35 protein-coding genes are annotated in these 40,740 nt (G+C 39.2%); 16 read left to right on the top strand and 19 right to left on the bottom strand.

Annotated elements, in window-relative coordinates:
* The 6 genes from EGI31_RS11125 to EGI31_RS11100 form a co-directional block, all read right to left on the bottom strand.
* The coding region (locus EGI31_RS11125; protein ID WP_255037307.1) for a WD40/YVTN/BNR-like repeat-containing protein at positions 1 to 529 on the bottom strand (529 nt) is incomplete at its 3' end.
* A 126-nt stretch (positions 530 to 655) separates the two neighbouring features.
* Positions 656 to 1,426: an amidohydrolase gene (locus EGI31_RS11120; RefSeq protein WP_255037306.1), complete on the bottom strand. Its 771-nt coding sequence runs from the start codon at positions 1,424 to 1,426 to the stop codon at positions 656 to 658.
* Positions 1,426 to 1,998: a peptide deformylase gene (gene def / locus EGI31_RS11115; protein ID WP_255037305.1), complete on the bottom strand. Its 573-nt coding sequence runs from the start codon at positions 1,996 to 1,998 to the stop codon at positions 1,426 to 1,428. The genes EGI31_RS11120 and def overlap by 1 nt, the downstream gene beginning before the upstream one ends.
* Positions 1,999 to 2,036: 38 nt before the next feature.
* Positions 2,037 to 3,137 carry a GDP-mannose 4,6-dehydratase gene (gmd, locus tag EGI31_RS11110; RefSeq protein ID WP_255037304.1) on the bottom strand — a complete coding sequence of 367 codons (1,101 nt, stop codon included), beginning with the start codon at positions 3,135 to 3,137 and terminating at the stop codon, positions 2,037 to 2,039.
* Positions 3,134 to 3,685, bottom strand: coding sequence for an SPOR domain-containing protein (locus EGI31_RS11105; protein WP_255037303.1), 552 nt, complete (start codon positions 3,683 to 3,685; stop codon positions 3,134 to 3,136). Before EGI31_RS11105 ends, gmd begins: the two co-directional genes overlap by 4 nt.
* Positions 3,686 to 3,910: 225 nt before the next feature.
* Complete coding sequence (locus tag EGI31_RS11100; protein ID WP_255037302.1) at positions 3,911 to 6,049, bottom strand: S9 family peptidase; 2,139 nt, start codon at positions 6,047 to 6,049, stop codon at positions 3,911 to 3,913.
* Positions 6,050 to 6,099: 50 nt separating this feature from the next.
* Between EGI31_RS11100 and EGI31_RS11095 the strand changes: the two genes are divergently transcribed.
* Entirely contained in the window at positions 6,100 to 6,795 is a 696-nt protein-coding gene (locus tag EGI31_RS11095) for a DsbA family oxidoreductase (RefSeq protein ID WP_255037301.1), read from the top strand.
* A gap of 51 nt (positions 6,796 to 6,846) precedes the next feature.
* Here the strand turns inward: EGI31_RS11095 and EGI31_RS11090 are convergent, their stop codons facing one another.
* Positions 6,847 to 7,209, bottom strand: coding sequence for a hypothetical protein (locus EGI31_RS11090; protein WP_255037300.1), 363 nt, complete (start codon positions 7,207 to 7,209; stop codon positions 6,847 to 6,849).
* Positions 7,210 to 7,269: 60 nt separating this feature from the next.
* On the bottom strand, positions 7,270 to 7,758 hold the full coding sequence (locus tag EGI31_RS11085) for a methylated-DNA--[protein]-cysteine S-methyltransferase (RefSeq protein ID WP_255037299.1): 489 nt from the start codon (positions 7,756 to 7,758) through the stop codon (positions 7,270 to 7,272).
* 67 nt (positions 7,759 to 7,825) lie between these two features.
* On the opposite strand from EGI31_RS11085, the gene EGI31_RS11080 reads away from it, so the two are divergent.
* From EGI31_RS11080 to EGI31_RS11070, 3 genes are all read left to right on the top strand, one after another.
* Positions 7,826 to 9,115, top strand: a complete 1,290-nt coding sequence (locus EGI31_RS11080; RefSeq protein WP_255037298.1) for a UDP-N-acetylmuramoyl-tripeptide--D-alanyl-D-alanine ligase — start codon at positions 7,826 to 7,828, stop codon at positions 9,113 to 9,115.
* A 449-nt stretch (positions 9,116 to 9,564) separates the two neighbouring features.
* Positions 9,565 to 10,704: a DEAD/DEAH box helicase gene (locus EGI31_RS11075; protein WP_255037297.1), complete on the top strand. Its 1,140-nt coding sequence runs from the start codon at positions 9,565 to 9,567 to the stop codon at positions 10,702 to 10,704.
* 12 nt (positions 10,705 to 10,716) lie between these two features.
* Positions 10,717 to 11,739: a serine hydrolase domain-containing protein gene (locus EGI31_RS11070; protein WP_255037296.1), complete on the top strand. Its 1,023-nt coding sequence runs from the start codon at positions 10,717 to 10,719 to the stop codon at positions 11,737 to 11,739.
* A 41-nt stretch (positions 11,740 to 11,780) separates the two neighbouring features.
* On the opposite strand, the gene EGI31_RS11065 is transcribed toward EGI31_RS11070, so the two are convergent.
* The gene (locus tag EGI31_RS11065) at positions 11,781 to 12,827 is read right to left on the bottom strand and encodes a sugar phosphate isomerase/epimerase family protein (protein ID WP_255037295.1); all 1,047 of its coding nucleotides are present in this window, start codon (positions 12,825 to 12,827) and stop codon (positions 11,781 to 11,783) included.
* Positions 12,828 to 13,043: 216 nt separating this feature from the next.
* On the opposite strand from EGI31_RS11065, the gene EGI31_RS11060 reads away from it, so the two are divergent.
* The gene (locus tag EGI31_RS11060) at positions 13,044 to 13,499 is read left to right on the top strand and encodes an SRPBCC family protein (RefSeq protein ID WP_255037294.1); all 456 of its coding nucleotides are present in this window, start codon (positions 13,044 to 13,046) and stop codon (positions 13,497 to 13,499) included.
* A gap of 235 nt (positions 13,500 to 13,734) precedes the next feature.
* On the opposite strand, the gene EGI31_RS11055 is transcribed toward EGI31_RS11060, so the two are convergent.
* The 7 genes from EGI31_RS11055 to EGI31_RS11025 form a co-directional block, all read right to left on the bottom strand.
* Positions 13,735 to 15,564, bottom strand: coding sequence for a glycoside hydrolase family 13 protein (locus tag EGI31_RS11055; protein WP_255037293.1), 1,830 nt, complete (start codon positions 15,562 to 15,564; stop codon positions 13,735 to 13,737).
* Between the two features lie 24 nt (positions 15,565 to 15,588).
* Positions 15,589 to 16,974, bottom strand: coding sequence for an alpha-amylase (locus EGI31_RS11050; RefSeq protein ID WP_255037292.1), 1,386 nt, complete (start codon positions 16,972 to 16,974; stop codon positions 15,589 to 15,591).
* 85 nt (positions 16,975 to 17,059) lie between these two features.
* Positions 17,060 to 18,391 carry a SusE domain-containing protein gene (locus EGI31_RS11045; RefSeq protein WP_255037291.1) on the bottom strand — a complete coding sequence of 444 codons (1,332 nt, stop codon included), beginning with the start codon at positions 18,389 to 18,391 and terminating at the stop codon, positions 17,060 to 17,062.
* Between the two features lie 18 nt (positions 18,392 to 18,409).
* Positions 18,410 to 20,014, bottom strand: coding sequence for a RagB/SusD family nutrient uptake outer membrane protein (locus EGI31_RS11040; protein WP_255037290.1), 1,605 nt, complete (start codon positions 20,012 to 20,014; stop codon positions 18,410 to 18,412).
* Positions 20,015 to 20,039: 25 nt separating this feature from the next.
* Entirely contained in the window at positions 20,040 to 23,039 is a 3,000-nt protein-coding gene (locus EGI31_RS11035) for a SusC/RagA family TonB-linked outer membrane protein (RefSeq protein WP_255037289.1), read from the bottom strand.
* 32 nt (positions 23,040 to 23,071) lie between these two features.
* On the bottom strand, positions 23,072 to 24,196 hold the full coding sequence (locus EGI31_RS11030) for a glycoside hydrolase family 53 protein (RefSeq protein ID WP_255037288.1): 1,125 nt from the start codon (positions 24,194 to 24,196) through the stop codon (positions 23,072 to 23,074).
* Positions 24,197 to 24,356: 160 nt separating this feature from the next.
* Complete coding sequence (locus EGI31_RS11025) at positions 24,357 to 26,246, bottom strand: helix-turn-helix domain-containing protein (RefSeq protein ID WP_255037287.1); 1,890 nt, start codon at positions 26,244 to 26,246, stop codon at positions 24,357 to 24,359.
* Between the two features lie 163 nt (positions 26,247 to 26,409).
* Here EGI31_RS11025 and EGI31_RS11020 point away from each other — a divergent pair, with 163 nt between their 5' ends.
* Complete coding sequence (locus EGI31_RS11020; protein WP_310586199.1) at positions 26,410 to 27,321, top strand: MerR family transcriptional regulator; 912 nt, start codon at positions 26,410 to 26,412, stop codon at positions 27,319 to 27,321.
* Here EGI31_RS11020 and EGI31_RS11015 read toward each other — a convergent pair.
* The 3 genes from EGI31_RS11015 to EGI31_RS11005 form a co-directional block, all read right to left on the bottom strand.
* The gene (locus EGI31_RS11015) at positions 27,311 to 28,129 is read right to left on the bottom strand and encodes an aldo/keto reductase (RefSeq protein WP_255037286.1); all 819 of its coding nucleotides are present in this window, start codon (positions 28,127 to 28,129) and stop codon (positions 27,311 to 27,313) included. The two genes, EGI31_RS11020 and EGI31_RS11015, sit on opposite strands and share 11 nt — an antisense overlap.
* A 98-nt stretch (positions 28,130 to 28,227) precedes the next feature.
* Entirely contained in the window at positions 28,228 to 28,617 is a 390-nt protein-coding gene (locus EGI31_RS11010) for a Dabb family protein (protein ID WP_255037285.1), read from the bottom strand.
* A gap of 8 nt (positions 28,618 to 28,625) precedes the next feature.
* The gene (locus EGI31_RS11005) at positions 28,626 to 29,621 is read right to left on the bottom strand and encodes a phytanoyl-CoA dioxygenase family protein (protein ID WP_255037284.1); all 996 of its coding nucleotides are present in this window, start codon (positions 29,619 to 29,621) and stop codon (positions 28,626 to 28,628) included.
* 133 nt (positions 29,622 to 29,754) lie between these two features.
* On the opposite strand from EGI31_RS11005, the gene EGI31_RS11000 reads away from it, so the two are divergent.
* The 10 genes from EGI31_RS11000 (at position 29,755) to EGI31_RS10955 (ending at position 40,724) form a co-directional block, all read left to right on the top strand.
* Complete coding sequence (locus EGI31_RS11000) at positions 29,755 to 30,615, top strand: AraC family transcriptional regulator (RefSeq protein WP_255037283.1); 861 nt, start codon at positions 29,755 to 29,757, stop codon at positions 30,613 to 30,615.
* Between the two features lie 16 nt (positions 30,616 to 30,631).
* Positions 30,632 to 31,576, top strand: a complete 945-nt coding sequence (locus EGI31_RS10995; protein ID WP_255037282.1) for a glycoside hydrolase family 18 protein — start codon at positions 30,632 to 30,634, stop codon at positions 31,574 to 31,576.
* 120 nt (positions 31,577 to 31,696) lie between these two features.
* Positions 31,697 to 32,524 (top strand): glutaminyl-peptide cyclotransferase, encoded by an 828-nt coding sequence (locus EGI31_RS10990; protein WP_255037281.1) that lies wholly within the window; start codon positions 31,697 to 31,699, stop codon positions 32,522 to 32,524.
* A 70-nt stretch (positions 32,525 to 32,594) separates the two neighbouring features.
* Entirely contained in the window at positions 32,595 to 34,016 is a 1,422-nt protein-coding gene (locus tag EGI31_RS10985) for an amidohydrolase (protein ID WP_255037280.1), read from the top strand.
* A gap of 454 nt (positions 34,017 to 34,470) precedes the next feature.
* On the top strand, positions 34,471 to 35,388 hold the full coding sequence (gene rsmH / locus EGI31_RS10980; RefSeq protein WP_255037279.1) for a 16S rRNA (cytosine(1402)-N(4))-methyltransferase RsmH: 918 nt from the start codon (positions 34,471 to 34,473) through the stop codon (positions 35,386 to 35,388).
* Positions 35,389 to 35,494: 106 nt separating this feature from the next.
* The gene (locus EGI31_RS10975; RefSeq protein WP_255037278.1) at positions 35,495 to 35,875 is read left to right on the top strand and encodes an FtsL-like putative cell division protein; all 381 of its coding nucleotides are present in this window, start codon (positions 35,495 to 35,497) and stop codon (positions 35,873 to 35,875) included.
* A 13-nt stretch (positions 35,876 to 35,888) separates the two neighbouring features.
* A complete protein-coding gene (locus EGI31_RS10970) occupies positions 35,889 to 37,994 on the top strand; it encodes a penicillin-binding transpeptidase domain-containing protein (protein ID WP_255037277.1) in 2,106 nt (701 codons plus the stop codon).
* Positions 37,995 to 38,006: 12 nt separating this feature from the next.
* Complete coding sequence (locus EGI31_RS10965) at positions 38,007 to 39,230, top strand: M14 family zinc carboxypeptidase (RefSeq protein ID WP_255037276.1); 1,224 nt, start codon at positions 38,007 to 38,009, stop codon at positions 39,228 to 39,230.
* 11 nt (positions 39,231 to 39,241) lie between these two features.
* A complete protein-coding gene (locus tag EGI31_RS10960) occupies positions 39,242 to 39,988 on the top strand; it encodes a peptidase associated/transthyretin-like domain-containing protein (RefSeq protein ID WP_255037275.1) in 747 nt (248 codons plus the stop codon).
* 49 nt (positions 39,989 to 40,037) lie between these two features.
* Positions 40,038 to 40,724, top strand: a complete 687-nt coding sequence (locus EGI31_RS10955) for a hypothetical protein (RefSeq protein WP_255037274.1) — start codon at positions 40,038 to 40,040, stop codon at positions 40,722 to 40,724.
* Positions 40,725 to 40,740: the final 16 nt, after the last annotated feature.

Genomic DNA, 40,740 nt, shown 5'->3' with positions numbered 1-40,740 from the left:
CACACCACACCATGTTGAAGGTATTTTTGTAAATCCGACGCCAAGTTTGACCCATATCTGAGGAGACCAACACAAATCCGTTCGGAATACTCTTTCCAGAATGGGCTATCTTTGAATTTCCGCCGCTCAAAAATATATTTTTTTGGTTATCTACAGCCAAATTATAAAAGCAGGCATTTTCGTAATTTCTTACTTTTATAGTTTTCCAGGCCTTGGTTTTGAGGTCATGAATATATAGCGTTCCTTTGTCGCCACTGGCCAAAACCGTTTGATTGTCTAGGTTTTCGAGTTTGTAGATATCCAGACCTTCGGTCGGATAAGATATGTTTTCTATGTTCCCTTGTGCGTCAAGTGACTTCAGTATACCATATTTGCCTGCAACCCAAAATTTGTCCTCAACCTTGATGATGTCATAGTAAGAGGAGTCGGCAAAAGACTTGCCCTGCTGCAAAATATCTACCGAAATATCTTGAGCCGTAAGTTGTGATAAGCTGGTTGTAAACAGTATAAATAGTAAAAGTCTCTTCAAGGGCTGTTGAAAATTATCGGTTTATAGAATAAATTTTAATAGGTAATTTATCAAAAGGCAATAATAATAAAAAATGTTCAAAAATTAAGCCACGTAAGGTTTCTTGGGGCAAAATTCTTACCTTTTTTATTTTAATTCAAAACTGTCTCCGTCTGATAAAAAAGGGAATCTTGTGCGGAAGTTTTGTAGGTTTTCGAATGATAATTCTGTGGATATAATGGTGTCTTTTTCCTCGGCATCGCATAGAATCTTTCCAGTGAAGTCAATGACTAAAGACTGTCCGTTGTAAATCAGGTTGTTGCCATCTGTTCCTATACGATTTACACCAACTACATAACATTGGTTTTCTATCGCTCTAGCTTTGAGAAGCGTTCTCCAAGCTTCTATGCGTGCCATTGGCCAAGATGCTACATAAATTAGGAGGTCGTAAAATGGTGCGGTGTTTCTACTCCAAATAGGGAATCTTAAATCATAACAAATCAAGGGTCTTATTCTCCAGTTTTTATGTTCAATCGTTATGATTTCAGTGCCTGCGGTGTAAGTTTCGTGTTCTTTGCCATACTTAAAAAGATGTTTTTTGTCGTAAAAATGCTCTTCGCTATTTGGTTTTACGAAACACCCGCGATTATAGTTTTCGCCGTTTTCAGTTATAGCCAGCGAACCATACATGGCGGTTTGCCTGGCAGAAGAAACCTTTGAAAGCCATGCTAGACTTTTGGATGGATGGGTTTCAGAAAAGTGCATAGAAAACCCCGAATTGAACATCTCAGGCAGGATAATCAAATCGGGGTTACTGTTGTCGCTATTTATTTTTTCTTCAAAATTTTGTAGGTTAGCCTGGGGATTTTCCCAAACCAAGTCGGTCTGAATCAAACTAATTTTGAGATTCTGATCCATTAGGCAAATTTCATTCTGTAATCTGCATCCACTATTCCTTTCTGGATATTTCCAAGTCTTTTCTTGAGCATTTGTTTTTTCAACGGTGCCAAGTGGTCGGTGAAAAGCACGCCTTCTATATGATCATACTCGTGCTGAATAATTCTGGCTGCTAGTCCAGAATATTCTTCTGTGTGTTCTACGAAATCAGTATCTAGGTATTTGATAACCAAGGTGTCGGGTCTGTATACATCTGCTCTTACGCCAGGTATGCTTAGGCAACCTTCTTCATATGCCCATTTTTCACCTTTTTCTTCAATTATTTGTGCATTGATGAAAACCTTTTTGAAACCTATCAAAGATTGGTCAATATCTTCTTCTGTTTCAGCTCCTTTGTTCATGATTTCGCCATCTACCACAAAAATTCTATAAGCCAAGCCCACTTGTGGTCCAGCCAAACCTACTCCAGAGGCATGGTACATCGTCTCAAACATATCCTCAGATACTTTTTTTACGTCCATTTCGCCTTTCTGAATATCAACGCAAACTTTCCTTAATACAGGGGCTCCGTAAGCTACTATAGGATAAATCATGTTTTAAATTCTTATATTTTTTGTTGAAATCTTATCGATTATCTAATTTTTATACCGGCCTTGTTAAAAACCGGTTGGTTTTGGAAATAATCTAAATCAGCAGCTACCATTTCTTTCACCAATGCTGGAAGGTCATATTTCGGTTTCCAACCAAGTTTAGTTTGTGATTTTGTAGGATCACCTATCAACAATTCCACCTCTGTTGGTCTGTAATATTTAGGATCTACCGCCAATACTTTCTTTCCAATTTCCAACTGAAACTCAGGATTTGAACAGCTAACCACAAATCCTTCTTCTTTGTCTTCAGAGCCTTTGAACTCAAGCGTAATGCCAACTTCAGCAAATGCCATTATCACAAAATCTCTTACGGTTGTTGTAATTCCTGTAGCAATTACGTAATCTTCGGCTACGTCTTGTTGCAAAATTAACCACATGGCCTCAATATAATCTTTGGCATGTCCCCAGTCTCTTTTGGCGTCTAAATTACCCAAAAACAGGCACTCTTCTTGGCCTAAGGCGATTTGTGAAACGGCTCTAGTGATTTTTCTTGTCACAAAAGTTTCACCTCTTAAAGGCGATTCGTGGTTAAAGAGTATTCCATTGCAGGCATACATATTGTAGGCTTCGCGGTAGTTTACCGTAATCCAGTAACCGTATAATTTGGCAACTGCATAAGGAGATCTCGGATAAAAAGGTGTGGTTTCTGACTGTGGAACTTCTTGAACCAATCCATAAAGTTCTGATGTGGAGGCTTGGTAAATTCTACAGGTTTTTGTCAATCCCAATAGTCTAACGGCCTCTAGAATTCTCAGTGTTCCGATTCCATCAACATTGGCGGTATATTCGGGTTCATCAAAACTTACTTTTACGTGAGACATTGCTCCCAAGTTGTAGATCTCGTCAGGTTGAACCTCTTGTATAATTCTAATTATGTTGGTTGAGTCGCTCAAGTCGCCATAGTGAAGTATGAATTTCACATTGGTTTCGTGGAGGTCTTTGTAAAGGTGGTCAATACGGTCAGTGTTGAACAAAGACGCCCTTCTTTTTATACCATGAACTTCGTATCCTTTTTGTAATAAAAATTCCGCCAAATAGGCTCCATCTTGGCCTGTTACACCTGTTATGAGTGCTTTTTTCATTTAATTTCGAGTGCTTTTTTTACGTTTATTTTATCGCTTATGATTCTTACGGTACTAAATTTATTTTTTAGATCGCTTGAATATCTATTGGCTTCGTCGATACTTATAAAGTCCCCAACTTTAATTCTGTAAGTGGGTTGACTGTATGATTCGTAGAGCTCTAGTTCGGAGAAATTTCTGTATAAATAGCTTTTAGCAGCTTCAAAATCCATTTTATTGTTTCCCGAAAAAACCTGAATTCTGTATCCCTTGCCTTCAGCTAATTTTTTATTGGTATCTCTGATGTGCGATAGAACCGCTTCTACTGCCTCATTTTCATTTTTTAGAGTTGATGCCGAATTGCTTTGAGTGGATGGCGTTTTGGGTGCATCTGTTTTGTCAATTTTTGTGACCTCAACAACGGGGTCATATTTAGGTCTGAATACTGACAAATCCTCAGAATATTCCGTAATTTTTTCGACGTTTTTGCTTTCTTTGCTAGGACTAAGTTTGCTCATACAAGAGGACAAAATCCAAAGAAAACTCACGAAAAGCACGTTTTTCTTCATAATTATCAATTATTTGGACACAAAATTAACAATTTAGTCTTGTAAATGAATGATATGGTATAATAAAAAAAGACATTCGGGAGACCCAAATGCCTTTCCAAGACGAAAATACTTTAACCTATGATAAATCACCTCAAATGAATGAGGGTGATGTTTTAATTCTAAAACATTGGTTGCAAATATAAAAAAATTAGTTTAATAAAAAAATTTAATTATTACCAATTTTTATTTTGTGGAAATATATCTCTCGAAGAATTCATAAATTCTTAGAATTCTGTCTATTCTTTGGCGTACGTTTCCTGTTCTCGAGAGCTCATGGGTTCCTCCTGGCATTCTTACATATTCTACTTCTTTTTCAAGATATTTTAGGCTTTTAAACATCATTTCAGACTGAATTACACCTGTGCGTAGATCGTTTTCGCCATGTTTAATGAGTAAGGGCGTTTTGATTTTATCCACAAAAGTGTAAGGCGAATTGGCGTCTATTTTGGTTTTGGCCTCGTCGTCCCATGGTAGCCCAAAGTAATTTGGCGTGAGTCTCCAGGCATTTCCTTCACCCATGAAAGTGGTAAGGTCATAAACGCCCCGTTGAGCAAAGGCAGCTTTAAAACGATGGTCATGAGCGATAATCCAAGCGGTTAGATATCCAGCGTATGAACCACCTGTTATTACTTGTTTGGAAGTATCTACCCAAGCTTCTTTGGCTGCTATGCTCGTAGCTCCCAATGCATCTTCCTGTGGGCCTTTGCCCCAATCGCGGTAGTTAGAAAACTGAAAGTCTTTGCCATAACCACCTGATCCTCTTTGGTTTGGAAATACCACTCCGTAGCCTTGGGCAGCAAAATATTGTAGCTCATGCCACATGGATGCCTCACCTGGCCCCCACATGGCAGTAGGCCCACCGTGCATTTGGAGCAATAGTGGATATTTTTTCCCTGCCACGAAATCCGTTGGTTTCATTATCCAAAATTCTATTTCTTGGCCTGCTGAGTTTTTGAAGGTTCGTTTTTCAGGATAACTCAGTTTTTTGTTTTTAATCCAAGGCGTGTTTATATCGCTAATTTTAGTTTGATTTTTAAAGGTAAGGTCCGAAACATAGATTTCGTGTGGATTAGAAACGTCGTTTTTAGCGAAAATGGCTTTTGTTGGATTTACAATCTCCAATGAACCAATACCCGACTCAAAATCAGTTAATCGATCGACTTTACCGTTTGTAACATCTAATTTAAAAACCGGAACACCACCATTAGAATTGGCCACGAAATAAAGACTTTTTTCGTCTGCTGACCAAGTTATGCTGTTTGGAACTCTGTCAAAATTTATTTCTTTGAAGCCAGTGCCGTCAGCGTTGATGGTAGACAGTTGACCATGAGACATCACGTTTGCCGCATTCATGACCAGGGCTATTTTAGTTCCACTTGGCGAAAGGCTTAAGCCGCCAAAACTTTTACCTTCTTTTTCGTAAATGGTGGTTTGCTTCAACGAAGCGAGGTCAATCGAAATGATTTTGTTTTCTTGCTCTCTGTCAGGGTGTTGGGTGGCGTCTTTCGCAGTAGTGGCAATAATTCTTTTGCCGTCAGGGGTATAATTTACATTCTGGAAAGACCAATAACCCGATGTTAATGCTTTTGCTTTGGCATTTTCCAATATTTCTATCTCAAAAACATGGCTAAATCTCATTTCAGGTTCTACGGTAGCCTCTCCTTGAAAATTTAACCTGTTCAATACCTTGGCTTTTTTGTCGACTACATCTTTGTTCAGGTAGGCTCTGATTTCCTCAATATTGCCATCTGGATTAGCCTTTACCCCTTTTTTCTCCACCAAAAAATCGTTGGATTTAAAACCGGGTTTTTCAAATGACCAAGAGGGCAATTCCTTTTTGGCATTGAAAACCGAGTCATTAAGTATTTCATTCAAACTCAAACTTGACGAGAAAAGAATTCTTTTTCCATCTGGGCTAAACTGTGGTGAACTCGCTCCATATTTTGAAGTCGTCAATTGCCAAGGCTCACCTCCCTCAAGTGGCATTATAAAAATTTGTGATTTGTCCTTTACCGTACGAACAAAGGCCAGACTTTTTCCATCAGGCGACAATGCAGGTTGGCTAGCACCTTCGTTTCCGCGTGTAAGTGCAATATGCTTTGATGGATTTTGAAGATTTATCAGGTACAAATTTGTGATATAATCGAATTCGAGAGGTTTGTCCGGCGTTGGTTCTATGGTTTTTAGGGCATAAATGGCTTTATCATTATTGGTAACGATAGATACCACATTTTTGATTTTTGTAAGATCTGTAACTTGGATTTTTTCTGTTTGGGCAAAAGAAAAATGAGCCAATAAGAGAAGAAATAGAATTTTTCGCATCGTTTTTTTGTATTGTTGATTGTAATGACATCGAAATTTAGACTAAAAAAATGAATATAAAAATAGATATTGTGTCGGATGTGGCGTGTCCATGGTGTTATGTTGGTAAAAGTCGTTTGGAAAAAGCCTTGGCCATGGTTCCTGAAATAAAAGCCGACATCACTTGGCAGCCTTTTCAACTAGACCTGACTGTGCCCGAAGAGGGAAGAGAGTTGAAACCTTACTACGCAAAAAAGTTTGGTAGTGACGAAAAAGTGCAACAAATATTCCAACACATGGAAAGTGTGGGAGACACAGAAGGAATCCATTTTGATTTTAGTAAAATGGAACGCACCATGAATACCATGCCACTTCATGTACTGATGTTGGAAGCCGAAAAAGAAGGGTTCAAGGCAAAACTTAAGGAAAGGTTTTTTAAAGCTTATTTCGAAGATGCCACAGACTTGAGTAAGACCGAAAATATCATAAAGATAATGACTGAGTTTGGCTGGGGAGCCGAGAAAGTGGTGACCATTTTAGCCAATGAATCACTTTTTGAAGAAGTAAAAGAAAAGATTTCGTACTTTCAATCGAGAGGAGTGAGTGCCGTTCCGTTTTTCATTTTTAATGATAAATATGGTATAAGCGGAGCTCAGCCACCGCAAGTTTTGGCTGATACATTACGCCAAATTCAGCAAGAAATGCAGGCCGAAATGCCAGTTAATGCAGGCGAAAGTTGCGACGTGGCGTCAGGCGAGTGTTTGTAAGATGTCGTATTAATCAATATTTTGAATAGCCAAATTTTGGAAGAAATTTGGCTATTCTTTATACTTAAATTGCTTCCCTTCGCTTATAGGGAGACTTGGTTTGCCTTTGTAGTCTTGCACAATCCCGGTAATAAAGACTGTTCTTCCAATATCTTCTTTTGTGATTTTTACCTCTGGAACTGCATCTGGAAATACGGTTACACCTATTTCGGTGTTGGGGAAACTCTCATCAATATCTAAAAATAGGATATCTTTCCCATTTCGGTCAGAATATGGTTTTACGCCTTTCAGAATTCCTTTTAATACCACTTCTTTTCCAATATAATTTTTGGCCGTCGCAGCCGTAATGGTGTCTGACTGAGCGAAAGAATTGAGGGAGAAAAGTAATAATATGGAGAAAAAGAAAGATTTCATGTTTTTGCTTTTGGGTAAAATTTCCTCAAATATAACCTGAAAATGGATGTAATTGAATTTTCAGAACAAACTCATGACGCCATTGGCCACACGGTTTTCTAAATCGAGCAAAAACCGTTTGTTTTCCAAGCCTCCGGCATAGCCAGTTAAGCTTCCGTTGGTTCCGATTACTCTGTGACAAGGAATTACGATGGCTACAGGATTTTTTCCATTGGCTGAGGCAGCGGCTCTGATCACTTTCGGGTCACCTAATTTGTTGGCCATGTCGGCATAAGTACAGGTTTTTCCGTAAGGAATTTTGTATAGTAAATCCCAAACCCTCTTCTGAAAATCTGTGCCTTCTGGGTCAAGTTTTAGGTTGAAACTTTGCAGATTTCCCTCAAAATAATTTTGCAATTGTTGTTTGGCATTTTCAAGAATTTCGGGTTGAAATTCAGAGGAATCTTCCGTATGCTTCACAAAACTGATGGCTTTGATGGCATGTTCATCAGACTCAATTTTGAGCAGATGCTCAGCGGTTTTTAAGAATGTTTTAAAATATTCTGCCACAATTTTTATGAAGGATAATACGAAATTAAGCAAAAAGGCAGAACTTTGATATCGAAAACACGATTGAATGCAAATAGCAGAAATTTACGAGAAATTTAAAGAAAGTAAGGGCGTTACAACCGACACCCGCAAAATTGGCGAAGGACAGATTTTCTTTGCCTTAAAGGGCGAGAAATTTAATGCCAATAACTTTGCGGAGCAGGCCATCGCTCTTGGAGCGAGCTACGCGGTAGTGGATGAAATGGAACACGCCCAAAATCCGCAATGTATTTTGGTAGATGATGTACTCGAAACACTACAAAAACTGGCCAATTTTCACAGAAAGACATTTAACATTCCGGTTATTGGCCTCACGGGTTCAAACGGAAAAACGACCAATAAAGAGCTTTTGGTAAGGGTTTTAAGTAAGAACTTTAAAGTTCATGCCACCAAAGGAAACCTCAACAACCACATAGGTGTACCTTTGACGCTACTCGAAATGACCATTGATACCGAGATGGCGGTGATAGAAATGGGAGCCAATCATCAGAGAGAAATAGCCATGTTGAGTAGTATATGTGAGCCTACACATGGTTTTATCACGAATCTTGGGAAGGCTCATCTCGAAGGTTTTGGTGGTGAAGAAGGTGTTAGAAAAGGGAAAGGAGAGCTTTTTGATTTTCTTAAAAATAGTAATGGAACCACATTTGTAAATCAAACAGACGAAAAATTGACTTCTCTGATTAAAGAAAAGAGCATGATGTTGGTGGTTTATTATGGAGCAGATGAATTTGCACTAAAAATGACTGCAGAAAGCCCTACAGTTTCGTTTCAAATTCCTGAAAGTGAGCATATTTATACCACACATATCGGTGGAAAATACAACTTTGACAATATGCAAACCGCCTTTGCTGTGGGTCGCTTTTTTGGAGTAAGTCACACGGATGCCGCAGAAGCGATTGCCGACTACAATCCCGATAACAACCGCTCGCAAGTGATAGAAAAAGGAAGTAATTCGTTCCTGATGGATGCTTACAATGCTAATCCGTCGTCGATGGCCGCCTCTGTGAAAAACTTCGGAAATTTGAGAACCGAAAAACAAAAAGTAGTGATATTGGGCGATATGTTTGAGCTGGGTGAATACAGTCAAACGGAACACGAAGCTTTGGGCAAATTAACTTCTGAGCAAGACTTTGACACGGTAGTGCTTTACGGCGAAAACATGCAGCATGCTTTGGTTCATTTACCAAAAGCCTATTACTTTACCGATAAGTTTTCTTTACATAATTGGCTAATAGAAAAGGCTTTCACTAATACTTATTTTCTTGTTAAGGGTTCTAGAGGTGTGGGGTTGGAGAGTGTTTTGACGGTGATGTAGTAGAATTTTTTTAAATTATGCTAGGTTATTTGAGTAACTAATAAATAGGATAATTTTTAGAAACTATTTATTTTAAAATTAAATATATTCTCTTTGGAAATTGTATTGAATTTTAATAAACACGAAGTTTCTATAAATGACTTAAAATCAAATATTTAATAAAAAATATTCTTTTCCATTTAAAATATACAGGTAAAAACTAAATTCATCTTTTAGAATATGTAGGTAAAAACTAAAAGATGCTTTTAGAATATACAGGTAAATACTAAAACTTTGTTCTGCCTTACACGGTTTTTCGTGTCGTCAATAATTAAATTATTCCTATAAATAGGTTTCAGCGATTTGGGAAATCGCTTTACGTTTTTATCCATATTTAAATATTTTAATTAAGCGATTTGAAAAATCACTCCGCCTGAAAAATTGCTTTACCTTTGTAGAAAAAACAAAACATGTCTTTCCAATCGCTCGGACTATCGAAACCATTGCTGGATGCCATCGAAAAGATGGAATATACCGAACCATATCCTATTCAGCAGCAGGCCATTCCGGTGATACTGAAAGGTAAAGATTTACAAGCCAAGGCTCAAACGGGCTCAGGAAAAACCGCCAGTTTTGTTTTGCCCATTTTAGAGCTTTTTCAGCAGAAAAAAACTTCGAGAAATCTACATCTAAAAGTACTCGTTCTGGCTCCAACGCGTGAACTGGCCATGCAGATAAGTGAGGTATTTAGTTCGTTTACAGTAGGTTTGCCCATTGCACCTAAAAATTTGGCAGTCTATGGCGGTGTGCCTTTGAACCAGCAAATGGTTAAACTCAAAAATACTGAAATCTTGGTGGCTACGCCAGGAAGGCTACTTGATATGGTTTCGACAAACTCCATTCATTTGGGCAAAATTGAAATTTTGGTGCTTGATGAAGCTGACAAAATGCTCGACATGGGTTTTCAAGACGAAATGGCTGATATTCTGCGATTGATTCCTGCTAAAAGGCAAAATCTATTGTTTTCAGCCACACTCGACCCTAAGTTGGACAAAATAAAATCTTCAGTATTACATGAACCCGAAATCATTGAGATTGAGCCGGAAGTATTGAATCTGGATTTGATAATACAAACGGCCTATATTGTAAAACCCGAGAAAAAGGGGCCGCTTTTGAGACATTTGATTTTATCTCAAAATATGCAGCAAGTTTTGGTATTTGTATCCAGCACTCGTACGGCTGACAATGTGGTGGCCAAACTCAAGAAAAACGGAATAAATGCTTCGGCCTTACACAGTGACAAATCGCAAAGTGCTAGAAGTGAGGCTTTAAGTGGATTTAAGAAAGGCAAAATCAATGTTCTTGTTGCAACAGATATAGCTTCTCGAGGAATTGATATTGTACAACTTCCGACGGTTATTAACTACGAATTGCCCCGCTCGCCCAAAGATTATGTACATAGAATCGGCCGAACGGGTCGGGCAAATGCCACTGGAGAAGCCATTTCTTTGGTGACTGACGAAGAGGAACACCATTTTTATATTATCCAGAAAAAAATGGGTCGGAAAGTGGAGAAAATAGATGCTGAGACTTTGGATTTTGGTTTTTGAATTAAATTTAACGTGAATAAAATTATCATTTTTGTTTTCTATCTATTGGCCAATGTTGCTTTTGCTCAATCGCATTTGCAAGAAAGAATTGATAGCCTTTTGAGTGTAAAACAACCGAGAGCTTTCAATGGAGTTGTTTTGGTTTCTCAAAAAGGAAAAGCCTTATATCAAAATGCTTTAGGCTTGGCAAAATCAAAGAATAACGAGTTGTTGAAAATGAATAGCAAGTTTGTTTTACTTTCTAACAGTAAGCAAATCACTGCCGTTTTGATTTTAAGAGAAGTCGATAAAGGAAAGATAGATTTACAGAAAAATATCCGAACTTATTTGCCAAATTATACTCAGAAATGGGTGGATTCGGTGAATATCCATCAATTGTTGAATCATACCTCTGGAATTGTGAGCATAGAAAAACCCTTGGCCTCAAAGCCAGGCACCACATTTAGATACACCGATTTAAACTATATTCTATTGGGGAAAATAGTGGAGGCCGTCACCAAAACATCCTACGAAAAAGCAGTAAGTGAATTATTTGGTATTTGCGGAATGAAAAATTCGGGATATCCAAATAGTGCCATTCAAAGCAGTTTGGTTAATGGTTTTCATTTTTCAGAAAACAAAGAGGAGATTTCAAAATATATCATTTCAAAAGACAGAGTTCCGGCGTCGGGTCTAGTTTCAACAGTCTCTGATTTGGCCATTTGGAACGAAAAACTGCACAATGTAAAACTCTTAAAACCAGCCACTTACAAGAAAATGATTTCATACAACATTCTCTCTCAACATAATGTTTTTGGCGAAAAAGCCGTTGGTTATGGCTACGGAATTAGAATAAATGACCAATCAGATATCATCGAATTTGGTCATACGGGCATTGTACCCGAGCAAGGTTTCACCTCCGTGAATTTATATTATCCCCAAACCAAAACAAGTGTCATAGTTCTTGAAAATCAGTGTTTTGATGACATTACTATCAGTTATTTTTTTGAAGCTGGAGTAAGAAAAATTGTACTAGAAAGTGGGATTTTGAAATAAAAAAGGGCCGAAGCCCTTCTTTATTTTCATAGGTGAGTATTTTACAACAAGGCATTTTTGCAAAACTCCAAACATTTCTGAACTTCTTTCACCGAGTTAGAGCCTTCAGGTATTTTGTATTCCAATTCTACCGTCGCTGGGAATTTGTACTTATTGTCTCTCATTATTTTCAGCACATCAGCCAAAGGTGTGTCTCCCGTTCCCCATGGCAAGTTGCCTTTACCATTGGCGGCATTTTGGCGGTCTTTGATGTGCATGCTGAGTATGTTTTTGTTCATTTTTTTGACAAATGCCAGTGATTCTATATTGCCGGCTGCTACAAAATGCCCCAAATCAAGATTTAAACCGTTGGCTGGTGATTGTGCCAAGGCAGTATCCCAGAAAGTTGGCGTTTGCTGTTCGTGCCCGTGGTATCCTACTTTTATACCATATTTTTCGGCCAATTTCCCTAATCTTAGCGTTTGAGCATCGTCAGATGGATGTTCTAGGGTTACTTGGTTAGCTCCCAAGGCTTTGGCTGCTTTCATTCCATAGGCAACGTCGTCATCGCTATTGTCTTTTCCGAAGGCATTTGGCTTGAAACCATAGATACTTACTCCGGCTTTTTTATACATTTTAGCGAATTCTTCAAACTTACTTATTTGCACACTAGACCTCCATTTTTTCACCTCAGCGTTGTATTCTTTCATCTGAGCATCGGCGGCATCAAGTTTTTTTGTTTCTTCTTCAGTGAGTGGTTGTTTTTCTCTGCGTTTTCTCATTAGAGGGAAATAGGTACGCATATCAATTGGATTTTTTGGTCTTCCTGCAAAAGTTTCAGCCGGATCACCCATGAGCTCAACCGCACTGATGCCACTATCCAGAATATATTGAAGGGTGGCCTCGGCACTTTGGTCAGGCATTTCTCTGAATGAGTAAGTGATAACGCCAATTTGAACTCCTTTGATAAGCGAACCGCCTTTGTAAAGGTCTCTGATGATGGCCGGAGCTCCAAAAATCTTGCTTGCTCCCAGCATTGAGCCGGAAATAAGTGCTGCGTTAGTCAAGAATTGGCGACGAGAAACTGAGGTTTTGTCTATTTTTTCCATTTTTTATTTTTGAATAGATGATCGAGTACGTTTTTATTTTCTTATAAAAATACAATTAAAAAATAATTATGTACCACAAAAACGACAGTTTCAAAACATTATCCGATAAATTGGCTTTTTTCAGCGATTTAGAACCTTGTGCCTAAGGTCTTTCTTGAAACAATGAAGACCAGAATCTGTTAAGACTCTAATATCACATTTAAAATTTATCGTGGAATGAAACGATTACATGTTGAACAGTTTTTACCTATCAGTCTTGAAAAAGCTTGGGATTTTTTCTCTTCGCCCAAGAACCTCAACGAGATTACTCCACCTGAAATGACCTTCAAAATCTTATACGATATTCCCGAAAAAATGTACGAAGGTTTGATGATTAGCTATAAGGTTTCACCGATGCTGAATATTCCCTTGGATTGGGTTACGGAGATAACTCACGTGAAAGAAAACGAGTTTTTTGTGGATGAGCAACGACTCGGGCCATACAATATCTGGCACCACGAGCATCATTTTAAAGCAGTAGAGGGTGGAGTTTTGATGACGGATATACTGCACTACGACATCGGAAAGTGGGTTTTTGGCTGGATAGCTGGTAAACTCTTCGTAGATGCCAAAGTGCAAGGAATTTTTACTTATCGAAAGGCCGTTTTGGAGAAATTATTTCCGAAGGTTTAAACCCAAAAAACTCATTAGATAATCGGCTACAATAAAGTTTGGCTTCAAATCAATTTCCGTGCCTCTGCAAACCTATCTCGATAGGTTTTTCGATGCTCGTCATAGCTTTTTTACCAAATTTTATTTCGCCAGAATGTCTATTGAGCATTTTGGGTAAAATTTTCCTAAATGCTATTACAAAAAAATGAGGGGTGATTAGTCAACCCTCATTTTTTGGCTAGATGAATATTGTTTTTCAATCCACCTTCAAAATTCTAAACCCTTTGCCTGGGATAGAGATTTGGTTCTCAAGGCTTTGGTTCTCTAGAACATCATAGAATTTCGCTTTTTCGGGAAGATGTTCTTTGTATTTTTGGGTATTTAGAGAAATTTGCTCTTCATTTTTGTTCAGAATTATCCAATATTTTTCATTTTCGTTGAATCTGAAATAGGTGTAAATGCCATCCTCAGGAGAATAATGCACCAGTTTGCCGTTGTGAATGGCAGAGGCTGTTTTTCGCCAATTGAGTAGTTTTTTTACATATTCTCGCATTTCTGATTGCAGCGGATTCAAGTTTTTGTTTTGAAAAACATCGGCCTTGTCACCTTCCCAACCTCCCGGCATATCGGCTCTGATTAGGCCGTCGTTTCTTTCTTTCGGTGAGGTCATGGCCACCTCCGTTCCATAGAAAAACTGTGGTATTCCACGCATAGTAAAAATAACCGCCAACCCCATTTTCAGCAGATTTTTGTCTTCGTTGAGTTGGGTAAAAATTCTGTTCATGTCGTGGTTATCAGCAAAAGTCATGAGATTGTTGGGGTTTGCATACAGATAGTCGTCAGACAAACATTGATACACTTTTAACATTCCTTTTCCCCATTCTTTGTCGTTTTCTTTTAAGCCTTCTATGAGTGCATTGTTCAGTGGGAAATCCATCATAGTGGGTAAGTATGATTTGTATCCGTCTTTGTTTTTTTGTCCCATTTGCCAGTAGGCGGTTACCGCCTGGCGTGTGGACCACTCTTCGCCCACCATATTGAATTTCGGGTATTCGTCCATCACTGCTTTCGACCAAACCGATAAGAAGTTTTTGTCAGAATAAGGGTAAGTGTCTATGCGAAGTCCATCCAAGTCGGCGTTTTCTATCCACCATATTGTGTTCTGAATCAGGTAATTGGCCATGAAAGGATTACGTTGGTTCATGTCAGGCATAGCCGATACAAACCATCCTTGGGTCATTTTGTCCATGTCATATTTAGAGGCATAAGGATCGTGAATTACTTCTCTTTGGTGGTTGGTTGGCTTAAATTTCCCTTCGTTGTTGATCCAATCTTTCGAAGGTAAGTCCTTCATCCACCAGTGGTTAAGTCCGCAATGATTCAACACCACGTCTCTGATAAATTTCAAGCCTTTTTGTTTGGATTCTTTCACGAGATTGATGTAATCTTCGTTGCTTCCGTAACGCGGGTCAATCTTATAAAAATCGGTGATGGCATAACCATGATAACTGGCTTCTTCCATTTTGTTTTCTTCCAAAGGCATCGGCCAAATGGTGGTAAAGCCCATGTCAGAGATGTAGCTCAGGTTTTTTCTGATACCGGCAATGTCGCCACCGTGGCGGCCATAGTCTCTCGCTCGGTTGAGTGCATCTGGGTAGCCAGCAATATTGTCGTTTTGAGAGTCGCCATTGGCAAATCTATCTGGTGTAAGCAAATAGATAACGTCCTTTTGACTGTAGCCTTCTCGCTGTGCTGAATTCGGCTTTCTATTTTTCAAATCCAATGAATACTCGGTTTTTTGATTACCTTTTGTAAAACGAAAAGGGACTTTCCCAGCTTTGGCATTGGGGGAGATGGTTAAGTCAACAAAAAGGTAATTTGGGTTTTCGGTTTTATTGACTTTTAAAAGTTTTACACCAGGGTAATTGACATTTACACTAAAAGTAGAAATTTCTTTTCCATGAATAAGTACCTGAAGTTTAGGGTTTTTCATACCTACCCACCAAGAAGATGGCTCGAAATGTTCTATGGCTTGTCCAAAGGATTTTAGGTTGATAATCAATAAGATAAAAAGTATTTTTTTCATAGGTATTCAGTTAAAAAATGTTTTTTAGAATTTTTTCAACGACCATATCGTATAGCTTTTTGATGGAGTTTCTATGGTTGCTTTTCCTCGTTCATCGGTGGAGATAGTTTTGGCGGTGTTTTCAGAATAATCGTAAAGTGTGGTATTTTTGAAAGAAGTAAAAACGTCTTGTTTTTTGCTTAAACTGCCGTTGTTTATGGCCACTACCAAGCCAGGTGATTTGCCCTCGCCAGTCCGTTGGGCCACGTAATATTCTGTGTCAGCAAAAATCACGGAGGCATCGCCTTTGGCCAATGTTCTGTTAATTAGTATGAGGCGATCAAGCTTCCATTTTGGCAATTGCACTTCATAATCGAGATAAAAAATACATGGATAACCGGGATGCGTGAGTATGTAAGCGTAGGCCAAAAGTTTATTTTCAGCATTCCCGATTCTGTTAGATTGATTGGTTTCTTTTTCGGTGTCGTGGTTGGTTACAAAGGTCACTGCATTTTGAGGAGAAAGTTTGAAAAGGGCACTTTTGTCTCTCAGAAGTTTCAGGTTATTTCCGTCAAATGCCTGTTCCATGTTATAAAATGCCGCAAAGTCAAAAGCTTTTGCTCCTGTTTTATCCACCCAAGTTTTGAGATAATCGGGGTTGCCATCCCAAGCCTCTAAAACTCCAAACCCACCCACTTCGTCCATCCAAGATTTTACGACGGATGGATCAAATCCTTTTACATAATCAAACCGCCAGCCGTCAAATTTCATGGTGTTTTTGTAATATTTGGCCACTGAAGAATCTGATTTCCAGAACCATTTCTGTACGTTCAATTGATCGTGACAAAGATCTTGCTCTTCAAAAAACAGTGCCTCAGCATCTTTAGCATGGCGGTCGTTTGGATGAAAATCTTTCGCTGTTCTAAAAAATCTCCCTGATTTTGGTTTAAAAAGTGTGTAGGTATTCTTGTTCCGAAAAGGGTTGTATTCCAAAGATCCACCACTGTTATGGTTCAACACAATGTCTGCAATTACCTGGATGCCAGCTCCGTGTGCAGTGCTTATTAGTTTTTCGAGTTCTGCTTTGGAGCCAAATCTTGTTTCCAATGTTCCCATTTGGTCAAAATCACCAAAGTCAAAATAATCCATGGGGTCATAGCCCATTGAAAATCCACCAGACATGCCTTTGGAGGCCGGAGGAAGCCAAATTCTGTCCACACCTATTTTCTTCCAAGCGTCTATTCTTGTAGAGAGGGTATTCCACCAGTCACCTCTTGGTTCGACATCCCAATAAAAGCCCTGCATCATCACTCCACCCGTATTTTCGACCACATTCAAATCCATAGGAGCTGAACCAGAAGGTACATTTTCGGATTTTGAACAGGATATGAAAACGGTAAGGAATAGGCAGAGAACAGCGGCCTTTTTCATGGAGTTTGTTTTATTAAAGTTTAAAAAAATCTGCACAGAAATACTCCATGCAGATTATAATCAATCTATTCCGAATTTCTTCGGGTTATTTTTTTGTAATTTTATATGCTGGAGTTGACTTTGAAAAGTCTAGCATAATATCATATTTCCCAGCTGTAACTGCAATGTTCGCTCCATTAACGTCAAGCGTACCGTTAGCACCATCATCGCCGTAGTTTAATGCCCAATCGGAGTTTGCTCTGAATTTTATCTCGCCTGTTTTGAGGGTTACATTTTGTGCAATCCAAACTCCTTTTGTGTCAAAATCTTTAGAGAAATTTCCAAAGTCAGGTGTGAAAGTAAAGTCAGGAGTAGCACCCCAGTCGTTGTATCCGCTACCAACAATTCCCCACAGGTTTGTTATTTTTTCTATGGTCATTTTGTTCTCTTTTAAATTCATTGTTATAAGATATGTACCTTTTTTGGCAGCAATATTAGCTCCACCAGCATCCAATGTGCCATTAGCTCCATCGTCGCCATAGTTTACTGCCCAGTCAGAGTTTTGTCTGATTTTAAACTCGCCATCTTTCAAGGTAACTACTCCTCTCCATTGGTCAGAGAATGGATCGTAAGTCAAAGGTGCATCTGGAGTTGCTCCCCAATTGTTGAATGCACTTCCTACAATTCCCCACGAATACTTTTCTACTTTTACTGTAAGCTTTGCTGCATCAAAAGTGATTTTATAGGCTCCAGCTTTTGAAATAATATTGGCACCGTTGGCTTCTAGGGTTCCATTGGCTCCGTCGTCACCATAGTTTATAGCCCAGTCGTTGTTTTTTCGGATTTTAAACTCACCGTCTTTTAGTGTAACATAAGCCACAAATACCTCTACCGAACCCGTTTTGTAGAAAGGAGCATCAGCAAATGCACCCCAGTCGTTGTAGGCACTTCCTACTACTCCCCATGGGCTAGAAAGATCGAGTTTATCCAAATACGCAGTGGCTTTAAATCCTGCCAATGGCGAAGTAAGCGTAACGGCATCGCTGAGTTTGGCTTGGATTTTTACATCTAAATCAGACGCAGCCCCTGCTGGCAAACCTAGATTTAGCAAAATGCTATTCAGCTCAGCACCTTTGAAGGTTTTGGTCAAATCTTTGCCAGCACTGTAGCTATATGCTTTGGAGAAATCGCCACCTTTTTTGTCTAAAAGAATGGTATAAGTAGGAGCGGCATCGTAGCCAAACTCTGGTTTTAACCAAGAAACTGTTAGAACAGTGTTCTCTGCAACGTCTTTCGTAAGAACCACTGTAGGTGCTGACAGTGAAACAACTGGCGTGGCTCCTGAATTGAGCACAGCCTGAATCTCGTCTTTTTCGCAAGAGGTCATCAGTATCAATGTCCCTACGAAGAATGCTATATTTTTAAATATTTTATTCATTTTCTGAAAAATTTAAGATTAATAACCTGGGTTTTGTGTCAAGTTGGTATTTACCGTGCGAGCCTCAGCTGGAATCGGGAACAGTTTATACTTCGTATCTACTGCTCTTCCTGCACTTACACCACCTTTCCATGGCCATAGATAGGTAGAAGTAGTAAGTTGGTCAAAACGGATCAGGTCTGTACGACGGTGTCCTTCCCAATACAACTCACGGGCACGTTCATCAAGTATAAATTGAAGTGTAAGATCATTCGCTGAAATATTACCAGATGTGCTTCCGTATGCTCTTTCTCTAATTTTGTTGATGTACGAAAGTGCCAGGTTTCTATCTCCAGTACCACCTCTGAGTACGGCTTCAGTATAAATCAAATACATCTCAGAAAGACGGAAAATAGGAAAATCGGTATCAACAAAATTACCAGTGATATCAGTGCCTTTGGCTCCTGAAGTGTAGTTGTTGGTCCATTTTTTCACATGTACACCATTAGCAAAATTACTCACGTCATCGATTTCGTTTTCTACTGGATCAATTCTAAACTTTGAAGTAGTGAAAAGAGCTCTTTTGTCGTTTGTGGTAGTTGTATTTCCACTAAAAAACTTGCTCGAAAGTCCTTTTGTAGCTCTATAACCTGCCCAGCCACTATTCACGCCGAAGTCCGGGTAGTCATCTCCTGCTGCTGCATGAGCTAGGAACGTGGTGTTTCCGTAGCCTTGGGTTTTTAGTCCATCACAATTGATAGCCCAAATGATTTCGCCTGTTTTGGTATGATTATCTGCCTGGAAAAGCTCATGATATTTTGGTGTTAAAGCATAGCCTGCATCGATCACTTTCTTTGCATAAGTAGCGGCTTCGGTGTTTTTCTCTGTTCCGATGTAAGTTTTTGCGTTCAGGTACATTCTGGCCAAAAGAGCTTGTGCTGCACTTTTGTCTACTCTGCCATAAATAGCCGTTTTTGCAGCTGGAAGAATGTTTTCTACCTCTTTCAACTCTTTTTCGATATAAGCAAAAAGCTCAGATGAAGATTTCTCTACTGGAGTTACACCCACGGCGTCGGCTTCTGTCAAAAACGAATATTTACCAAATAAATCCATAGCAGCCCAATAATTGAAAGCACGTAAGAATCTTACCTCAGCCACAGCATTTTTGATGTTTGTAGCATTGGCACCAGTTATTCCTCTTTCATTTAATTTTGCGTCAGTAGATTCACGAATGAACTCGTTGATAAGGGCTACATTCCATATCGGACGGGCATACATACCTTTAATGAATGGGTCAGTGCTGGTCCATGATAAATTATGGAAGTCCTTAATAGTTTGGTCGTTCCATGTCACCATGGCTTCGTCAGTTGGTAACTCCTGCATATTGAAAAACGGACGAATAAATGCTATCTGTGATCCTTCATCAAGACCTGTAATATCCGGCTGACCACCGCCGCCTGTGTTTCCACCTACCGAAAGAGCTCCATAGATTTTTGCCAAAACCGAGTTATAACCGTCTACGCTAGAATAAGCTTTGTCTGGTGTGAAGTCATTCTGAGGAAACAAGTCGAGCTTGTTTGAACACGATGTAATGAAGGCCGTCGTGAGCAAAGCAACTGAGAATTTTTTAAATATATTTTTCATTGTTTTTTCTTCTTTTTAATAATTATCAAAAATCAAAGTTTAAACCAAATGTGTAAACTCTTGGACGAGGATAAATGGTGTTGTCTACGCCCGTAGCACTTGAGTTTTCAGGATCCAAACCGCTGTATTTGGTTACGAAGAACACGTTGTTTACACTTGCATTTAAACTTAAAGTAGTGTTTCCGAATACTTTACCTACATAATACCCTACATTAATATTGTCCAATCTGAAGAAAGAGGCATTTTCTATGTAATAATCAGATAGGTATCTATTATTGAAGAAATTGGTTTTTGTTAGAAGCGTAGTGGCGTTGTTAATCACCAAAAGCGGATCTATCAAATTTCTAAGAACCGAACGCTCAGACTGAAGGTTGTTGTACAAATAATTGCCTACCATGGCATGTCCAGAAGCACTAAACGTAAACTTGTTGTAGTTTACCGAAGTGCTTACACCAAAAAGCATGCTTGGAGCTGGTTTTTGGAACAAATATCTGTCCGAATCGTTAATTTGACCGTCTTTGTTTCTGTCTACATATACTCCCTCAAGCGGCGTACCGTTTTCGTCATATACTTGTTGGAATACGTAGTAAGTGTATGGCCATTGGCCGATAGCATGCAAGCCGATAGAATTACCTGTACCGCCAGAGATTCCACTAACAGGAATTCCAGTAAAGTTTGGATCTTCTTGCTTACGAAGTGCGGTAATTTCAGTATTGTTTCTAGTGAAATTAAAGCCTAAATCCCAACGTAATTTGTCTTTTTTGATTGGCGTAGTGTTCAATACTACTTCTACACCTTTGTTGGTCAGGCTACCCACGTTAGTGAATAAATTGATATCAAACGTAGAACCATAAGCTACTGGCACTGTTGCCAAAAGGTCTTTGGTATCTTTTTGGAAAAGCTCCACGGTACCGTTGATTCTGTTGTTTGCAAAACCAAAATCTAATGCTAGGTTTTTGGTGGTCGTAGTTTCCCACGAAATGTTGGCGTCGTAAGCTGCTGGTCGATAGAAAGTATAGAATTTATCGCCGAATTGGTACTGGGCTGTGGCAGTACTTTGGGCATATCTGGCTAAATATGGGTAAAATTGACCAAAATCTTGCTGACCCGTTACGCCATAACCAACTCTAAGTTTCATGTCAGAAACAATTTTGCTATTCTTAAAAATGTCATCTCTAACTTTCCAAGCCAAGGCAACTGCAGGGAAATAACCTACTCTAGTAGCAGGTGAGAATTTCGAAGAAGCATCTCTACGAATAGATGCTGTGGCCAAATATTTACCCATAAATGAGTAGTTTATTCTTCCCAAATAAGAATCAAGTCTATATTGCGGTTTGTCTGTTGCAAATATTGGCTCCGTGCCAGGGATTATCGTTTTACCATCAGCACTGTACGCTGGGAAGTTGTAAACGTTGGTTACGAAATCTTGGTAAGAATGCAAGGCCAAAACATCGATTTTACTTTTAATACCCACCAAGTCTTTTTCATAGAACAAAGACACATCCCAAAGTTTGTTAGACTTGCTTTGTTTGTAGTCTGTCAATCGTCCACTGGTCAGGTAGTTAGTTGCCGAAAGAGCATTAATCAGGTCTGTTCCGCTACCTTTGGTATTGTCAAGTCCAAGGTTGGTTCTTAGGTGCAAATCTGGCAAGAAGGGCAGTTTATAGTCTAACTCTATGTTTCCGATTAATCTGTTTACAGTAGAGGTATTGTCACGTTGTTCTAACAAACCTAAAGGATTAAATCCTGAAAGTTGTTTGTATTTACCTTGGCCATCTAACCATTGATAATATCCACCGTATGGGTTATCCGTCATTACTGGTTTGGTCGGGTCCATTCTCAAAGCTGATCCAATAGCTCCTTCATCCGCAAAACGGTTATTGGTATTGGCCAATTTTAGGTTAACATTAACTGCCAAGGCATTGTCCAAAAACTTGGGACTAAGATTGATGGCTCCAGAAGTACGATTGAAATTGTTGGTTTTCAAAATACCATTTTGGTTAGAGTATCCCAATGACACCCTGAAAGGTACTTTTTTGTACGTACCACCAGCACTAAGGTTGTTGTCTGTTCCTATGGCAGTTCGGAAAATCTGGTCTTGCCAGTCGGTATTTTCTGTTCCCAAGAGGTTTTTATAGGTGTTGTCACCAGTTTGAGCAGCTCTGGCGTTTATGATTTCCCTTACTTGGTCACCAGTAAGTACATCGACTTTAGTGAATACTTGACCCGCAGAAACCGCGGTATTGAAATTGAAAGTTGGTTTACCAGACGAGCCTTTTTTGGTAGTGATGATAATAACCCCGTTAGATGCTCTAGAGCCATAAAGAGCTGCGGCAGAGGCATCTTTCAGGACAGACATACTTTCTATATCATTTGGGTTGATGGTGTTCAATAGGTTGGCCGAACCAGCTATGCCATTTCCTTCTACTGGTATCCCGTCTATTACGATTAATGGGTCATTGCTAGCGTTTAGTGAAGCCGTTCCTCTTATACGGATTGTACTACCACCGCCTGCTGAACCGCCACCACTGGTTACTTGCAAACCCGCCACTTTACCTTGAAGCAATTGCTCTGAAGATTGGATGTTTCCCTTTTGGAAATCTTTGGCATTTACCGCTATTATTGAGCCAGTTAAGTCAGCTTTTTTACTTGTTCCGTAGGCTACTACCACTACTTCGTCTAGTATTTTGGAGTCGTCGACCAAGGCTACATTAATGGCTGTCTGTGTTCCTACCACCACTTCTTTGCTGGTTTTGCCGATAAATGAAAACACCAAAATAGCTTGATTGTTGGGAACAGCTATGGAGTAATTTCCGCTAACGTCGGTTTGCGTACCAACTGTAGTGCCTTTTACGGATACTGTCACGCCAATCAATTCTGATTTGTCTGTGGCATCTGTTACTTTACCCGTGATGGTTCTTTGGGCAAAAGCAACATTTCCTAAAATCATCAATAAGAAAACGGCAAACATGCCGAAGGCTGAGGTTGATGACTTTAAATTTCGACTGCGTTTGTTTTTTTGCATCTGAAATTAAGTTTAAGTTAAAGTATAAAATATTAAAAAATTGGTTTGAAAAATTTAAAAACAGGTAAGGCCTCGTTGCTGTTGCCTGCATCAAAAAAAGCCGCGTTTTCCCAATGTGAGCCTGTTCCCCATTGAGTTTTACAAGCCGTCGAGATCCATGCCGGCTCCCAATAAACTACCCCTTCGGCACCTGCATTTTTACACGTTTTTACGAGATCTACCATAAAACTTAGTTGGCCTTCGGGCGAAATCGGATAGTTTTTTATGGCCGCATCCTTGTCTAACATGTTGTTGGCTTTGTCATACTCGGCAGTTGAATATGGATATCCCGTCTCAACCACCATTAGCCTTTTACTGTATCTGTTTTTTAGGTTTTTTAAGGTACTTTCAAGCTTGTTTAAGTCATATTTCGACCATTTCGGGTAGTAACTCACACCAATCCAATCATAATTTTTTACACTGTTGACATTAGCATCTTTAAACCACCACTCTGCGTTTTCGGGCTGTGCCACGTGCAGCATGGTTTCTACTTTTTGTTTGTTGGTCTTATTAAAATCGGCTACTGCTTCGAGGCCTTTGTTAAGTAAGAAGGCATTGCGTTTCCAATTGATCGGGCCGTTACTGGCCGAATCAGGATGTTGAATGATACCGATGTTGGTTTCATTGCCTATCTGCACCATTTCGGGTGTGAGACCGCGACTGTTGAGGTAGGTAAGGGTTGATAAAGTGTAATTGTAAACAGAGTCTCCTAGAATATTCAGGTTTTTTATTTTTTGCCAAGCTCGTGGCATTATTTGTTTGGATGGATCGGCCCAATTATCGGAATAATGAAAATTGAGCAATACCGACTGATTGGCGTTTTTAGCTCTTTTTAAAGATTTTTCGACATCCGATAATGAGGAATAATTATTAAATTCTGGAGTATGCCAAAGACGCAATCTAATGAGGTTTGAACCTTTTTTGGCGAAATAGCCAAATGGCTCTACTTTCTCTCCTTTTTCTCTGTAAATACCGCTGCAGTCTTCAAGCTCATTTACGTAAGATAGGTCAGCTCCCAAATAAAAACTCGGTTTCAGATTTGGTTTTTGCTTACAACTGACAAGCGATACCACAGCCAACGCAAGCACTGAAGAATATTTGAGAATTGGACTTTGCACCTTTTTTATTTAAGTTTTTCGTGATGCAAAGGTATTGGCCAGCAACAGGGCAATCGCCCCATTTGGTATTTTTCTAATATTTTTTTGTTTTTTATAAAATATTGATAATGAAGTAATTGCACTTATAAATAGTACCGATTTATAAAATGGCACCTATTTTCTACTCTATTTTTATACCATCGAGGTATTCTCTGGGGGTCTGGTTGGTGATTTTTTTGAAAGAACGGTTAAAAGCAGTTTTTGAATTAAAGCCCACTTCGTAAGCTAATCCCAGGAAGGTAAGATTGTGGTTTTTGGGATCTACAACCATTTTCTTAAATTCCTCAATACGGTAATGATTGATAAAGTCAAAAAAGTTTTGGTGGTAATGGTCATTGATGATTTTTGACAGTAAATGTGCAGGTATTTGTAATTGCGAAGCCAGCTCACTCAAACTCACTTTTGGGTTCTTGTAGGGGCTGTGTTCAGCCATATATTTTTCCAATTTCTCCACTTCTCTCTTGGTACTTTCCAAATCATTTTGACTAGGTTTTTGATTGAGATTAACTGAAGTTTCGAGTAGGTCATCGAAAATCGAGATTTTTTGAGGCTGAGCTTTGAAGGTCTCAGATTGGTGTATTGCAAAATAACCAACAAAATAAGTGATGGTAGAAAAAGCAAACCAAGTAAGATCTACACTGTTTTCAAAAAGCCTTATGTTATCTATGTCAAAATAATGCCCAACCAATATTGCAATGATAGAAAATGCCCAGAAACAAAGAACTACAAATTGAATTACTGAAACACTGTTGAGGTAGTTGAGGTTTTGTTCGTAAGACAAATTGGTCTGAAATTCGAGTTTGTAAGCAACTATGGTTTTTCTAAAAAGATACCAATAATATACATTCCAAAGTAAGCCAAAAATTCCAGCTCCGCCGAATATGTAAGTCAAAATAAGCTTTTGCTCCATCAAATCCAGTAAAAAACGTTTGTCGTTTTGCATCAAAAATGGCAAATAGACAAAAAACTGTATCAAAAAAGGCACAAAATGCAAATACCATTTTGAAGGAAGAAACTGAACGTTATAGAGCAGTTTTATCAGATAGAAATAAAAAACGGGAGCATATACAAAGTAAACAAAGTCGTGCAAAATCACAATTCCCGGGAAACGGTTGACGAAAGTCTGGAAATTGGAAATTAAGTACAAGAAAATACTCAGAGATGAAATAATAATTGAAAGTATGAGCCAACGGTTGGCCTCAATGTTGGCATTCTGAATGAGCGGAATGGCAATCACCAACAGCATGCCTTGAAATACAGCAAAGAGCAACAAAAAGTCAAAAAGCGAATAAACGTGAAGCGTACCCATGAGATCCTCCCAGCCCTCTATGGTCACGATTATGGCCTTATTGTTGATGTCTGAGCTTCGCTTAATAATTCTGTTGGGTCTGGCTTTTCCGCTTTCTCGGGCTTCTACAGATTCCCAGCTTCCGCGGGTAAACTTGAATTCGAGTTTTTGTAAGTCGGAGTAAATTCGGGTTGTAAACTGGCCTTGTATATTGCGTTTTAGTTTATAGTCGGCATTGCTCGCTTCCCAGTTATTAAAGTTTCCCGAGATATAGATTTCGGCATCTTTTGGGGTGTTTTCAGGAATATTATCAACAATAATGTCGTAGGCTACTTGTTTTTCCCAACCCAAAATTTTGGCCTGAACGAGTTTGGTTTTTGCAGAATTTATGTCAAAACTACGATTTGGAAGACCTTCTCCACTGGGCGTACCTTCTACCAAAATCCAACTCCCTTGAGTAAATTTATATTCGAAACTTGGTGGGGCATCATCAAGAACGATGTAATAATTATTCTCTTTTACTTTTGTGAGCACGTATGCCGGATCGCCCGGATTCCAATTGTTGTAGTCAAGGGCAATAAAGAGGGGTTTGTTGGCATCAAGAACTGGCGACAGTATTTCTACATCAATCCTCACCTGAGCCAAAAGTGATGGCCCCGCTAGGCAAAAATAGACCCAGAGGAATTTTAGTATGTGTTTCTTAATCGCATTTCTTTGAACCATTGATGAAATGTTTGGTCAAAAGTAAACATTTTTTTGAGATAATTTATTTCGGAAAAACAAGGTAGGCTTGTGTCTAACTGACATTATTTTATGGCTATAAGAAGAGTAAATGTATGTTTTTTGAAAAATTTTAAACAATTTTGACACCTATTGGTTAGTAAATATGTTAACCGAATACTACAATGAAATGAGCCAATATTCCATCCGAGACCTCGAACAGCTTTCAGGCATCAAAGCCCATACCCTCAGGATATGGGAGCAGAGGTACAAGATATTGGTTCCCCAAAGGTCTGATACGAACATACGTACATATAGCGACCACGAGCTTAAGCTTTTGCTCAATATCTCAACGCTCAAAGACCATGGCTATAAAATTTCGGAAATAGCCAAACTGAAAGAAGAAGACCTGAGGAAAGAGGTTTACTCGCTTTCGGATAAACAAATGCAGTTTTCGGATCAGATTCAGGCTCTTACTATAGCCATGATTGACATTGACGAGGAAACTTTTGAGATTACTATCAACAAAAACATAAGTACGCACGGTATCGTGAAAACCATGATAAATGTGGTTTACCCATTTTTAACCAAAATTGGTATTCTTTGGCTTTCAGGTTCTATAGGTCCGTCGCAAGAACACTTCATTACAAATTTAATCAGACAAAAAATCGTAGTTGAGATTGACAAACTTCCAACCAACTATGACCCCAATGCCGAAAAAGTTGTGGTATATACACCAGAAGGTGAATATCATGAAATCGGAATTTTGTTCGCCTATTTTATTTTCAAAAACATGGGCAAACGAGTGGTTTATTTAGGTCAAAGTTTACCTTTTGATGAAGTGAGGTTTATCATAGAAAAAGAAAAACCGAGCTTTGTTTTTTCTGCTTTTACATCATTTTCTACACCGCAGGATGTCCAAAATTATGTAACCAAAATCGGCACCACTTTTCACTTTCAGACCATTTATTTGACTGGTATGCAGGTGGTTGGGCAAAAGTTGGACCTGACAGAGAATATCAAGGTAATCAACACTGTTCAAGAATTGGTCGACTTGGGTACCTCAACTAAAGCATAAGCATTGGGTCGTCAACAACTCTGAAGTTTTCGTTGAATGCATTAATAATCATCATGTCTTCATCGGAAATCGCAAAGTCAAAAACATCGAAGTTTTCCTTTATTCTTAGCAAATTGCTTGATTTCGGAATGGTAGAAACTCCATGCTGTATATTCCAGCGTAAAATTATTTGGGCTGGAGTTTTCTCGTATTTTTTGGCCAAATTCAAGAGCCTTTCATCATGCATTTTTAAGCCTCGAACTAGCGGCGTATAAGACTGTAAAGTAATTCCAAGTTTTTCGCACTTGAGTTTTAGATTTTCAAGATACAAAAACGGACTAAACTCTACCTGATTGACTGCTGGAACGATTTCGGAATAAGTCTGTAATTCCTCTAGAAAAGGCTCCAAATAGTTAGCAACCCCAATGGCCTTAGCTCTACCAGTTTCATAGATTTTCTCTAATGCATTCCAAGTTTCCTTCCGTGTGGCTTTTAGGGGCCAATGAACCAAGTATAAATCCACGTAATCGGTCTGAAGAAGTTCCAAACTTTGGTCAAATGCTTTCAAAGTTGCGTCATAGCCCTGGTCTTTGTCATTTACTTTGGTGGTAAGAAATATTTCTTCTCGAGGTATCGAACTGGTTCTTATGGCATTACCTATTTGTAGTTCATTTTCATACATCGACGCCGTGTCTATGAGTCGGTATCCTGTCTCCAAGGCCCACTCTACGGCCTGCTCTGCCTCTTTGTTGTACATGTCATATACACCCAAGCCAAGTAGGGGCATTTCCAGGCCATTATTGAGGATAGCTGTTGGTTGAAATTTCATTCAGTAAAATTTTTATAAATTAGATTTTCGAACTTTTAAAGCAAAAAAGCAGATTTACCCAAATATATTTGAATAAATCTACTTGATGATTAGCTAGGTTATTTGACCCAATAATCTACAACAAAAACCTTCTCCATGTGAGGCTTTAACACATCTTGAAATGCTTTGTGGTTAGAATTATTTTGGTAATCTGCTAGGTCCTTCTCGGATTTGAAACTAATTATAAAACAATGAGTAAAACCCTGATTGAACTGTTCCGGACTATTATTTATTCCCCATTCCATGTCTTTTATTTGAGGTACTGATTTTTTTAAAGCATAAAATGTATCAGCCACATGCTGAACGTCTTTCGCTGAGGAGCTGTCGTTAAATTTAAAAATAACAACATGCCTAAGTAATTTCTGGCTTGATTTTATTTGAGAAAAAACCGGTGTTGACATCATTGATACAACAAACAAGGATATCAATAATCTAAATTTTGATTTCATAATTTTGGTTACCATTTTTCAATACCTAATAGTTTTTTTCCTAAATCGTTTAATTCTGCGGTTCCATATTTGGTCTGCTCCCAGTTTCTTGGGTCGCCCGGAAAGGCATAACCTTCTGGTGCAATGCGGTTTTTCCATGAATTTACTCGCCAGTCACGCATGGCTCGGTTGTCTTCTTCGGCCGGCATCATCGATATATATTGAGCTATTCTTACTTTATTTTCGGAGTTATTTGGTCGAATGCCGTGTGGTTCTAAGCTATTGAATATCAGCAAATCACCTGCTTCCAGTTTTACTTTATGAAATTGTCCTTCAAATGCAGAGGTATCCGGTTGAAAACGATTTCTGTCTGCAGGTTGAGTGAGTTTCCAAGTATCGTATGTTCTGTACAACTCTGGTATGCACTGAAAACCTCCCATATTTTCGTCTGTTTGGTCGGCTAGGGCCAACACACCTTGTACATTCACGGGTTTGGTTTCGGGGTCATAATCCCAATGAATAAAACCTTTGTACTCAAAACCCGGGCGAATTGGGAAATTTAAGTTGGCTCTGTCTATGGTTACCCAAAGTTTTTCCGTTCCCCAAATATCTACAAAAGCATCGTACACACGCTGCATCTGGCGGTTGTTCCACAGGTGTTGGTTGTTGTAAACTTCTACCATACCGGTACCTCCAAGTTCTTTCATTTTCATTTCGGCCCTTGGTGCGGTGTACCAAGTTGATGGGTCATCAGGGTCTTTTTCTTCAAATTCCCAAAGAAAGGCGGCAGTTGCCAAGGCTTGCTCTCTCGGAACGGCATTTTTTACAATAACATATCCGTTTTCTATCCAAAACTTCCAGTCTTCTTCGCTTAAAACCCGAAGAGGAACACCGTTTGAACGGTCATTAAGAGCTATTTGACTGCTTGTTGCTGTTGACGGATTTCCGGGAATATCAAGGTGATTGGTGTTTGGTATCATAGTGGGAGCCATGGTAGGCACCATTCCAACATTAGGCGTTTCCATAAATATTTATATTTTATGTTTAAATAATATACAAATTTGACACGAAAATTCAAGGATTATATTCTCAAAATTTGCCTATATTTGAACAATATTGACTTTTTATATATTTTTTTAATTCAAATAGTATATTATAGTGTCAAATGACAAGTTGATTCTCGAGAAAATTGTCCCCGACCAAGAGAAAAGTTCGTTTCATTGGCTCGTAAATCCAAAGTTGAATGATTTTTTTCTTTGGCATTTTCATCCTGAATATGAGTTGGTTTTTATTGAGGCCGAGGAAGGGAAAAGACACGTTGGAGAGCACGTCGGGCGTTTCTATGGGAGTGATTTGGTATTTATTGGCTCTTATATTCCGCACCTCAACTTTGATTATGGCATAAAAACCGATTATCTGAAAACTGTTTTGCACATTCAGCCACAGTTTCTCAAAAGTGAAATCATGAATACTCCTGAATTGGAAGCAGTGGGTAAACTTCTGGAGAAGTCAAAATACGGAATTGCTTTTGGTGAAAGTGTAAAGGCCATGGTAGGTGAAAAATTCAAGAAAGCTTCGGAATTGCCCTATTTTGAGCAGTTTATAGCCATGTTAGAGATATTTAAAATACTTGGCGAAACCGAAGATTACACCTTATTACACACCGAAATTCCTAAAAATCAATACAATAAAAAGGAAGAGGAGCGACTAAGAAAGATTAATCACTTCATAGAATTAAATTTTGCCCGAAAAATTGATTTGATTGAAATTGCCCAATTGAGTAACCTCAGTACCGCTGCGTTTTGTAGATATTTTAAAAAAATGACCAAATTGAGTTTTACCGAATTCCTGAACAATTACCGAATAAACCAAGCCAAACTGATGCTCATGAACCATAAAAATGTCTCCGAAACCTGTTTTGATAGTGGATTTGATAGTCTTTCTTATTTTAACCGAACTTTCAAAAAAGTTACTGGTGAAAATCCTTCTGCCTTTCGGAAAAAGTATAGTAAATTGTAATCAAAAAAACTTCATCATGAAAAAATGCGTGCTTTTGGCCTTTCTGATTTGCCAAGCTTTTCTATCCATGGCTCAAGAATTTAAGGTAGTTGGCTATTACACGCCCACCAAAAATCCAGAAGAAATACAGATAGATCTGCTCACGCACATCAATTATGCTTTCGCCATTCCTGCAAAAACGGGCGACACCATTTTACCTATTGCCAACCCGGAGAATTTAATCAGAACAGAGAAGTTTGTTCATAAACACGGTAAGCAAATTTTTATCTCTATTGGCGGCTGGGGCATTGGCGATGGCGGAGGTGACGACACCAGATTTCATAAAATGGCCGAGAGAGCCGAGGGAAGGCACACTTTTGTAAAAAACGTGATGGCTTTTGTGAGAAAATACAACATGGATGGCATTGACCTCGACTGGGAATATCCAGATGAGGATAGCCCCTCGGCAAATCACTATGTAGCCTTGGTAAATGAGTTGGGCGATGCCTTACACAAGGAGAACAAAAAATTGACGGCTGCCGTAATTTCTTATGGTAAAAAAGGATACGGAACCAAAAATGAGGTCTTTGAAAAAATGGATTGGCTGAATCTCATGGCTTATGACGACGACTATGGACCGAGTTATGTGATCGCCCATTCGCCTTATTCTTTGGCATTGAAAAGCCTAAACTATTGGCTAGTTGAAAGGGGTTTACCCGCAAAAAAAGCAACGCTCGGCCTGCCTTTTTACTCCAAAAAAGGAATGGGAAATTATGGCCCAAGCTATAAAGATTTGCTTAAAGACGGAGCAAGTCCTTATGACGATTACTGGAAAGGTGCTTTTTACAACGGAATGCTTACCATTGAAGAAAAAACTAAATTGGCCAAAAAACGAGGCTTAGCCGGTGTGATGATTTGGGAAATCTCAAGCGACACCAACAATGAATGGTCGCTTTTGAAAGCGATTAGGAGGGGATATTGACTTGGATGTTTTTTGAATTAAAAAGCAATTTTGAGACTTTCGGAGTCTACCAGAAGCAATAAATTTGAAAAAACGTCGGTTTCTACTGATATTTACATTTCTAAAAAATCAAAAACAACAATGTTTAAAAACTTCTTAAGGATTTGTTTTGTGGCGTTTGTGGCCACTTCATGCGATAAAACTGGCGGTAGTGATACCACAGAAACCACTTCAACTACCGAGGATCCGGCTTCAACTGCTACATTAAATTATAGTGTAGTGGGTAGTTATCCGCATGATATACAGTCGTTTACAGAAGGACTTTATGTCGACAACGGTCAGATATTCGAAAGTACAGGTTCCCCTGAAGAATTAACTTACACCTTGTCGCATCTCGGACCTGTAGATACTACCACAGGAAAAATAATCCCTAAGGCCTCTATTGACCCAAAGAAATATTTTGGAGAAGGCATTGCTAAATTGGATGGTAAAATTTTCCAACTTACTTATAAAGCACAGAAATGCTTTGTTTATGACGCCAAAACTTACAAACCCATCGCAGAATATCCTTATGCCAATGCCGAAGGTTGGGGTATGACCCACGATAGCACGCATTTAATCATGAGCGATGGCACCAGTAAACTTACGTTTTTTAGTCCCAAAGACTTTTCGAAAGTGAAAGAACTGAATATTAGAGAAAATGGGTACGCCGTAGATAAGATAAATGAGCTGGAATATGTAGATGGTTTTGTTTATGCCAACATCTGGACGACCAATCAAATTGTAAAAATTGATTTAAATACTGGAAATGTGGTGGCAAAAGTAGATTTAGGACCTCTTTATGTAGAGGCTCAGAAACAAAACCCAGGTTTAATGGAAATGAATGGTATAGCTTATGACCCTAAAAAAGGAGAGTTTTTAATTACCGGAAAACTTTGGCCAAAAATTTACAGAATTAAGTTTTTGTAGGTAATATTTTAGATAAACAGGCATTTTTATATTGAATTCAAACTTATTTTATCACCAAACCTAAACTTGTATGAAAAAAATACTATCTCTCATTTTGGCGGTCTCTAGCACTATTGCTGTGGCCCAGACCAAAAAACAAGTAATGGACGACATCCAAAAAAGGCAGCCAGAATATAGCTCCATGGCCATGGACATCTGGAGTTTTGCAGAGGTCGGATACCAAGAATTTAAGAGCTCGGAGCTTTTGCAGAATACCTTGAAGAAAGAAGGTTTTACCGTAACCGCTGGCGTTGCTGAAATTCCAACGGCATTTGTGGCTACTTTTGGTTCTGGCAAACCTGTCATAGGTATTCTTGGTGAATTTGATGCTCTTCCTGGTCTTTCACAGTCTGCCAATCCTGAGAAACAATCGCTCAATGGCATCGCAGGACATGCTTGCGGACACCATTTGTTTGGTGTAGGCTCAACAGCAGCAGCAGTAGCGGTGAAAGATTGGATGAAAAAAACTGGACAAAAAGGCACCATTAAATTCTACGGAACTCCTGCAGAAGAAGGCGGATCTGGAAAAGTGTATATGGTTCGTGAAGGCTTATTTAAAGATGTAGATGTAGTGCTTCATTGGCACCCAAGTTCTGACAACTCGGCCAATGCCTCTAGTTCTTTGGCCAACAAGTCGGGTAAGTTTAGATTTTATGGTCGCTCAGCACATGCTGCAGCTTCGCCAGAAAGCGGTCGCTCGGCCTTGGATGGTGTGGAGGCCATGACGCACATGATCAACATGATGCGTGAGCACGTGCAAGAAGATTCTAGAATTCACTATGTAATTACGCAAGGAGGAAAAGCTCCAAACGTAGTTCCGGACTTCGCAGAATTGTATGTATATGCCCGTCACCCCAACCGCACCAACGTAAAGGACATGTGGGAATGGATGGAAAACATTGCAAAAGGAGCGGCTCAAGGAACAGGTACGAGGGTAGAAGTAGAGGTTTTGGGTGGCGTTTACGAGTTATTGCCCAACGAAACTTTGGCTCAAGTGATGCACAAAAACATGAGTACAGTTGGCGGTTACATAATGACGCCAGACGAATTGGCCTTTGCCAACAAAATACTTCCTACCCCAGGGATGTTCAAAAGTTCCTTGGACGCTACCAGCAAAATACAAGAATTGAAACTTGAAAACACAGCCAACGGGGGCTCTACAGACGTAGGCGATGTAAGTTGGGCTGTACCTACAGTGGGTTGTCGTACGGCCACATGGGTGCCAGGCACACCAGCACATAGCTGGCAGGCGGTAGCCGCGGGTGGTACTAGCATAGGCGTAAAAGGCATGATGATAGCAGCCAAAACCTTGGCCATGAGTGCCATAGATTTGTTTGAAAACCCAGAACTAATACTTAAAGCGACTGAAGAGTTTAAAACCAAAACAGGTGGCGATTTCAAATATGAATCACTTTTAGGCACCCGCAAACCTGCTTTGAATTATAGAAATTGATACTGATTTATTTTGATTGTTGAAAAGGCGGCAATTTTGTCGCCTTTTTTTGGTTTGCTCAAGTTTGTGTCCTTTCAAACTTCACCCCGCACCCAAGTTTATGTCCTCACAAACTTTACTCAGCCTCAAGTTTGTCTCACTATATGCTTCACTGAACGCCTGAGTTTGTGTCCTTAGCTATACCCATCAACCTAAGTTTTTTGTAAAAAATAAATTTTGCACACGGATAAACAAAGATTAGACACTGATATTTTTGATAATGAAATTTGAAATCTGCTTTTATTCCTTGTCAAATCAGTTCTATCCGTGTGCAATTGTTCTTAGCTTGACGGCTATGGTGTCATCACAAACTTTACTCAGCCTCAAGTTTGTCTCCCCACAAACTTCAGGATCAATTCCCACCATTTCTCCCCAAAAAAATCGTATTTTTGTGGTTCAAATTCAATAATTCGCTTTGGAACCAAACTACGACTATCACAAACCTGTAATGCTCAAAGAGTGCCTCGAAGGCCTCAACATAAAGCCTGACGGCATTTATGTAGATGTTACTTTTGGTGGTGGTGGCCACAGCAGGGCTATTCTCGAAAAACTCACTACGGGTCATCTGTACAGTTTTGACCAAGACGACGACGCTAAACAAGAAGCCGCAAAAATAGAGTCTGAAAACTTCACGTTTATTTCCGCAAATTTCCGGTTCATAAAAAAATATCTCCGAGTTTACGGCGTAAAAACTGTTGATGGTATTTTGGCAGATTTAGGAATATCTTCTCACCAAATAGACACTGCAGATCGAGGATTTTCTACGAGATTCGATGCCGAGCTGGATATGCGTATGGACGTGCAGCAGCCTCAATCAGCCAAAACGGTGGTAAACGAATACAGTTTTGAGGATTTGCACAAGATTTTTGGCATATACGGTGAGCTAAAAAATGCCCGCACGGTGGCTCAGGCGGTTGTTTCAGGAAGAGGAGCTGGGCCAATAGAAACCATTAGAGAGCTGAAGGCCGCCCTCCAAACTTATGCCCCTCGGGGTAAGGAAAACAAGTTTTTTGCTCAGGTTTTTCAGGCTTTGCGTATCGAGGTTAATGAAGAATTGAAGGTTTTGGAGGAGTTTTTACAACAAGTACCAGAGATACTTTCACCAGATGGTAGATTAGTGATGATGTCGTATCATTCATTAGAAGACCGCCCTGTAAAGAACTTCATCCGTAGCGGAAAGTTCTTTGGCGAAGTAGAAAAAGACCTTTTTGGCAATGAAATAAAGCCACTTCACTCTATTACCAGAAAACCGGTAGAGGCCTCAGAAGCCGAACTTTTGGAGAATCCTAGAGCCCGCAGTGCGAAGCTCAGAATAGCCCAAAAGCTAGCGTAAATTATTCCGTTTTGTGATTGCCACTAAATTTTTTAAATCGCAAGAATAAATTTTAAAGAAAAAAATCTTTAATTTTGAAAAGTGCTTCCCATAAAAATTTAAATTAATGTCACAGAACCGTCCCAGAAGGAGAGTAGAACCTCAGAGTTCTAAGTCCTTTAGCTTCAACCTCATAGACCCCATGGCGAAGTGGGTCAATCGCAAACTCGAAATAGACGAGCGTCTTTCGCCAGGTACACTCAGAAAAGTACTCTGGATAGGTTTATTGGTTACGGTTTATATTTTTTTTCAGCATAATTTTGATGGCCTCATCAGAAGACTAGATAGGGCGGAAAAACTCCTCAACGAACAGCGAGCTTCTTTTATCTCGCATAAGTCAAAGTATCTTTATGCCAGTAAGCAGTCCGAGGTTGAAAAAAAACTTCAGGAGCGAGGATTTGAAAAGAATGCTCAGCCGCCCATCAAAATAGCTTTCGAAAAACCTTAAAACACTTCCTAAAATGTCTGAGAAAAGTTCAATAAAGGAACAAATAAAGCATCGTTCACGGTGGACGATTTTTGTTTTGGGTTTGGTGGGAGTTGCTATTTTTATAAAAATCATCTATCTCCAAACGAGCCAAAAGAAGGAGCTCATGTCAAAAGTTGTGGATTTTCAGATGAAAGAACGCATTATTGACGCTACCCGTGGAAACATCTATGCTTCTGACGGTCAGAGTCTTTTGGCTACTTCCATACCAAAATATCAGGTGGTCTTTGATCCTTTCCAAGCCAAAAAAGAATTATTCGAAAGTAGTATCGACTCCCTTTCTATTTTATTATCGGCTTATTTTCAAGACTACAGCTATTTGGAGTACAAGGAAAGAATTTCCAAGGCTCGTAAAGCCAAAACCCGTTATATGCTCTTTGGTGGTAGCCGAAAATTGGATCATGTGGAGAAAGAAAAAATTCAAAAGTTTCCACTTTTCAGAGAAGGACCAAACAAAGGCGGTGGTCGATTTGAAATAGAGGAATACCGATTTTTGCCTTTTGACAATTTGGCCATGCGGACCATCGGTAAATTGGACAGAAAAACCAATAAAATCGGAGATTTTGGTATAGAGGCCAGTTTTGAGAATTATCTGAGAGGTAAGGACGGCAAGGGTTTTTATGAAAGATTGGCAGGAGGTTATCAAAAACCGGTTAATCTAGAGTCAGATATTAACTCTGAGCCGGGCTGGGATGTTGTGACGACCTTAGATGTTAATTTTCAGGATATTATAGAAAGTGCCTTACGCAATCAGGTATTTAAAACACAAGCCAAATACGGCACTGCAGTAGTAATGGAAATAGCCACGGGCGAGGTAAAGGCCATAGCCAATTTGACCAGAACAATGGACGCCGACGGTGTAATCAGCTACATTGAAGATCAAAATTATGCAGTTAAGGAAGGTACTGACCCTGGTTCAACTTTCAAGTTGCCGACCATGGTTGCCTTGCTTGAGAAAGCCAACCTTCAGCCAACTGATTATGGAGTAAATTGCCCAGGTGAAATCCGCCACAACGGACTTTCTTTCACTTGTTCGCACAAACACGGTGAATTGACGGTCCAGGAGATTTTTGAGCAATCATGCAACATCGGTATTTACAGCTTAATGAAAAAGCACTTCGGTTTTTCTACGGCTGAAGATTATTTTGCCTATTTGAGGCAGTTTAGACTCGACAAGCCCTCGGGATTTCAGCTTAAAGGAGAGCCATACCCAGTTTTGAAAAACTCAAAAAGTTCTACTTTCTCTGGCACCACAGTACCTTGGATGTCAATAGGATATGAATCTCGCATTACGCCGATACAGATGTTGACATTCTATAACGCTATTGCCAACGATGGCCAATGGATACAACCCATCATAGTGAAAGAGATCAGGCGAGGTGTAAAAGTGGAGGAGGTTTTTACGGCCAATCGTATTTCTGAACCTATTTGTTCCGCCAGCACGCTCAAAAAAATCAGACAAATGATGGAAGGTGTCGTGACCAACGGTACTGCAAAAAACGTGAACGGCGGCACCTGTCAGATTGCAGGTAAAACCGGTACTTCACAGAAACGAGTGGGAGGAAATTACAAGCAAGGCCTTTATCATACTTCTTTTATTGGATATTTTCCTGCCAAAAAACCAAAGTATAGCTGTGTGGTGGTTATAGACGAGCCTGTTGGGGCTAATATTTATGCGGCTGACGTTTGTGCTCCCGTTTTCAAAACTATTGCGGATAAGATTTTCGCTTACGATATTTCAATGCACCCACGTTTGGTTTTGAAAAGTAACGTACAGAAATTGGCGGACAAGCAAAATCCGGGTAAAATATCTGACCATAAAAGCATTGCTCAAAGACTGGGAATTCAGAATCAGCCAGTTGGTGACGGTTTTACCAATCCTAAGGTGGTTAAAAACGATTCAGTAATTTGGGAATCCAAAAATCCAGATAAAAGTTTGGAATCAATAAAAGGTCTCTCGCTCAAAGATGCCCTGCCGTTATTGGAGAATAAAGGCTTCAAAGTGCGGTATTCGGGTTTTGGAAAAGTGAAGGCTTATTCCATGATTGGTAAAAATATTGTAGCTTTGGTGCTTCAATAAACCATTCGATTGATGATTTACACCAGGCTTTTTGAGGCTTATCAAAATTACAAAGAACTTTCTTTAACCAAAAGGAGGTTTAAGCACAGTGATATTTTACCTCTTATCCAAAATTTGCCCTTTGATAATACACTTGCTGGTCAGTCGTTTGAGAAGAGAGATATTTATAAAGTAAAGCTTGGAGAAGGCAAAAGAAAGATACTTCTTTGGTCGCAAATGCACGGCAATGAGGCCACGGCCACCATGGCCATTTTTGATATTCTTAATTTTCTGAAGCCACAAGATGACGAATTTCAAGACTTCAGGGAGGCTATTCTTAGCGACTTAGAGCTTCATTTTGTGCCTATGCTCAATCCCGACGGAGTTGAACGGTTTATTCGCCGTACTGCCCAAGGAATAGACATGAACCGTGATGCCGTGGCTTTGCAGTGTCCAGAAAGTAAAATTTTGAAAGGTTTGGTTTTGGATTTAAAACCTGAGTTTTCATTTAATCTTCATGACCAACATATTCGTTATTCTGCTGGCATCTCATCTGAACAAGCTACAATTTCGTTTTTGGCAACGGCCTACAACCAAGAGACAGAATGGAACGAGGTGAGGACAAAGTCGCGGCAGGTAATTAGTGCAATGAATGAAACCCTCAAGGAATTTATTCCAAGCAATATTGGTCGCTTTTCTGACGAATTTGAACCCAGAGCCTTCGGAGATAACATACAAAAATGGGGCAGTAGCCTTATTCTGATAGAATCTGGTGGCTATAAGGACGATACAGAGAAACAGTTTATCAGAAAACTCAATTTTTTGTCTATTCTGAGTGCTTTTGAAGCTATTTTGAGCAATTCATATCAGAAATTTACCTTGGAGGACTACCTACAAATACCTCAGAATCAAAAGTATCTGTTTGATTTGAAAGTAGTAAACGCCAAAGTGAAATTGGGAGAAGTTGATTTCGAGGTAGATTTGGGCATTAATTTAGAAGAAAAAAATAATATTACAGCAAGCGAATTCACTCACAAAAGCGTTATTGAAGATATGGGCGACTTGTCAGTTTTCTGGGGAATACAAACTTTAGACGCAAAAGGCGGCTTGTTGAAACCGCTTTCTGATTTTCCAGAAATCGCCCAAAAATATAATTTTCAGAAACAAAATTTAGTTTTGGAGGGCGAAGAGGCTCATTTTATTATTGACCACGGAGATCATCAAACCGTTATATTTAATGGCAAAGTGGTTGAATAATTTTTAAAATATTGGATATCAAAAAGTTAATATTTCTTTCTTTCTTGGCTCTCCTTTCATTTGCTGCCGTTTCGCACGAACGTTCGGTGTATGGCAAAGTGATTGACGCAAGCACCAAAAAAGGAATTTCTACGCTTAATATTTTAAACAAACGCTCCAATCAAGTTGTGGCCACTAACGAAACCGGTGATTTCTATATCCGTGCAATGGTTGGCGATTCTATCATTATCACCAGTTTTGGATACAATCGAAAGGGAATTCTTTGGGACGGAAAGGACAGAAATCCTGTTTTAGAGGTCAAACTTCAGCCATTTATGTTGCAGGAGTTGGTTGTAAAGGACCGTAAACTTAGCGATTTGCATAAGGAAATTAAGGACTTTTTGGCCAATCCAAATGATTCCAAGGCCATCAGAAACGAAATTCTGAAAAGTATGCTCAACACCAATACCAGTCAGCCGGGCATTGGGATTTCTATAGATGCTCTCTACGAAATGTTTAGTAAAGAGGGTAAAATGAATCGTAAGTTGGCCGATATGCAGTTTCAGGATGCCAAAAGTTTTTATGCAGATCTCAAATACAATAAGCAAGTAGTAGCTCAGATTACACATCTGCAAGATGAAGATTTAGACGACTTCATGGTTTTCTGTAAACCCACACAAGATTTTATACTCAACGCCACCGATTATGAGCTCACTTTTAAAATCCTTAAATGTCTAGGCGATTTCCGCAATACCCGAATTATCAGACGGTTGCGGTAGTGCTTTCTGAATTCTTTTTGCTAAATTTATGGTTTAAACACTATAAAATATGAAATCAAAAATTTACACTGTAGCATTTATTATGCTCATTTCCTTTGTGTCTTATTCTCAAAGCTTTATGGAGGGTTTTGACAGATTCTCTTCCAAGAAAATCGCCTACCTGACCTTGGCCGATGGTTCAAAAGTGGAGGGGGATATTGAAGATTTGGATAGAAAGAAAGGAAACATCTCCGAAATTACCATAAAAGTAGATGGAAAGAAAAAGACCTATAAGCCAGAACAAATAAAGGAAATGTATTTGCCAGCCTCGGGCTTGGATAAGTTCAGCAAACAAATGGAAGTTGGCACCAACCTTTCAAAAGATCTGAATAACGACAGAATTACCGATGGTTATGGATTTTTTGAATATACACAAGTTGATATTAAAGGAAAAGTACAGCCATTATTGATGCAGTTGGTAAATCCAGGATTTCATAACAAAGTGAGAGTTTATTTTAACCCTTTCGCAAGTGAAACCATGTCTGTAGGAGTGGGACCAATGAAAGTGGGTGGATTGGATAAGTCTTATTTTGTAAAAGTTGGAGATAAGCCAGCTTACAAAATTACAAAGGGTGATTATGACGAACAATCAAAAGAACTGTTCAAAGGCTGTGCTGCGGCTATGGCGGCTCTTAAGAAAGATCCAGACTGGAACAAGTTTGAGAGAATCGTTTACGTGCATTTTGGGTGCAAATAGATTCTCAAATTTGGAT

The sequence above is a fragment of the Lacihabitans soyangensis genome, assembly GCF_024343775.1.
In the GTDB taxonomy this organism is placed as follows: Bacteria; Bacteroidota; Bacteroidia; order Cytophagales; family Spirosomataceae; genus Leadbetterella; species Leadbetterella soyangensis.
The sequence above is the reverse complement of the archived record's forward strand: the minus strand, read 5'-3'. Positions and strand labels throughout refer to the sequence as shown.

Bases quoted from the DNA above. Each gene is read 5' to 3' on its own strand.
- EGI31_RS11005 (WP_255037284.1), bottom strand. From the start codon at position 29,621: ATGGAAACGCCTAATGTTGGAATGGTGCCTACCATGGCTCCCACTATG.
- EGI31_RS11035 (WP_255037289.1), bottom strand. From the start codon at position 23,039: ATGCAAAAAAACAAACGCAGTCGAAATTTAAAGTCATCAACCTCAGCC.
- EGI31_RS10990 (WP_255037281.1), top strand. From the start codon at position 31,697: ATGTTTAAAAACTTCTTAAGGATTTGTTTTGTGGCGTTTGTGGCCACT.
- gmd (WP_255037304.1), bottom strand. From the start codon at position 3,137: ATGAAAAAAGCACTCATAACAGGTGTAACAGGCCAAGATGGAGCCTAT.
- EGI31_RS10955 (WP_255037274.1), top strand. From the start codon at position 40,038: ATGAAATCAAAAATTTACACTGTAGCATTTATTATGCTCATTTCCTTT.
- EGI31_RS11010 (WP_255037285.1), bottom strand. From the start codon at position 28,617: ATGAAATCAAAATTTAGATTATTGATATCCTTGTTTGTTGTATCAATG.
- EGI31_RS11025 (WP_255037287.1), bottom strand. From the start codon at position 26,246: ATGGTTCAAAGAAATGCGATTAAGAAACACATACTAAAATTCCTCTGG.
- EGI31_RS11015 (WP_255037286.1), bottom strand. From the start codon at position 28,129: ATGAAATTTCAACCAACAGCTATCCTCAATAATGGCCTGGAAATGCCC.
- EGI31_RS10995 (WP_255037282.1), top strand. From the start codon at position 30,632: ATGAAAAAATGCGTGCTTTTGGCCTTTCTGATTTGCCAAGCTTTTCTA.
- EGI31_RS11045 (WP_255037291.1), bottom strand. From the start codon at position 18,391: ATGAATAAAATATTTAAAAATATAGCATTCTTCGTAGGGACATTGATA.
- EGI31_RS11040 (WP_255037290.1), bottom strand. From the start codon at position 20,014: ATGAAAAATATATTTAAAAAATTCTCAGTTGCTTTGCTCACGACGGCC.
- EGI31_RS10975 (WP_255037278.1), top strand. From the start codon at position 35,495: ATGTCACAGAACCGTCCCAGAAGGAGAGTAGAACCTCAGAGTTCTAAG.
- EGI31_RS10970 (WP_255037277.1), top strand. From the start codon at position 35,889: ATGTCTGAGAAAAGTTCAATAAAGGAACAAATAAAGCATCGTTCACGG.
- def (WP_255037305.1), bottom strand. From the start codon at position 1,998: ATGATTTATCCTATAGTAGCTTACGGAGCCCCTGTATTAAGGAAAGTT.
- EGI31_RS11075 (WP_255037297.1), top strand. From the start codon at position 9,565: ATGTCTTTCCAATCGCTCGGACTATCGAAACCATTGCTGGATGCCATC.
- EGI31_RS11095 (WP_255037301.1), top strand. From the start codon at position 6,100: ATGAATATAAAAATAGATATTGTGTCGGATGTGGCGTGTCCATGGTGT.
- EGI31_RS11080 (WP_255037298.1), top strand. From the start codon at position 7,826: ATGCAAATAGCAGAAATTTACGAGAAATTTAAAGAAAGTAAGGGCGTT.
- EGI31_RS11055 (WP_255037293.1), bottom strand. From the start codon at position 15,564: ATGAAAAAAATACTTTTTATCTTATTGATTATCAACCTAAAATCCTTT.
- EGI31_RS11020 (WP_310586199.1), top strand. From the start codon at position 26,410: ATGTTAACCGAATACTACAATGAAATGAGCCAATATTCCATCCGAGAC.
- EGI31_RS11100 (WP_255037302.1), bottom strand. From the start codon at position 6,049: ATGCGAAAAATTCTATTTCTTCTCTTATTGGCTCATTTTTCTTTTGCC.
- EGI31_RS11060 (WP_255037294.1), top strand. From the start codon at position 13,044: ATGAAACGATTACATGTTGAACAGTTTTTACCTATCAGTCTTGAAAAA.
- EGI31_RS10965 (WP_255037276.1), top strand. From the start codon at position 38,007: ATGATTTACACCAGGCTTTTTGAGGCTTATCAAAATTACAAAGAACTT.
- EGI31_RS11065 (WP_255037295.1), bottom strand. From the start codon at position 12,827: ATGGAAAAAATAGACAAAACCTCAGTTTCTCGTCGCCAATTCTTGACT.
- EGI31_RS11050 (WP_255037292.1), bottom strand. From the start codon at position 16,974: ATGAAAAAGGCCGCTGTTCTCTGCCTATTCCTTACCGTTTTCATATCC.
- EGI31_RS11090 (WP_255037300.1), bottom strand. From the start codon at position 7,209: ATGAAATCTTTCTTTTTCTCCATATTATTACTTTTCTCCCTCAATTCT.
- EGI31_RS11105 (WP_255037303.1), bottom strand. From the start codon at position 3,685: ATGAAGAAAAACGTGCTTTTCGTGAGTTTTCTTTGGATTTTGTCCTCT.
- EGI31_RS10985 (WP_255037280.1), top strand. From the start codon at position 32,595: ATGAAAAAAATACTATCTCTCATTTTGGCGGTCTCTAGCACTATTGCT.
- EGI31_RS11120 (WP_255037306.1), bottom strand. From the start codon at position 1,426: ATGGATCAGAATCTCAAAATTAGTTTGATTCAGACCGACTTGGTTTGG.